Consider the following 55,345-nt stretch of genomic DNA (forward strand, 5'->3'; position numbering starts at 1 on the left):
CGGGATGTTGGGTGAGACCGGAAAAGGGCTCATTTTCACCATATCTCATTCACCTTGTCGATTGTGGACATTTCAGTCTACGATGGGCTTCTGATTGGCTCTTAGGCCACGCCAGACGGGCGTGGCAGCATCCTCTTCCCGGTGATCATCGACAGATACCGTCCCGCGAACCCGATCGGGAGAGGTACTATTCGGGCGTCAGTCGGCATCACGATCAGTCACTCCGGCGGGCAATGCCCCCGAGACGCGAGGTTTCACCGCGTCACTCCCGCAACACAGACCCCACCTTCATCATGACCAGCCCCGCAATCCTCACCTGGCCCGAAGCCGACGGCCCCCGCAGTGCGCGTTGGCGCTCCGAAGCCGCGGTGCCGCCGCCCAAGCGCGTTGTCGTCGCCGATGACCGCACCACTGCCGACTCCGCCTACCGCCTCGCATGCGAAGGCACCGCGCTGCTCTGGAACGGCGACTTTCAGAACGCCCGCCAGTTGCTGCAGGCGGTCACGCGCCGACTGGAACGCAAACCGCGCAAGCAGGGCGAAACGCCGATCGACGCGTTCAACCTGCATCGTCAGGCCCAGTCGCAACGTGCCCGTACGCTCGGCATGATTCTGATCCCGCTCGACGCCGCCTACGCCATTCCGCTGCGTCGCGCGCCGGAAGTGCAGCAGGCCTGTATCGAAACCTATGGGCCGTCTACCGACGAGCCCTCGGTCGTGTCGCTACGCGAATTGCTCGGTCTGATCGGCGCGCACGAGTGGCGCAAGAAGGGCGTGGAAATTCCCGCGCTGGGTGAGCGTATTCATCCACACTACGGCGTGTTTTCGCCAGTGCGCGGTGAATATGTGGATCTGGTCGCGCGCACACCGTTGCCGTCGTTGAACAAGGCGTTCGATATCGGTACGGGTACAGGCGTGTTGGCTGCGCTGCTCGCCAAACGCGGCGTGAAGAAAATCGTCGCGACCGACCAGGACCCGCGAGCGCTGGCTTGCGCGCGCGAAAACCTGACGCGTCTCGGTTACGACCAGCAAGTGGAGGTCGTGCAAGCCGATCTGTTTCCGGAAGGCCGGGCGCCGCTGGTGGTTTGCAATCCGCCGTGGGTGCCGGCGCGACCGGCCTCGCCGATCGAATACGCGATCTACGATTCCGAAAGCCGCATGTTGCTCGGCTTCCTGAACGGCTTGGTGGAGCATTTGTCGCCGGGCGGGGAAGGCTGGCTGATCATGTCGGACTTCGCCGAGCACCTCGGATTGCGTACGCGCGAGTGGTTGCTTGCCGCTATTGAAAAGGCGGGGCTGACCGTGGCGGGACGCGAGGATATTCGCCCGCGGCACCCGAAGTCGACCGATGAAACCGACGCGCTGCATACGGCACGCATGGCCGAAGTGACGTCGCTCTGGCGACTGAAAGCGCGTTAAACGGTGACGCGCGGGGAGCGCAACGACGCGTAATGAGGCGCCCCTGACGCGCGGCGTGTCAGACCTGGACGCCGCGCGCCTCAAGATACGCTAATGCGCCGCGTCCAGCCGCCAGGCCGCTGGCGAAGCAGGCGGTGAGCAGATAACCGCCGGTCGGCGCTTCCCAGTCGAGCATTTCGCCCGCGCAGAACGCGCCGGGCAGGTGCTTGATCATCAGATGCTGATTGAGCGCTTCGAAGGGGATGCCGCCCGCCGTGCTGATCGCTTCCGCGATAGGCCGGGCGCGCGTGAGCCGCACTGGCAGCGCCTTGATTGCGTGCGCGAGGCCTTTCTCATCGGTGAAGGCTTCCTTCGACAGAATCTCATGCAATAAGGCCAGTTTTACGCCACCAAGGCCGACTCTGCCCTGCAGGTGAGTCGACATGGAACGCGATCCACGCGGTCGCGTGACTTCGGCTACGACACGCTCCAACGTCAAGCCTGGCGCCAGGTCCAGCGTGATCGTGACGTCGCCGTCGGCGAGAATCCGCTCCCGGATGGCTGCCGACAACGCGTAAATCAGGCTCCCTTCGAGGCCCGTTTCGGTCAGAAGTATTTCACCTTGTCGATTGTGGACTTTATTGTCTATGTCGGTGAGTGTGATGGCTACCGATTTCACCGGCTGACCGGCGAAACGCTCGCGCAGATAGGGGCTCCAGTCCGCATCGAAGCCGCAGTTCGCGGGCCGCAACGGCGTTACCGGCACCTCGCGTGCGCTCAGCAGCGGCACCCAGGCGGCGTCCGATCCGAGCCTCGGCCAGCTTGCGCCGCCGAGTGCGAAGACCACGGCGTCGCAGCTCACGCGCTGTTCGCCGTCGGGCGTTTCGAAGCGCAACGTGTGCGTTGCGGTGTCGCCATCTTCGTTGTCCCAACCGGTCCACTTGTGACGCATGTGAAAGCGCACGCCGGCTTCCCTCAACCGATGCAACCACGCCCGCAGCATCGGCGCCGCTTTCATATCGGTCGGAAAAACGCGCCCTGAACTGCCGACGAAGGTTTCGACACCAAGCGCATGCAGCCATGCCCGCAAGGCGTCGGGACCGAACAGCTCGAGTAACGGCGCGATCTGTTCGCGGCGCGCGCCGTAACGGCCAAGAAACGGCTCGAGCGGTTCCGAATGCGTGATGTTCATGCCGCCTTTGCCCGCCATCAGAAACTTGCGGCCAACCGACGGCATCGCGTCGTAGACGTCGACCTGCAAGCCGTGCTGGGCGAGCGCCTCGGCGGCCATCAAGCCGGCGGGGCCGCCGCCGATCACGGCGACGCGGGCGGAGTTGAAGGAGGATGGCATGCGGTCCTGCGGATGAGCGGAGGGGAGTGCGTTGGCCTGATCTGACGAACTGTAGATCGGGCAGCGCGAAGGGCGCTATTTTCACACCGCGAACACCGCAGGGCAAACCGGCGCCCGCACCGTCCCGACAACCGGCTGAAAAACGCTGGGTTCGGGCGCTTTTGCATCGGCTGGATTGGCGCTCGCTGCTTTGCAATCTGCCTGCGCGAACTATACTTTTCAAACACCTTCCACCGGACGCCGTCCGCTTTTCCCCCGCGTCGTATTACCCCACCGCTTTCAATTCGCCCGGCGTGGCCAATACTGCCGCGTCGCGGCTGGCGACGTGGCTTGCGCGTTCGCTGTCTGTCAGGTGTTTCGACGTTTGATCAAGGAGATTGCCATGACTCGCAAATACATCGACTGTCGCGAGTTTCCGAGCGAAATGAATTGCACCGTCGCCCTATCCGCCGACAGCGAGAGCGAATTGCTCGACGCAGCCGTGCAACATGCCGTCACGGTACACAAACACACGGACTCGCCGGAATTGCGCTCGCAGCTCAAGACGCTCTTTCATGAAGGCACGCCGCCGGTGGAGGCGCCGCGCGCGTGATTCGTTGTCCTTTTTCTTGAAGATGAAGGGCGGCTAACCAGTACGAACGGCGGCGTGCCGCTCGTGCTGGTCGCGGCGTGGTCTTGTCGTCCTAGCCGGGATAGGCCTCATCCACTTTCAGTCCGGCCAGCTTGAAAATGACCCGCAGCGTTTGCGGTTTGATGTCGCGACGCGACGCGAGTGTCGTCATCACGAAGTCGAGCACTTTCGCGTACTTGAGCATGGTCAGGCATGTCTCCATGTCGACGCTGCCATCGCGCATGACTTCGGCCAGCCGCAGCATTTCGGTGGAAATGTCGCGCGCCATTTCCAGTTCGAGTTGTTGTTTTTCCGACCACGCAGGGGTGGCGGTGAGCTTCGCCAGCATTTCCTGAAACTTCTGCTCGACGTTTCCGTTGGGTACCGTGTCCATCGCTGCCTCTTCTATTATCCAGGCGCGCGTCCGTTTGAGATCGCGGCGCGCTGCTGGTTACGTAACGTTCGGTCCGTGTTCCGGGACCGTCCTCCCCACATGCATTCGGTTCGCGTGATCGAGGTCACGGCCGGCAGCTTGTTGTTATGCGCGACACGGCTTACGCCATCGAGTGAGCCGGCCCGCAAGGTGCTTTCAAGCCACGCCGGAATACGTCCCGCATCGTGCGTTTTGAGCAGGAAGTGTTCCAGGTTTGTGGCATTTCTTGCATGGTCGACGCGGCTCCTCAGGTGAGCGGCCTGCGCTTTGGGTAAACTGGCAGCAACTTTTCCTTTTTTCCGTCATCTGTCGCACGTTCGCGTTGCAATCGAGGGCGGTCTCTAACGATGTCCAGCAAAACCCACGAAATCCGTCCGAACCAGTCCGTCGAGTTGCTGAAGGAGCTTCATATCCTCACGCGCGACGGCAAGATGAACCAGGACAGCCGCCGCAAGCTGAAGCAGGTCTACCACCTGTTCCAGTTCATCGAGCCGCTGCTGAAAGACCTCAAGGACCAGCAGGGCGCCGTAACGCTCGTCGACCACGGCGCGGGCAAGTCATATCTAGGTTTTATCCTGTATGACCTTTTCTTCAAGGAGTTTCAGGATGCCGCTGGTGGGGCGTCGCACATTTACGGCATTGAAACGCGCGAGGATCTCGTGACGAAATCCGAGGAACTGGCCGGGCGGCTGGGCTTCAAGGGGATGTCGTTTCTGAATTTGTCGGTGGCGGAGTCGATTACGTCAGACCGTTTGCCGGCGCAGATCGATATCGTGACCGCGTTGCATGCCTGCAATACCGCGACCGACGACGCGCTCCGGTTTGCTCTGGAAAAGCACGCGAAGTACATCGTGGTGGTGCCGTGTTGTCAGGCCGAGGTGGCGGGGGTTTTACGGCAGAACAAGGGTAAATCGCTGGGGAATGCGTTGACGGAAATCTGGCGGCATCCGTTGCATACCCGCGAATTCGGAAGCCAGATTACCAATGTGCTGCGCTGCCTGCAGCTGGAAGCGCATGGATATCAGGTGAGTGTCACCGAGTTGGTGGGGTGGGAACATTCCATGAAGAATGAACTGATAATTGCCCAGTTCAAGGACCTGCCGAGGCGGCGGCCGACCGAGCGGCTGAATGAAGTGATGGAGACGCTTGGGATCGAGGAGCTGAAAGAGCGGTTTTTTGTTTCAGCCTGATCCGTCTTGCGGCGGTGGCTGTTTCTTGGCCACCGTGAGCACTACTTTTTCATCAATTCATTCCAGCCTTTAAGACCGATGCGCCGAAGCGTCTCCTGATTCCGCTCATAAATCGCTTCCGCATCTGGAAAAGCCTGAACCGCCCGTTCAATACTCTCTTCGCGAAGCAGATGCAAAATCGGATAGGGCGCGCGATTCGTATAGTTCTCGATATCGTCGGGTTCGCTGTCTTCGAACTGATAATGCGGATGAAAGCTGGCAATCTGAATAATGCCTTCCAGCCGAAGTTGTTTGATCATCCGCTCGGCAAAAAACAGGCAATCGTTATAGTCGAGAAAATCGCTGAGCGCGCGCGGTATCACCAGAAGCGTGGTGTCCACCGCATCAGGATGCGCCGCGACGAGCGTCTGAATCTCGGTTTCGAGATCGGCTAGCACCCCTTCCATATCCACCGCGTCGCTCACGGCATAGCGAATCTGCCCCTTCACATGCACGGCTTTGGCAAAGGGGCACAAGTTGAGCCCAATCACGGCCTTCGTCAGCCAATGACGAGTAGCGGCGATAACAGCATCATGAGATTCGGCGGGCGACGGCATGGCAAGCAGCGAAAAGGTAAAGCGCCATTCTAATGGCGCGGAACGGCACCGATCCGTGCGCTGCCGCAACAGGGCGGCAAAAACCTCAACCCGCTTGTGTCCCGCCGCACGCCGCGGCGATCAACTGCGCCGCCACCTTCGGGGCGGCAAGAATCGGCCCGCAGCCCGGGCCGTAGGTCTGGCTGGCCGCATACACGCCTTCGATCATCAAACCCAGACCGTTGGCCAGCGTCTCCGGATCGTCGGCGCCTGCCGCGGTGGCCAGTTCCAGAAGCCGCGCCATGAGCCGTTGCTTGTTGCGAAACACGAATTGCCGCGCCGGATGCGTCGTATCAGAAAACTCCACCGACACGTTCACGAACGGACAGCCGCGGTAGCCGTCGACCGATGCGCGCATGGCTAGGTCGTCGAAATATTGTTGAAGCTGCCTGGCCGGTTCGCCCGGATGTTTCGCAAAGCTCTTCTCCACGTAGCCGAAAAACTGCTCGTCTTTGCGCTCCAGATATGCGATCACCAGTTCGTCCTTCGACGAAAATTGGCGGTACAAGCTCATCTTGTTCACACCCGCGCGTTCGACCACCGCGTCGACGCCGACTGTCCGCACACCCTCGCGATAGAACAGTTCGTCCGCGGCGCGCAGCAGATGCTGCTGGGCTTCCGGGCCGGCCGTCTGCGCACCGCGCGTTCGCTTTGCTTCCGCTGGTTGGGTGAGGGGCTTACTGTTGGACATGGAATGTCACCTGAATTGAACTGACGCCTTGACATGTTACCGAGCAGTAACTAGTATCGCAACACTATTGTGACTGATCTGTCACAAGTCCTTTACCAAAATCGTAACAATACGGGCGACGCGGCCGGCGGGGCAGGCGTCGATTGGAGAACCGATGAATTGGGCAGCAAGACTGATTGGCGGACGTTTCCACTACGGCTGGTTGACCGTCGCCGTGGTGTTTCTGGTGCTGCTGGCGGCGGCCGGCACGCGCGCCACGCCGAGCGTGATGATGGTGCCGCTGGAGCATCAGTTCGGCTGGAGCCGTGCGACGATTTCGCTCGCGATCTCCGTGAACATCGCGCTCTACGGCTTGATGGGGCCGTTCGCCGCCGCGGCGATGCAGCGTTTTGGCGTGCGTCCTACGCTGCTCGTCGCGCTGGGCACGATGGCGGCGGGTGTGGCGCTGTCATCGCTGATGACGCATCCGTGGCAAATGGTTCTGATCTGGGGCGTGATGGTCGGTGGCTCGACGGGCGTGGCCGCGCTGTCATTGTCGGCGACGGTGGTGACGCGCTGGTTCACCACGCACCGTGGCCTCGTGATGGGGATTCTCACGGCTAGTTCGGCGACCGGCCAACTGGTGTTCCTGCCGATGCTGGCGGCCATCGCCGAACACTACGGCTGGCGCCAGGTGGTGTGGGTCGTCGCGGGCGCGGCTGCGATCGTCTTGCCGCTGGTCGCGTTTCTGCTGCCGGAACGGCCGGCGGACATGAAGTTGCGTCCGTTCGGCGAACCGGCCGATGCGCCGGTCTCCAACGTCGTGACGAAGCAGAATCCGTTGGCCATTGCCTTCGGCACCCTCGCGATGGCGAGCAAGACGCGTGATTTCTGGCTGCTGTTCTTCAGCTTCTTTATCTGCGGCGCAAGCACCAACGGTTACGTCGGCACGCACCTGATCGCAATGTGCGGCGACTACGGCATGAGCGAAGTGCAGGGCGCCTCCCTGCTTGCCGCAATGGGTATCTTCGATCTGTTTGGTACGACGCTGTCGGGCTGGCTGTCGGACCGCTTCAATAGCCGTGTGTTGTTGTTCTGGTATTACGGTCTGCGCGGTTTGTCGCTGATGTATCTGCCGCACGCCTTCGGTATCGACTTTTTCGGCCTGCCGTTGTTCGCGGTGTTCTACGGGCTCGACTGGATCGCCACGGTGCCGCCCACCGTGCGTCTCGCGACGGATGTCTACGGCAAGGACGCGGCGCCGGTCGTGTTCGGCTGGGTGGTCGCCGGCCACCAGCTCGGCGCGGCCTTCGCGGCGCTTGGTGCGGGCATGCTGCGCGCAAGCCTCGGCACGTACACGGTGGCATCGATGATTTCTGGTGGGCTGTGCCTCGTTGCCGCCGTGATCGTGTTGCGGATCAACCGGCCGGCCAAGGTGCCGGAGCCGCAAGCGGTGTGACACCGCGCCCGTGTGTGTGTCCGGTGAACGAAGCGAGCCTGCGCAAACGGCCTCATACGAGGCCGTTTGCCATTGCCGCCGACGTGAAACTAACCGTGCACTTGGTGAAGCGCGAGGGGCTCAGCCCGGTTATGCTATGAGACCCCGGGCAGTCGCCCGTCGATCATGAATTTCGACCGAGAGAAGCGCATGACCAACAAACCCGCCCCTACCGCAGTTGCCATTCACGAGCTGATTGCAGGTCGCTGGAGCCCGCGCGCGTATTCGAGCGAGCCGGTGAGCCGCGAGCATCTGCATTCGGTGCTCGAAGCGGCACGCTGGGCGCCGTCGTCCTATAACGCGCAACCGTGGCGTTTTCTCGTATTCGACCGTAGCGTCGATGAAGTTTCATTCAAGCAGGCCTTCGCCACCCTGGTGCCGTTCAACCAGGGCTGGAATGCGCCGGCGCCGGTGCTGATCGCGGTAACCACGCACACGCTCACCAACAAGGGCGAAGTGAACCGTTGCGCGCCGTACGACGCAGGTGCTGCGGCGATGGCGCTGGTGTTGCAGGCGCATGCGCTCGGCCTCGCCGCGCATCAGATGAGCGGCTTCGATCCGCACGCGTTCCGCACGGCGTTCAAGCTGCCGACCGACGTCGATGTGATCGCCATCATTTCGCTCGGCCATTACGGTGACGTCGACAAACTCGATCCGGTGCTGCGCGAGCGGGAGAAGTCGGTGCGTCAGCGTTTGCCGCTCGCCGAGATCGCTTATGGTGGCGGGTGGAAGAAGGCATTCTGAGTCCGTTGCGACTTTGATGGTGACAAAAACGCGCGGCGCTGATCGCGCGTTTTTTATTTCGGGTTGTCCGTGACGCTTTAAGGCGCGTGGTTTATTCCCAGTCGGTCACGTCGCTCAAAGCGCATGGTTCAATCCACACTGTCCGTGACACTCGAAAGCGGCGTGGCAACATTTTCAAGCGACTTGCGCTCCGCATCCACGCCCCAGATCGCGGCGATCACCGCAGCGGCGAGCATCAGCCCCGAGCCGACCAGATAGCCTGAAAATACTTCGCTGCGCTGATGCGTATCGATCAGCCGGCCAAAGAACGCCGGACCGATGATGCCGCCCAGCGCGGTGCCGAACGCGTAGAACACGGCGATCGCGAGCGCGCGGATTTCCAGCGGAAATGATTCGCTGACCGTCAGATACGCCGAACTCGCGGCCGCCGACGCGAAGAAAAAGACCACCATCCACGCGATCGTCTGCGTCACGACGGTGAGCATCTGCTGCTCGAACAGGTAGCCGCTCAGCGTCAGCAGGATGCCGGACAACGCGTAAGTCGTGGCGATCATCTTGCGTCGCCCGATGACGTCGAAGAGCCGGCCGAGCACCAGCGGTCCCAGGAAGTTGCCGAGCGCGAACGGCAACAGATACCAGCCGATGTGGTCGCCTGGCACCTGATAGAAATCGGTTAGCACCAGCGCGTAGGTGAAAAAGATCGCGTTGTAGAAGAACGCCTGCGCGGTCATCAACGATAGGCCAACCAGCGCGCGCCGTCGGTGCACGTTGAACAGCGTGTGAAATACCTCGCGTAGCGGCGTATGTCCGCGTGTCCGCAGCCTTAAACGCGTGAGGCTGTCGTCGGAGAGGGCATGGCCTTCGGTGCGAAAGCGCGTTTCGATACCGTCGACGATCGAGCGCGCCTCGTGTTCGCCGCCGTGCGTCAGCAGCCAGCGCGGACTTTCGGGCACCCAGATGCGCATCGGCAGAATTCCCAGCGCCAGTACCGCGCCGATGAAGAAGCAGGCCCGCCAGCCCCAATCTCCCGGCAACAGATTCGGATCGAGCAGGATCAACGAACCCGCTGCCCCGAGCCCCGCGCCGACCCAGAACGTGCCGTTGATGCCGAGATCGGTCCAGCCGCGCACCCGCGCGGGCGTGAACTCCTGGATCGTCGAATTGATCGCCGTGTATTCGCCACCGATGCCCGCGCCGGTAAGAAAGCGAAACAGCAGAAAACTGGCGAGATTCCACGAAAAAGCGGTCGCCGCGGTTGCAGCCAGATATAACGCGAGCGTGATGAAGAACAGCTTGCGACGGCCGAGCCGGTCGGTCAACCAGCCGAAGCCGAGCGCGCCGAGCACGGCGCCGGCAATATAAGCGCTGCCGGCGAGGCCAACGTCGGCGTTGGTAAAGTGCAACGATGGGCTAGACTTCAACGCACTTGCGACAGCGCCTGCGAGCGTCACTTCCAGTCCGTCGAGCAGCCACGTCACGCCCAGCGCGACGACGATCAGCGAGTGAAAGCGTCCCCACGGCAAACGATCTAGCCGTGAGGGCAGGTCGGTTTCAATGACAGGGGCGTTTTTCTCATGGACAGCGGCGGTAGGCGGCGCGCTCATTGCTGCAAGTCTCCTGATTGCCGAAATTTGGTAGCGTATCCTGTCGAATTCAGCAATTTTTGTTCCGTCGAGCGGACCTGGGTGATGATTGCGGGTGTCCCGGAAAGCGTCAGTTGATGCTGATTGGGCTTTCGTGATACAAAGCCGCTCCCCTTTCTGTCCGCGCCAGCCGTGAGCGGCGATTCCTGCCATGAACTATTGCGCGATTGACTTCGGTACTTCCAATTCGGCCGTGGCCGTCCCAGATGGCGCTGCGCTTAGGCTTGCGCCGGTCGAGGGCGCCTATACCACGCTGCCGACCGCCGTCTTTTTCAACACCGACGAGAACACTCGCGAGTTCGGGCGCTCGGCGCTGGCGGCGTACATCGACGGTTTCGACGGCCGTCTGATGCGTTCGATGAAAAGTATTCTCGGTTCACCGCTCGCCGAGAATTCGACCGATCTCGGCGACGGTTCGGCGATCAAGTACACGGACATCATCGCGATTTTCGTCGATCATCTGAAGCGGTCGGCTGAGAAGAGCGCCGGTGGCCCGATCAGCCGCGCCGTGCTGGGCCGCCCGGTGTTCTTCGTCGACGACGATCCGCGTGCCGACCAGATGGCGCAGCAGCAGCTCGAAGCCGCGGCGCGTTCCGTCGGGTTGCGGGAGATTCACTTTCAGTATGAGCCGATCGCGGCCGCGTTCGACTACGAATCGCACCTGACGGAAGAAGGGCTCGTGCTGGTGGCCGACATCGGCGGCGGCACGTCGGACTTTTCGCTGGTGCGGGTGGGGCCGGAGCGCATGACGCGCGTCGAGCGTAAAGACGACGTGCTCGCCCACCACGGTGTGCACGTTGCCGGGACGGATTTCGATCGTCGCGTCGAACTGGTGACGATTCTGCGCGAACTCGGCTATCAGACACTCGACCCCGAAGGCCGTGAGATTCCGAACCGCATCTATTTCGACCTGGCGACCTGGCACCTGATCAACACGGTCTACGCACCGAAGCGCGTCAGCGAACTCGCGCTCATGCGGCATCTGTTCATCCAGACCAAACATCACGACCGCCTGATGCGCGTCGTGGAACGCCGTCTGGGCCATGCATTGGCCGCTCATGCGGAAGAGGCGAAGATCGGCGTGGCGGCGGGCGGCGAGACCGTGATCGACCTCGACGAGGTGGAGGACGACCTGCGTCTGGCATTCGACGAAGCGCAGCTCATCAAGGCCGGTCAGGACGAGACGCAGCGCATCGTGCAGGCCGCGCGCGATACGGTTCAGGCGGCCGGTGTGGCCCCGCGCGACGTCAATGCGATTTACTTCACGGGTGGCTCGACCGGATTAGCGTTTCTATCTGGCGCGTTGGCTGCAGCGTTTCCGGATGCCAAAGCGGTATTCGGTGACCGTCTTGCCAGCGTCGCGACAGGTCTTGGTATTCACGCGCGGCGTTTGTTCGGATAACCAGATTGATCAAACGCATACTGCGGAGATAATCGCCGCATGCAGTGGCGATGAATATAAAAAAACCCCGCCGAGGCGGGGTTTTTTGCGTCCAGAAGGAAGCGTGCGTGCTTACACCGGCTTGATGTTAGCAGCTTGCTTGCCCTTCGGGCCCGTCTTCACTTCAAACGTAACCTTTTGGTTTTCTTGCAGCGTCTTGAAGCCTTCCGTGCGGATTTCCGAGAAATGCGCGAACAGATCTTCGCCACCGCCGTCCGGCGTGATGAAGCCAAAGCCCTTTGCGTCATTGAACCACTTGACGGTACCGGTTTCCATATTACTTGTTCCTAAAGATGGTAAATAAGGCCGAAGCCCAATGGGTGCGCATGAAAATCAAGGAAGGGGGTAATGGGACCAACCGGAGTACCGTTGATGGGCGAACTACGAAAGACCAATTCACTCGCCGCTTGAAATCCTGCCCGAACGTTATACGGTGATTTCGGGCGAAGGTCAACACTCTCATCCCAACTTTACAATGTTTTGGCAGCTTGGCGTAAAAGTTGCTTACAAAGCTTGCTATTCGTCGGAGAATTTTGCCAGGGAGAACCCTTAGTTTCACTGCAACGTACGGGTGCAACCGTTAAACTACGCGCCGCGCTGTCGGTTGCACCTGATTGGAATGGGCCGTCGCGTATGCATGCGCGACACCCCGTTCCCGCCGCCACAAGCGATACTACGCGGTGCCGGCATGCCCGCAACTTGCATGGGACCGGAGTGGGGCAAGGCGCTAACTCGGGTCGACTTACGGTGTATGGGACCCGAGTAAGCGCTAAAGCGCTAACTCGGGTCGACACAGGAGAAGATGTGAAAAGTTCTATACAACGGAACATCGGACCGGTCGCGCTTTTGCTGACCGGCTTGGGTTCGATCATCGGATCGGGCTGGCTATTCGGCGCGTGGAAGGCTGCAAAAATTGCCGGGCCGGCTGCCATTTGTGCATGGGTCATCGGCGCGGTGGTGATTCTCGCGATTGCGTTGACCTACGCGGAACTCGGCGCAATGTTCCCGGAGTCGGGCGGCATGGTGCGTTACGCGCGCTATTCGCACGGCGCGCTGGTTGGGTTCATCAGCGCATGGGCCAACTGGATCGCAATTGTCTCGGTGATTCCAATCGAGGCAGAAGCATCCATTCAATATATGAGCACCTGGCCATATCCATGGGCGCACGCGCTATTCGTGGATGGGTCATTAACGACCAATGGGCTGTTGCTGTCCGCGGCCCTGGTGATCATTTACTTCCTGTTGAATTACTGGGGCGTGAAGCTGTTCGCGCGCGCCAATTCGGCCATCACGGTTTTCAAGTTCCTGATTCCGGGTGCGACGATCGCGGGTCTGATGCTGACGGGCTTTCACAAGGAAAACTTCGGCGAGGTGAGCACCTTTGCGCCGTACGGCTGGTCGGCTGTGCTGACGGCGGTATCGACGAGCGGTATCGTGTTCGCCTTCAACGGTTTCCAGAGCCCGATCAACCTCGCTGGTGAAGCGCGCAATCCGGCCAAAAGCGTGCCGTTCGCGGTGATCGGCTCGATCCTGCTGGCGCTGGTGATCTACGTGCTGCTGCAGATCGCGTATATCGGCGCGGTGAGCCCGGGCGACGTGATGAAGGGCTGGAGCCACTTCAACTTCGCTTCGCCGTTTGCCGAACTGGCAATCGCGCTGAACCTGAACTGGCTGGCTATCCTGCTGTACGTCGACGCGTTCGTCAGCCCGAGCGGCACCGGCACGACCTACATGGCGACCACCACCCGGATGATCTACGCCATGGAGCGCAACAACACGATGCCGAAGATGTTCGGCAACGTGCACCCGTTCTACGGCGTGCCGCGTCAGGCGATGTGGTTCAACCTGCTGGTGTCGTTCATTTTCCTGTTCTTCTTCCGCGGCTGGAGTTCGTTGGCGGCGGTGATCTCGGTGGCGACCGTGATCTCGTACCTGACTGGCCCTATCAGCCTGATGGCGCTGCGCCGCGCGGCGACGGATCTGGAGCGCCCGCTGCACATCGCGGGCATGAAGATCATTGCACCGTTCGCTTTCGTGTGTGCGTCGCTGATCCTGTATTGGGCGAAGTGGCCGCTGACCGGCGAAATCATTCTGTTGATGGTCGTCGCGCTGCCGGTGTACTTCTACTTCCAGGCGAAGTCGGGGTTCAGCGGCTGGGGGCGTGACCTGAAGGCTGCATGGTGGCTCGTGGCGTACCTGCCGGGGATGGCGGTTCTGTCGCTGATCGGCAGCAAGGAGTTTGGCGGCCACGGCCTCCTGCCGTACGGCTGGGACATGCTGGTGGTGGCCGTGTTCTCGCTGGTGTTCTACTACTGGGGTGTGAACAGCGGCTATCGTTCGGAATACCTTGAAGAGCGTCAGACGCATGACGAAGTGCTCGAAGGCATGGGCGCACATTAACTTGCTGCGCTGAGTTTTGCGCCGGACCGCCGGACCGCCGGATCGCAGTGGTTCGGCACAATACGAAAAAAGCCCGCCTGAGTTGCTCAGGCGGGCTTTTTTGCTGGTGTTGCTTCGACCTGCATGACAGGCGTCATCCAGGCATTGAATCAAGCGGTGCCGAACACGTAATTTGTCATGGCGAGCGAGCGCTGATAGGTGCCGAGCGACTGGATCGCCAGCGAATAGTCGTCGTCTGCCGCACCCAGTGCCGCGAACACGGGCAGCAGATGCTCGTCGGTTGGATGCATCAATACCGCGTGCGGCGCCTGACGGCGGTAGTCGAGCAACGCGTCGATGTCGTGTGCGGCAAGCCGGGATTCAAACCAGTCGGTGAATTCGGTGACGCGCGGATCGGCATCTTCCGGGCGCGCGGAAAAATCCGCAGCGCGCAGATTGTGCGTGATTTGACCCGAGCCGATCACCATCACGCCGTCATCTTTCAGCGAGCGCAGCGCGCGCCCCACACGGAAGTGATGAGCAGCGTCCATGTGCGGCTGGATCGACAGTTGCGCGACCGGCACGTCGGCTTCCGGGAACATCAGCAGCATTGGCACCCACGCGCCGTGGTCGAGTCCATGCGGCTGGGCGTCGGCGAGGATGCCGTATTCGCCGAGCAGCACCGCGGCGCGGCGCGCCACATCGGGTGCGCCGGGAGCCGGGTACTGAATCTCATACAACTGACGCGGGAAACCGTAGAAATCGTGGATGGTCTCGGGCGCCGTGGACGTGCTCACTACCGGTTGCGCCGTGCCCCAGTGGGCCGACAGCATCAGCACGGCTTCAGGACGCGGCAATTGTGCCGACAGTGCGCCGAATTCGGCGGACGGCAACGACGGGTCGATCGGCAGCGTAGGCGCGCCGTGGGAAAGGAAGAGCGACGGTAAGCGAGTCATGGCAGCAACGCCGCCGCGTGAGCGCGGCGCGAAAGTGGGGTTGCTATCAATATAGGTCCGTACCGGCGTTTGATAAACGGGTGAAAACGGAATTGATTGTGTCGCAGGCGTTATTAATCACGATGGGGCAATTGTGGAGCGCCGCTCGTGAAACCGCGGCAATGTCGCGCCTGCCTCCACGCCACGCGCGGTGGCAATGCGTCGTCCCGTGAATTATTCCTACGCGCCGTGCAAACCTTGCCATGCGGGCGACATGGCCGGTCCCAATGCGAATAGATCCAGCACGCGTGCCACCGTGTGATCGACCATCTCGTCGATCGTCGTGGGCTGGTTGTAGAACGCAGGCAAAGGCGGGAAGATCACGCCGCCCATTTCGGTGACGGCCGTCATATTGCGCAGATGAGCGAGATTGAATGGCGTTTCGCGCACCAGCAACACGAGCCGGCGGCGCTCTTTGAGCGTGACATCGGCGGCGCGGGTGATCAGGTTGTCGGAAAAACCATGGGCGACGCTGGCCAGCGTCTTCATCGAGCAGGGGGCGACCACCATGCCTTCGGTGGCAAACGAGCCGGACGCGATACTCGCGCCGACATCGCGCACCGAATGGACGACATCCGCGAGCGGATGCACGTCTTCTTTGCTCAACTGGAGTTCGTGCTGGATATTGAGCCACCCGGCGCTCGAAATCAGCAGATGGCTCTCGACGCCGCCCAGCCGGCGCAACGTCTCGAGCAACCGGACGCCGTAGATGGCGCCGGTTGCGCCGGTGATCGCGACGATCAGCCGGCGCGGCGCCGCAACGCGTGTTTCCATGGCTCGCGGCGCCTTATCGGAGGACAACAAACGTTCGGACAGCGGCCGCTTAAGCCGCGGCAAACAGCTGCTGCAGTTCGCCCGATTCGTACATTTCCATCATGATGTCCGAGCCGCCGACGAATTCGCCCTTTACGTAGAGCTGCGGAATGGTCGGCCAGTTCGAGAACTGCTTGATGCCCTGGCGGACTTCGTCGTCTTCGAGCACGTTGACGGTTTTGATTTCGCCGACGCCGCATGCCTTCAGGATCTGGATGGCGCGGCCGGAAAAGCCGCACATCGGGAACTGGGCGGTGCCCTTCATGAAGAGCACGACGTTGTTTTCGTCGACGATTTGCTTGATGCGTTGTTGCGTATCCATGACTGACCTTGCGGTTCCGTTATGTGTAGGGAATAGGCTGAAATGATAGCGGATTTCGGTAAGACCGGCCGAGGGCCGCTTTGCCGCCTCGGCGATGAGGGCATCTATCGAGGTCAGCCGGTCCAGCGTCCACCGCTGATTCGCTCGATGCCGGCGAGATCCTGCTCCGAGCGGACTTCCATAAAACCCTGCGCCGTCAGCAGGCTGCGCACGGCTTCTGCCTGATCGTATCCGTGTTCAATCCACAATACGCCGTTGGTGGCCAGACGTGTAGGTGCGCCCGCGACAATCTTGCGGATCGCGCTGAGGCCGTCGGCTTCGTCGGTGAGCGCGCCGCGTGGCTCGAAGCGCAAATCGCCTTCCGACAGATGCGGATCGCCGCTCGCGATATACGGCGGATTGCTGACGACCACGTCGAAGCGCAACGCTGCGTCGAGCGAGCCGTACCAGTCGCTTTGCTGCAGGACGACGGCGCCGCCAGGGCGTTTGGCGTCCAGTAGACGCGTGGCATTGCGTGTAGCCACTGCCAGGGCCTCGGCGGATCGGTCCAGCGCCCAGACCTGCGCGTCGGGCCGCATCGACGCTATGGCCACGGCGATTGCGCCGGTGCCGGTGCCCAGATCGAGCACGCGCGGCCGCGAGATGTTTTCCATCGCAGCCAACGCCGTTTCGACCAGCAACTCCGTTTCGGGACGTGGAATCAGCACGTCCGGCGTCACCTCGAAATCAAGCCCGAAAAATTCGCGTGCGCCGACCAGTTGCGCTACAGGCTCACCGGCGACACGCCGCGCTTCCAGAGCCCGATAGCGCTCGACCACCGCGCCGTCGAGCGCTTCATCGCTGCGCGTAATCAATTGCGTGTGCCGCCAGCCGAGCACGTGCGTAAGCAGAATCCGCGCTTCGAGCAACGGCAGCGGCGAAGCGCGCAGCAGTGCGGCGGGCGTGACCGGATCCATCCGCTTAGTCCGCGTCGCCCAGCGAGGCCAGCAACTCGGCCTGATGCTCGCTGACGAGTGCCGCGATCAGTTCGTCGAGATCGCCGTCCATGATCGCGTCGAGGCGATACAGCGTCAGATTGATCCGGTGATCTGTCAGACGCCCTTGCGGGAAGTTGTAGGTGCGAATCCGCTCCGAGCGATCGCCCGAGCCGATCAGGCTTTTGCGCGTCGCCGCTTCCTTTGCCTGCTGCTCGTGCGACTGCTTGTCCTTGATGCGCGCGGCCAACACCTTCAGCGCACGATCCTTGTTCTTGTGCTGCGACCGGTCGTCCTGACATTCGACGACAATCCCGGTCGGCAAGTGTGTCACGCGCACCGCCGAGTCGGTCTTGTTGATGTGCTGGCCGCCCGCGCCGGACGCGCGGAACGTGTCGATGCGCAGATCGGCCGGATTGATTTCGACTTCGCCGATTTCGTCCGCCTCCGGCATCACCGCGACCGTGCACGCCGACGTGTGAATGCGGCCCTGCGTCTCGGTAGCCGGCACGCGCTGCACGCGATGGCCGCCCGATTCGAACTTGAGCTTGGAATAGGCCGCTTCGCCTGCGATCCGCACGATCACTTCCTTGTAGCCGCCGAGGTCCGATTCGCTCGCCGACATCATCTCGACCTGCCAGCGATTGCGTTCGGCAAAGCGCAGATACATGCGCAGCAAATCGCCCGCGAACAGCGCCGATTCGTCGCCACCTGTGCCGGCGCGGATTTCGAGGAAGATGTTGCGGTCGTCGTTCGGGTCTTTCGGCAGCAGCATTTTCTGCAATTCCGCGCCGAGTTTTTCCATCCGCTCGCGCGCGGCACGGATTTCTTCTTCCGCGAAGTCGCGCATCGACACGTCCGCCAGCAGTTCCTGCGCGGTCGCCGCGTCGTTCATCGCCTGGCGCCACAGCGCGTAATGATCGACGACCGGCCCGAGCTCGGCGTGTTCACGCGTGAGCTTGCGGTATTGGTCGAGATTCGAGGTGATGTCCTCGCGGCTCAACAGGTCGTTCAGTTCGGCCAGCCGGGTAGTGAGCTGGTCGAGCTTGCGTTGCATGCTCGTTTTCATCGGACGGGTATCGGAGCGGACTCCGGCAAGGACGACGACTAGGGGAGTGGGCGGATGCCCTGGTCAGAAGCATGTCGCGGGCCACGCAGGGTGGCACGGACGGTGCGGCGGTGGCTGCGCCGCTAACGCTCCGTAGAACCGGAGTGTTTGTAGAAGCCGCTCATCAATTCGATGAGCGTGTCACGGTTCTCGCTGCTCGCGCGATTGAGTGCGTGCGTGGGGCCGTGGATCAGTTTATTGGTGAGCGATTGCGACAGCGCCTCGAGCACCGCAGCCGGATCGTCGCCGCGGGCGAGCATTTTCTGCGCGCGTTCGACTTCGGCGCGACGTAGCACGTCGGCCTGCGTATGCATGTGGCGGATCACCGGCACGATGCTGCGCGCGTCGAGCCATTGCATGAAGTTCTGCACCCGCGTTTCGATGATCGCTTCGGCTTGCGCGACGGCGGCTTGCCGCGACGCATTGCCCTCGCGCACGATCGCGCCGAGGTCGTCGACGGTGTACAGGAACACGTCTTCGAGCTTGCCGACTTCGGGTTCGATATCGCGCGGCACGGCCAGATCGACCATGAAAATCGGCCGGTGACGGCGCGCTTTCACGGCCCGCTCAACTGCGCCCAGACCAATGATCGGCAAGGTGGAAGCCGTACACGACACGATGATGTCGAACTCGTGCATGCGTGTGGGCAGGTCGGAGAGCGGAATGGCCCGGCCGTTGAAGCGTTCGGCGAGGCGGGTGCCGCGTTCGGCGGTGCGATTGGCGACGACGAGTTCGCGGGGCTGCTGCGCCGCGAAGTGCGTAGCGCACAACTCGATCATTTCGCCCGCGCCGATGAACAGCACGCGCTGGTTCGAAACCTTGTCGAAAATCCGTTGTGCGAGCCGCACGGCGGCTGCCGCCATGGAAACCGACTGCGCGCCGATTTCGGTCGTGCTGCGCACTTCCTTCGCCACGGCGAAGGTGCGCTGGAACAACTGGTTCAGATAGGTGCCGAGCGCGCCGGCTTCAGACGCCGTGCGCACCGCATCCTTCATTTGTCCGACGATTTGCGTTTCGCCCAGCACCATCGAATCCAGCCCCGAGGCGACGCGGAACGCGTGGCGCACGGCTTCCGACTGCGGCAGCGCGTAGACGTGCGGCGCGAGTTCGTCGATGGGCAGGTTGTGGTACTTCGAGAACCACTGGATCGCGGCTTCACGCGCGGCGTGGTCGTCGGTCGCGCAGTAGAGTTCGGTGCGGTTACAGGTGGACAGAATGGCCGCTTCCGGCGCCGTGCGGGCGGTGCGGCCGAGCCAGACGCTCTTGAAGGTGTCCAGTGCAGGCTTGATCTGTTCGAGCGGAAACGCCACGCGTTCGCGCAAGGCGACAGGCGCAGTGTGGTGATTGATTCCGATCGTTAGAAGCTGCATATGGGGAGCTATGGTTTAGCCCAATATTATAGCGTTTCCACGATTCTTTCATTCTGCGCCCGTCATCCGGCCTCCACAATGGCTTCCGGCGGGATCGCGTCGAGTTGATAGCCATAGCCGTAGAGCGGTGTCAGGCAATACCCGAGTTCCGGGCGCAACTGCAATTTGGTCCGAACCCGTGACGCATGGGTGTCGACGGTACGCGACTTTACGTCGCGGCGGCGTGTCCAGACGGTTTCGAGAATATGCGCGCGCGACACCGGCCGCGACAGATTGGTAAACAGCAATAGCGCAAAGCGGAATTCCTTCGGCGTCAGGGTGACTGTCTGGTTGCGGAAGGTGACGGCGAACTGCGCCGTGTCGAACGCATAGCCGCCGATCGTGTCGCGCCGCCGGTTGGACGGTCGCCGCAGGCCCGCGCGTCGCAGCAGCGCGTCCACGCGGGCCAGCATTTCCGGGCCGCGGACCGGTTTGCTCAGGCAGTCGTCGGCACCGGCGTGCAGTGCGGCAACAATCTGGCTCTCGCGTGGTTCCGACAGCAGCACGATCACCGGCAAGTTCGGCAGGATGGAGCGGGCGCGCGGAATCAGGTCTTCGGCGGAATGGTCGCCGGCCCAGTTTTCCGTGATGAGAAGATCGAAGCATTCGTCGGCGGCGCGGTGCAGAAACGGTGCACTCGCGGTGAAGTGCTGGCACGCATGGCCGCCGGCAAAGATCAACCGGCCGACCAAGGTGGCATGCCGTAAGTCCGGCTCGATAAGGGCGATTCGCATGGCACGCTTTCAGCTTGGCAATACCCGGGACCAGGCTTATTCGTAAGGCGTATAACTTGCCTAACATCACCCCGACCCCTAAACTCAACCGCTATGCGGAAAGCGCCGTGCTGAACCTCTATAGTTAACGAGATAAAAATGCTAGCTGTCCTGGCTCCTTGCGCCCATGAGACAAATCTGAAACTGCGCGAGACCTGCCGCTAATGGGGTGGCCCGGAATCCTGGTGCTGGGCGCGGTGATCGGCCTGGCGGGCTGGTGGCTGCATCCGCTGCGCCGTTCGAGCCGTGCCCCGTGGTGGGCGGCGCTAGGGGCAGGGGTGCTGGGCGCGGGTGTCGCGCGCATGGCCGGCAACGTGGTTGGTCTCTTTCATGATGGCGGTACGCTCGAATGGCCGGTCTGTACCGGCGTCGCGTTGATCGCCGTTGCCGTGACGGTCGGCTTGCTTTCCCGTCGATGAATATTTGCAGGTGACTCCGATGAATGCCCGACTTCCCGAAACCTCCTCCATCCCCGAACGGCTCGCGACCTTGCGCAATGCAATGGCGCGCGAAGGTGTAGCCGCCTATCTGGTGCCGTCCTCGGACCCGCATCTGTCCGAATATCTACCCGGGCGCTGGCAAGGCCGGCAATGGTTGTCGGGTTTCACCGGCTCGGCCGGCACGCTGGTCGTGACCGCCGATTTCGCCGGCGTATGGACCGATAGCCGCTATTGGGAACAAGCCAGCGCGCAACTGGCCGGCACCGGCGTTCAGTTGATGAAGATGACCGGCGGCCAGCAGACCGCGCCGCATTTCGAATGGCTCGCACAGAACGTCGCGGCTGGCGGCACAGTCGGCGTGGATGGCGCCGTGCTGGGCGTATCGGCGGCGCGTGCCTTGAGCCCGGCGCTTAGCGCGCGCGGCGTGAAGTTGCGCACAGACGTCGATCTGTTCGACGCGATCTGGCCGCAGCGTCCGTCGCTGCCCGCCGCAGCCGTCTTTGAACATGCCGCGCCGCATGCGAGCGTCGCCCGAGCGGAAAAGCTCGCGCAAATTCGCCGCGTGATGGCGGAGAAGGGCGCGCAGTGGCACTTCATTTCCACGCTCGACGACCTTGCATGGCTTCTGAATCTGCGCGGCGCCGACGTCAGCTACAACCCGGTATTCGTGGCGCACGCGTTGATCGGTCCGGCAAGCGCGTCCCTCTTTGTTGCCGACGGCAAGGTGCCGCAAGCGCTGGCCGACGCGCTCGCGCGTGACGGCATCAGCGTCGAACCGTATGCCAAAGCGGCAGACGCGCTGGCCGCACTGCCGGCCGGCAGCACGTTGCTGATCGACCCGCGCCGCATTACTTATGGCTCACTGCAGTCGGTGCCGTCTACGGTGGCGGTCGTCGAGGCGGTCAATCCGTCCACGTTCTTCAAGTCGCGCAAAACCGAGGCGGAAGCGGAGCATGTGCGCGAGACGATGGAGCAGGACGGCGCGGCGCTCGCTGAATTCTTCGCGTGGTTCGAAAGCGCGCTGGGCCGCGAAACGATTACCGAACTGACGATCGACGAGCGCCTGACGGCAGCCCGTGCGCGCCGTCCGGGCTTCGTGTCGCTGAGCTTTGCGACGATCGCCGGCTTCAACGCGAACGGCGCGATGCCGCACTACCGCGCGACCCATGAATCGCATTCGGTGATCGAGGGCAATGGCCTGTTGCTGATCGACTCGGGCGCGCAGTACCTGAGCGGCACGACCGACATCACCCGCGTCGTGCCGATCGGCACCATCAGCGAGGCGCAGCGGCGCGATTTCACGATCGTGCTGAAAGGCACCATGGCGCTGTCGCGCGCGAAATTCCCGCGCGGCATCCGTTCGCCGATGCTCGACGCGATCGCCCGCGCGCCGATCTGGGAAGCCGGCGCCGATTACGGTCATGGCACCGGTCACGGTGTGGGCTATTTCCTGAACGTGCACGAAGGCCCGCAAGTGATTTCACACTACGCGCCGGCCGAACCGTGGACCGCGATGGAAGAGGGCATGATCACCTCGGTCGAACCGGGCATCTACCGGCCGGGCCAATGGGGCGTCCGGATCGAAAACCTGGTGCTGAACGTGCCGGCGGAGAAGACCGAGTTCGGCGACTTCCTCAAGTTCGAAACGCTCACGCTGTGCCCGATCGACACGCGCTGCCTCGATCTGTCGCTGTTGCGTGACGACGAGCGCGCATGGCTCAACACGTATCACGAGACGGTGCGCATGCGCCTGTCGCCGCATGTCTCGGGCGAGGCGAAGGCGTGGCTCGAATTGCGTACGCAAGCTATCTGATCTCGTCGCCACGACCTTATTGACGGAGCGTGCATGGCCATCAAGGCAGTCGTGTTCGATTTCGGCGGCGTGCTGATCGACTGGAGCCCCGAGTATTTGTATCGGCAGTTGATTCCGGACGAAACGGAGCGCCGCTGGTTTCTGACGCATGTCTGTTCGATGGACTGGGTGATCCGTCAGGACGGCGGGCAGCCGATCGTCGAGGGAACAAACGAGTTGATCGCGAAGTTTCCCGATCACGCACCACTGATTCGCGCGTTTTACGAGCGCTGGCACGAGATGGTGCCCGGCGTGCTGGAAGCGGGCGTGGCGCTCATGGAAAAGCTTGAGGCGGCCAACGTGCCGCTTTTCGGGCTGACGAACTGGTCGGCGGAGACGTTTCCGTATGCGTGGGAGCATTTCCCCGTGCTGCGTCGCTTTCGCGACATTGTCGTGTCGGGGCGGGTGAAGCTGGTGAAGCCCGATCCGGCAATCTTCGCGGAAATGCGTCAGCGAATCGACGCACAGCTGCCGGGTATCCAGCCGGGCGAACTCGTCTTCATCGACGACAATCTGAAAAACGCCGAGGCCGCGACGGCGCTCGGCTGGCACGGCGTGCATCACACGGGCGTCGCAAAAACCGAAGCACGACTGCGCGAATTGGGCTTGCCAATCTAAACGGTTCGGCCGCGCGCGTTGCTGCGCGGTTCACCGGTGAACGGGGAGGCGGGGCGCGTCTGCGTTAGCCGGCGTTATCTGCCTTTGGCGACCTCTGTCCGGCTTGCGGCCCCTATCGGGCTACTGACCAAGCAAATTCTTCAACGCGTTACCCAAGCCTTTCACGGTCTCCCCGGCGCCCTTCGCCACGCCTTCGACGCTCACACCCATCGTTTTCGCAAAGCCGGTGCCAAGGCGCGCCATCAGACTTTCCTGTACCGAGAACTTCGGGTCTCGCAAATTCCCATCCAGCACGAAATGAAGCGTGATGTCGCCGTTGTGCGTCTTGAGCGCGGCGATGGCGGCTTTGGTCGGAATCGACATGAAGGTGTCGAGCGGGTTGTCGCTGTCGGCGAGTTGCAGATGATGGATCGTCACCGTGCCGGGTGCGTGCAACTGATAGTTGCGCACCGTCGAGTCGACCGTCAGGTCGACCGTGCCGCCCGTCACTTGCGCCTTCGCGCCGGTTTTTTTCAGCAGGTACGGATCCAGCATCACGACATCGACGCCGCGCAGGGTGCTGGTCGTCTGCGAATCCTTGCTGGCAATCTTGATCCATCCGCCGAACGAAACGGTGCCCGTATGCGTCGGACCCTTGATTGAGCCGGTGACGCTGACGTTGGTCGGCTCGGTGAGCGCGGGCAGATGCAGGTGATCGACAGTCGCGTTGGCGTTGCTGACAGTGACTTTGAAGGCCGGCGGCCCAACCGTCATGTCGTAGAAATGGAAGTTGCCTTGCTCGAAGCCAATGTGGTCGATCAGCTTTTCGCGGGATTCGGGGTTTGCCGTGCCGCTGGCTTCGCCGCCGTTGGAGCCGTTGATCGATTGCCGCAGATTCGGCAGTAGACGGAGCGAGCCGTCCTTTGTTCGCAGCACGGCCATGTCGAAGCCGCGCACGACCACGCTGCGGATATGCATGCGCCGCGCAAGCAGATCGCGGATATCGGGCGTAATGGTGATTTCGTCGGCGCGCAGCGGATCGCCGGCGGGCCAGCCGGGCGGCGCCTTGAGCAGAACGTTGGTGAGATGGACCGACGTGACGCCGACCCGGACGCTTTCGGCGCTGCCTAATGGCCCGAGCGCTGCAATGACGCGTTCTTTGACTTCGCGCTGCGCGAACTGCAGCGCGCCGACCGCGACGACAATCAGCACCAGCAGCACGCCACCTACGGCAAGGGCCCAGCGCTTGCCCTTCGACATCGCCATGTTTGCCTCCTCGTCGCCGCGCTGGGCGCGGTGTGGATGTGATCGGCCGGTGTGCGCGCCCGTTGGACGCACAGCTATTGGTGGATATACGGCGGAGTTTCTATATCCCGCCGGGACGACGTGTACCACGCATAGGCTATGCAAAGCGTGTGCCCTACCGCCGGTCCGTCCGGCAAACACAAGGCAATGCCCGCGTGTGGCGGTGAGCAGAATGGTCGGGCGGACGGTCGGCCAAACGCGCCGATCAGGCGGTCAGCAAAGCATCAGCAAAAAACCGACCAGTCAAACAACCCGCTCGTCACGGGCAACGAGCGGGCTGCCAGCCTAGCGATTTATCGCGCGATCGGCTTGTAACGCAGACGCTTCGGACGTGCCGCTTCTTCACCGAGGCGTGCGCGTTTGTCCGCTTCGTATTCCTGGTAGTTGCCGTCGAAGAACGTGATTTGCGAATCGCCTTCGAAGGCCAGGATGTGCGTCGCGATCCGGTCGAGGAACCAGCGATCGTGCGAGATCACCATGACGGAGCCGGCGAACTCGAGCAACGCGTCTTCGAGTGCGCGCAGCGTTTCGACGTCCAGGTCGTTCGACGGTTCGTCCAGCAACAGCACGTTGCCGCCCGCGATCAATGTCTTCGCCAGATGCAGCCGGCCGCGCTCACCGCCCGACAGATTGCCGACGGTCTTCTGCTGATCGCCACCCTTGAAGTTGAAGCGGCCGATATACGCACGCGAAGGCGTTTCGTACTTGCCGACCGTCAGCACATCCGCACCGCCGGAGATTTCTTCGAACACGGTCTTCGAGCCGTCCAGCGCGTCGCGGCTTTGATCCACGTACGCGAGCTTGACCGTCGGGCCTTGCACGATCTCGCCCGAATCCGGTTGTTCGCGGCCGGTCAGCATACGGAACAGCGTCGACTTACCGGCGCCGTTCGGTCCGATGATGCCGACGATCGCGCCCGCCGGAATCTTGAAGCTGACGTCGTCGAGCAGCAGACGGTCGCCGTACGACTTGCTGACGTTCTTGAATTCGATGACTTCATTACCCAGGCGGTCGCCGACCGGGATAAAGATTTCCGAGGTTTCGTTGCGCTTCTGGTAGTCCTGGCTGTTCAGTTCCTCGAAGCGGGCAATCCGCGCCTTCGACTTCGCCTGACGGCCCTTCGGGTTCTGGCGCACCCACTCCAGTTCTTTCTTGATCGCCTTCTGACGCGCCGATTCCGACGATTCCTCCTGCTTCAGGCGCTCTTCCTTCTGGTCGAGCCAGCTGCTGTAGTTGCCCTTCCACGGAATGCCGTGACCGCGGTCGAGTTCGAGAATCCACTCGGCGGCGTTATCGAGGAAGTAACGATCGTGGGTGACGGCGACGACCGTACCCGGGAAGCGTGTCAGGAACTGTTCGAGCCAGTCGACCGATTCCGCGTCCAGGTGGTTGGTCGGTTCGTCGAGCAGCAGCATGTCCGGCTTTTCGAGCAGCAGCTTGCACAGTGCCACGCGGCGCTTTTCGCCGCCCGACAGGTGTTCGATCTTCGCGTCCCATGCCGGCAGGCGCAGCGCGTCGGCGGCGATTTCGATCTGCTGTTCGGCGCTGCCGTCGGTGGTGGCCAGAATCGCTTCGTACTTCGCCTGCTCGGCGGCGAGCGCGTCGAAGTCGGCGTCCGGTTCTGCGTAGGCGGCGTAGATTTCGTCGAGCTTCTTTTGCGCGCCGAAGACGTCGCCGAGACCTTCTTCGACCGCTTCACGGACCGTCTTGTTCGGATCGAGCTGCGGTTCCTGCGGCAGATAGCCGATGTTCAGGTTCGGCATCGGCGTGGCTTCGCCTTCGATGTCCTTGTCCACACCGGCCATGATGCGGATCAGCGTCGATTTGCCCGAGCCGTTCAGGCCGAGCAGACCGATCTTCGCGCCGGGGAAAAACGACAGCGAGATGTCTTTCAGGATTTGACGCTTGGGCGGCACGATTTTGCCGACCCGGTTCATGGTGAAGACGTATTGGGCCATTTGCTTGCAATAGACGTTGACGACGCCGGCCGCGTGGGGGCGGGCGGTCGTGGGTGGATGGGTAATCGGTGTTGTGGCCGGGCAGTGTGCCCGGCGCCGGCCGGCGCGGCGTCGAGCGCGGCTTCGAACCCCGCGACGCCCCGCGCGCGGGCGGGTTGTGCAGATGGCATTGTACTTCGGGGCGGGGGTGGGGCGGCAGAGGGCGTTCGTGGGGACGCTAGGGCACGCATCTCCCCGCGAGGTTTAAAGCCAATCCGCTACGCCACCGTGCCTTGAACAGGTGCCGCTGCGATGCCGGCTGAAACTGTAGGAGCCGTCGCGGCAGCGCGCGGTCGCGCCTTCGGGCGCCTTGCCTGATAGGGAGCGCGCCGGCGCATGCACCGTGTTGCCGTCGCGATTGGTATAGGTGTTGTGATTGCTGAGGTTCGCTTCGTCGGGTGACGTTCCGGGCGCGACGTAGGCGAACGCCGAGGTCGCGGTGAAGAGAAGCGCAGCCGTGAACGCTGCTGTGCGGCGTAAGCAGTGGAGGGCAATGCCTTGCATGGTTCTAAAGTCTTTATTATTTTGTTGGGTGCGTTGAGTTCGACCTAAGAAGGGCATCAGTTCGCGCGCCGTCCGCTTGCCGGATCGAAGAAATGCAGATGGTGAGCGGGCAACGCGACTTGCAGTGTTTCACCTGCTGCGGGCCGATGGGTATGCGGCAAGCGGACGGTTACATCGTGCTTGCCCCAGCGGCCGTGCGCGAGGTTGTCCGCGCCGAGCAGTTCGCAGGAGTCGACGGTCAACGTGGCATTGGAGGCATCCGTTTGACCCGGCGTCATATGCTCCGGGCGAATGCCGAGCGTACATTCGCGGCCCTTGGCGACTTCCCGGCCGATCGACGTCACGCCTTCCAGCGGCAGCTTCGGCCCGTTGCCAGCCACTTCAAATGTCAAACCGTCATCCGACACGCGGCCTTCCAGCAGGTTCATCCCCGGCGAGCCGATGAAGCTCGCGACAAACACCGTCGCCGGCCGCTCGTAGACCTCGGTCGGCGCGCCGATCTGCTCCGCGTGACCCTTGTTCATCACGATCACGCGTTGCGCCAGCGTCATTGCTTCGATCTGATCATGCGTGACGTAGAGACTGGTGGTAGCGAGTCGCGCATGCAGGCGCTGGATTTCGAGGCGCATCTGCACGCGCAAGCGCGCATCCAGATTCGATAGCGGTTCGTCGAACAAAAACACCGCCGGCTCGCGGACGATCGCGCGGCCCATCGCGACGCGTTGCCGTTGTCCACCGGACAACTCACGCGGCTTGCGTGCGAGCAGCGGTCCAAGCTCGAGAATCTGCGCCGCAGCGTCCACGCGTTTCGCGATCTGCGCGCGCTCGACGCCCGCGATCTTCAGCGCATAGCCCATGTTCTCGGCGACGCTCATATGCGGATACAGCGCGTAGTTCTGGAACACCATCGCGATATTGCGATCCTTCGGCTCCAGTTTATTGACCACCTTGCCGGCGATCGAGACGGTGCCGTCGGAAATGCCTTCGAGCCCGGCCACCATCCGCAGCAAGGTCGATTTGCCGCAACCCGACGGACCGACCATCACGACGAATTCGCCGTCCGCGACGTCCACGTCGATACCGTGCAGCACGAACTGTTTGCCGTCGTAGGTCTTTTTAACGCCTTGCAGAGTGAGTGCAGCCATGCCGTTTTAGCCTTTTCGTTGCTTGCCGCGCGTGCCACGCTGTGCGCGGCGTTCTTTATTCCATGTCCAACGCCGAAGCTCGCCCAAGCTGCGTTCGTCACTTCTCCGCGTCCACCAGTCCGCGCACGAACCAGCGCTGCATCGTCAGCACGACGGCGAGCGGCGGCAGCATGGCGAGCAGCGTCGCGGTCATCACGAGATGCCATTCGGTTGCGGTGTCGCCGGAAGCGATCATGCTTTTGATGCCGACCACGGCCGTGGTCAGCGATTGCTGGCTCGTGATCAGGATCGGCCACAGATACTGATTCCAGCCGTAAATGAACGTAATGACGAACAGCGCTGCCATGTTGGTTTTCGACAGCGGCAGCACCACGTCCCAGAAGAAACGCATCGCGCCCGCGCCGTCGATGCGCGCCGCTTCCATCAGCTCATCGGGCAGCGTCATGAAGAACTGGCGGAACAGAAAGGTGGCGGTGGCCGATGCGATCAGCGGCAAGGTCAAACCGCTATACGTATTGCTCAGATGCATCGATGACACGACCTGCACGGTCGGAAAGATACGCACTTCGACCGGCAGCATCAGCGTGATGAAGATCAGCCAGAACGACAGATTGCGAAACGGAAAGCGGAAAAACACGATCGCATATGCGGAGATCATCGAAATGGCGATCTTGCCGATCGCAATCACCAGCGCCATCACGAGGCTGTTGAACAGCATGCGGCCGAACGGCGCCGCCGCATTGCCGCTGCCGTGCGACCAGACCGTCGCGACGTTCTCGAACAGATGCGTACTCGGCACCAGCGACAGCGGCACGCTGAACACCTCATGCTCGCTCATCGTCGCCGCGCAAAACGCGACGTACACCGGAAAGACCACCAGCACGACGCCGAGAATCAGCACCGCATGGCAGAAGAGGTCGAAACCGCGGCGGTTCTCGATCATGAGTATTGAACCCTGCGTTCGATGAAGCGGAATTGCACGACCGTCAATGCGACCACGATCACCATCAGAATGACCGACTGCGCACCGGAGCTGCCGATGTCCAGCCCCTGAAAGCCTTCGGCGAAGATCTTGTAGATCAGCGTGCGGGTGGATTGCGCCGGGCCACCGCCGGTGGCGGCGTCGATCACCGGGAAAGTATCGAAGAACGCGTAGGTGATGTTGATCACCAGCAGGAAGAAGCTGGTCGGCGAGAGCAGCGGCAGGGCGATGCCGAAGAAGCGCCGCACCGGGCCGGCGCCGTCGATGGCCGCCGCTTCGATCAGCGAACGCGGAATCGCCTGCAAGCCGGCATAAAAGAACAGAAAGTTATAGCTGACCTGTTTCCACACCGAAGCCAGCACGACCAGAAACATCGCCTGGCCCGCGTTCAATGCGTGATTCCACACAATGCCGTACTTGGCGAGTGCATAGGTCACGAGGCCGATGCTCGGGTTGAACAGGAACGACCACAAGACGGCGGCAATCGCGGGCGCGACCGCGTACGGCCAGATCAACAGCGTCTGATAAGTCTTGGCGCCGCGTGTCACGCGATCCGCGCAGACGGCCAGCAAAAGCGAAATCACCAAACCGAACACGGTGACGAGCGCACAGAAAATCAGCGTCGTATTGAAGGACGACAGATAAAGCGGATCGGCGAATAACTGCTTGAAATTGGCCAGCCCGACAAACTCGCTCGACGTGCCGAACGCGTCCTGGCTTTGCGTGGATTGCCACAGCGCTTCGCCCGCCGGCCACAGAAAGAACAGCAGCGTGATCGCGAGTTGCGGTGCAACCAGCAGATAGGGCAGCACGCTGGTGCCGAAGCTGGAGCGCTTTTCCATTGAGAAATCCCAAGGTTCTTCTGCAACAACGGGTTTCGGTGCGAGCGCACCGAAACCTTGCCGGCTAGTGCCTAGTTACCGGCCTTCTCGAAGCGGCGCAGCAATTCGTTGCCACGCGACACCGACGAATCGAGCGCCTGTTGCGGCGTCTTCTTCTCCGCCCAGACCTGTTCGAGTTCTTCGTCGATCACGGTGCGGATCTGCGGCATGTTGCCCAGACGCAGGCCCTTCGTGTACGGCAGGGGTGGCTTGTTGAGCATCTGCTTGATCGCGGTATCGCTGCCCGGATTCTTCTCGTAGAAGCCTTGTTGTTGCGTCAACTGGTACGCGGCGGTCGTGACCGGCAGATAGCCCGTGTCCTGATGCCACTTGGCGGCAACCGGCGCGGACGACAGATAGGACAGGAACTTCGCCACGCCCTTGTACACCGCCGGATCTTTACCCGAGAGCACCCACAGGCTGGCGCCACCGATGATCGCATTCTGCGGGGCACCCTTCACGCTCGCGTCGTACGGCATCATGCCGGTGCCGAAGTTGAACTTCGCGTACTTCTTGATCGTGGCGAGCGAGCCCGACGAGTTCGTGATGATCCCGCAGTCGCCGCTATAGAACTTCGACACCGGTTCGTCCTTGCGGCCAACGTAGGTGAAGGTGCCTTCCTTCTGCATGTTCTGCAGGAACTGGATGTGCGCGACCTGCAAGGGCTTGTTGAATTCGAGCTGAGCGTCGGCGCCGTCGAAACCATTGTTCTTCGACGCGAACGGCGCGCCATGCCAGGCGCTATAGTTTTCGAGTTGAATCCAGCTCTGCCAACCCGACGAATAACCGCACGCCATGCCCGACGCCTTCAGCTTCTGCGCATCCACCTGCAATTCGGCCCAGGTTTTCGGCGGTTGATTCGGATCGAGCCCGGCTTTCTTGAACGCGTCCTTGTTGTAGTACAACACCGGTGTCGAACTGTTGAACGGCATCGAGATCAGTTCGCCGGATTTGGCGTCGCTGTAGTAGCTGGCGATGGTCGGCACGAAGGCCTTTTCGTCGAGCGGCACGCCCGCTTGCCTGAACACTTCCGAAACCGGGATCACGGCTTTCTTCGCCTGCATCATGGTCGCGGTGCCGACCTCGTAGACCTGCAGAATCGCTGGCGCGTTGCCGCTACGATAAGCCGCGATGCCGGCCGCGAGGGTCTGGTCGTAGGTGCCTTTGAACACCGGGACGATCTTGTAGTCGCTTTGCGACGCGTTGAACGCGTTGGCGATATCGTTCAGACGCTCGCCGAGGGCGGCTTCCATGCCGTGCCAGAACTGGATTTCAGTGGCGGCTTGCGCGGCCTGGCTGATGCCGACACTCAATACGGCGGCAACGGAAAGTGAACGGAACAGCGGCTTGAAACTCATCGATTTGTCTCCTGTGTCGACCGGCGTTAACGTGTCGACCCGAGTTGGCGCCTGAGCGCTGACTCATGGTCCCGTGCTGACGCCGGTCCCATGCCACATGGTTGCTGACGGAACGGGCGCGAATGCGAATCGCGCGATTCTAGTTGTGTTCGATGACAGTCCGGCGTCGGTTGCCAGGCGTCGGCCCGCTTTTGACTGGCGCCGAATGCCGCAATTTAACATCGGCTGTCATGAAACGGAAACAATGCACGTCTGAAAGCGATGGTTTGCGCGAGGTCAAGGCAAAATGTCGACCGGCGAACATCGCTGTGAGCGCGTGGTCATCATGAACATCGAGAGGAGAAGACGGGTGCCGGGGCGATATTCGAATCCGGCGCGCACTATCACGATGTTCGTTAATCAGGATTCCCTATGCTTCGATCAATGCGATTTGCACTGGGTGGCGCTGTGATGGGCCTTGTGCTGGCCGGTTGCCCCTTGACACGTGTGGCGGCAGATAGCGGTGCGCTGCCGGTTGCCACGCTGCCGAAGATCGTCGCCCATCGCGGCGGCACCGGCGATGCGCCCGAGAACACGCTTGAAGCGATTCGCCAGTCGATCGCGCATCGCGCCGATGCCATGTGGCTCTCCGTTCAGTTGAGCAAGGACGGCGTGCCTGTCCTGTACCGTCCCGCCGACCTGTCGGCGTTGACTGATGCGACGGGCCCGGTTGCCGCGCACACCGCAGCGGAACTCGCGCGCGTGAATGCTGGCTGGACCTTCCGTCGTGGCGACACGTACCCGTATCGCGCGCAACCGGTGGGCATTCCAACCCTGCGTGACGCGCTTCGTGCGATCCCACCGGGCATGCCGGTCGTGCTGGATATGAAGGCAATGCCTGCGCAGCCGCAAACTCAGGCCGTAGCCCAGGTGCTAAGTGAGGAGAATGCGTGGTCGCGCGTCACGATCTATTCGACCGACGTGCAGTACCAGCAGAGCTTCGGCATTTATACGCAGGCACAGCTTTACGAGTCGCGCGACGCAACCCGTCAACGCTTGTTGAGCGTGCTGCTCAACCAGGGCTGCGTGGATGCTCCGGCGCAACACACATCGACGGCGTTCGAGATGCACCGGGCAGTCACGGTGGTCGAGCAGTTCACGTTGGGTGAGGGCCGTTCGGAAGTGACGGCGACCCTGTGGACGCCTGCTACCGTTGCCTGCTTCAGGCGGAACCCAGACGTGCGGATTCTCGCCCTCGGGGTGAATAGTGCAGCCGATTATCTGGCGGCGGCGTGCATGGGGATCGATTCGGTGCTGGCGGATTCTCCGCTGCAGATGGCCGCGATCAAGTACGGTACGGTCATGCCGTTGCGATGTGCCGCCCAAAACGCAACCGGGGCGTCGCAATAAAACAAAAAGCCCGCAGCGAGCGGGCTAATTGTTCTATCGAGATTCAGCGGCGGCTTTCAGCGCGTGGCCAATTACCGGCTCGCGCCGAGGCGAAGCCTCAAACGTTGAACAGGAAGTTCATCACGTCGCCATCGTGCACGACGTATTCCTTGCCTTCCGCGCGCATCTTGCCGGCTTCTTTCGCGCCCTGCTCACCCTTGTAAGTGATGAAGTCGTTGAAGGCGATCGTCTGCGCGCGAATGAAACCGCGCTCGAAGTCGGTGTGGATCGCACCGGCTGCCTGCGGCGCGGTATCGCCGATATGGATTGTCCATGCGCGCACTTCCTTCACGCCGGCGGTGAAGTAGGTTTGCAGACCCAGCAACTTGAAGCCTGCGCGAATCACGCGGTTCAGGCCCGGTTCTTCCATACCCATGTCGGCGAGGAACACTTCCATGTCCGCTTCTTCGAGGTCGGCGATCTCCGCTTCGATCGCCGCGCACACGGCGACGACCGGCGCGCCTTCGGCCGCCGCGAACTTCGTGACTGCGTCGAGGTGCGGGTTGTTCTCGAAACCGTCGTCCTTCACATTGGCGACGTACATGGTCGGCTTGGCGGTGATCAGGCAGAACGGCTTGAGCGTGGCCTTTTCCTCATCCGACAGGTCGAGCGCACGGACCGGCTTGGCCTGGTCGAGCTGCGCGCGCACTTTTTCCAGTACAGCGGCGTTCTTGATCGCTTCTTTGTCGTTACCGGACTTGGCGGCCTTCGAGTAGCGCGACAGCGCTTTTTCGACGGTCGCGAGGTCGGCCAGCGCCAACTCGGTGTTGATCACTTCGATATCCGACAGCGGATCGACCTTGTTCGCGACGTGGATCACGTTTTCGTCTTCGAAGCAGCGCACCACGTGCGTGATCGCGTCGGTTTCGCGGATGTTCGCGAGGAACTGGTTGCCGAGACCTTCGCCTTTGCTTGCACCGGCCACGAGGCCGGCGATGTCGACGAATTCCACCACGGCCGGCAGAATGCGCTCCGGCTTGACGATTTCGGCGAGCGCCTTCAGACGCGTATCCGGCACTTCGACGATGCCGACGTTCGGCTCGATCGTGCAGAACGGATAGTTTTCGGCGGCGATGCCCGCCTTGGTCAGCGCGTTGAACAGGGTGGACTTGCCGACGTTAGGCAGGCCGACGATGCCGCATTTGAGGCTCATGGAAATCCTTCAGTGAATCAGTAAGTTGCGTGATGCGCTCGACGCTGTGTGCAGGATTCGGAAAGCCTTCGCGTTGGGCGTGGCGAAGCGAGTGCAGCGGAGCGGGACAAGACACCAGATCGGGGCGTTGCCTCGACGATTCTGGGCGAGTTTTGTCACGGAAAGCGCAATTGTAACCCGTTCGGATGGGGTTCTTGATCTGCCTGCGGTAAAGCGGGGCGTACGATCCGTCCCCCGCAACCCCCGCGGCTATAATGCGCGGATGAACGCACACCACCAGACCTTTGATGCCGCCGTGATCGGTGGCGGGCTCGTCGGCAAGACCGCGGCGCTGGCGCTGACGCAAGGCGGACTGCGCGTGGCGCTGCTCGCGCAACCCTGCGCGGCCTTGGCGCCGGGCGCGATCTTCGACTCGCGGGTCTACGCACTGTCGTCGAGTTCGCAGGCTCTGCTGGAGCGCTTGCGGGTCTGGCAGGCGCTCGATCTGTCCAGGCTTGGGCCGGTCTACGACATGCGCGTCTATGGCGATGCGCATGCCGAACTCCATTTTTCGGCGTTTCAGGCGTCCGTGCCGCAACTGGCGTGGATCGTCGAGTCGTCGGTGATCGAGCGCGCGCTGGATGCCGCGCTGCGGTTCCAGCCGAATCTCACCTGGATCGACACGCGCGCGCAGGCGCTGGACTTCAGCGCCGACGGCGCGAGCGTCGGGCTTGCCAACGGCAACGTGCTCGAGGCCGATCTGGTGGTCGGCGCGGACGGGGCGCATTCGTGGGTGCGCGCGCAGATCGGCTCGAAGATGATCCGCCGCGACTATAAGCAAACCGGCGTGGTCGCGAATTTCAAGGCCGAGAAGCCGCATAGCGAGACCGCTTACCAATGGTTCAGGGACGGCGAAATCATCGCGTTGCTGCCGATGCCGGAGGGCCACGTGTCGCTGGTCTGGTCGGCGCGCACCGAGCACGCCGAGCAGCTGCTGGCGCTCGATCCGGCGCAACTCGCGGCTGAAGTCGAGCGCGTGACGGGTGAGCAGTTCGGCGCGCTGGAATGCGTAACGCCCGCACAAGGTTTCCCGCTCGCGCTGCAAACCGTCGACAAACTCGTGGCGCCGCACGTCGCGCTGGTCGGCGATGCCGCGCATCTGATTCACCCGTTGGCGGGCCAGGGCATGAACCTCGGTTTGCGCGATGTCGCGGCGCTTGCCGAGACGGTTGCCGGCAAGGAAGCATTCCGCGATCTCGGCGACATGGTGCTGCTGCGCCGTTACGAGCGTGCTCGCCGCGAAGATATCCGCGCGCTGATGATCGCCACCGACGGCCTGCAGAAGCTTTTCTCGGCGCCCGGTCCATTTGCCAAGGTGCTGCGCAATACCGGCATGGCGTTTGTCGGCGCGCAGCCGTTCATCAAGCGCTGGCTGGTGTCGGCCGCGCTGGGATAATGCGCTCGAGCCAGCATCCCTAGTCGGCGAGACGGGTATCATGAACGGATGGACGCCACGCTGGTCAGACCAGAAAAGTCCCCAAAACGCGCCATGCGCGCGATTGAACTCCAGGAATTCAGCATGAAAAAATCCTTCCGCATCGCGGCCGCTGCGCTCGCGATCGCTGCCGTGGCAATCGGCTGCTCCGCGCAGGCCGATCAAGCCACCGACAAGCTCAAAGCCACCCTGCAAACGCGCCTGACGGACGTGACGATCAAGAGCGTGACGAAGTCGCCGATTGCCGGCCTCTACGAAGTGAATCTCGGCACGCAGATCATCTATAGCGATGCGAACGGCGATTACCTCATGCTCGGCGATCTGGTCGACGCGAAGACCCGCAAGAATCTGACGGAAGCGCGTCTGGCGGAAACCAACCGCATCGACTTCGCGAGCCTGCCGTTCGCGAACGCCGTGAAGGTCGTGAAGGGCAACGGCGCGCGCAAGATCGCCGTGTTCTCCGATCCGAACTGCCCGTATTGCAAGCAGCTCGAGACCTCGCTCAAGTCGATCGATAACGTCACGGTCTATACCTTCCTGTACCCGGTGCTGTCGCCGGATTCGACCGCCAAGTCGAAGTCGATCTGGTGCTCGACCGACCGCGCGAAGGCGTGGGAATCGTGGATGCAGGATCATCAGGCACCCACGGCGGCCGGCACCTGCGATACCGCCGCGATCGACAAGAATCTGGCGCTCGGCCACGCGATGAACGTCGATGGCACGCCGACCGTGTTCCTCGCCGACGGCCGCCGCCTGCCCGGCGCCGTGCCGGCAGACCGGCTGGACAAGGAAATGTCCGCCGTGCACTGAGCACGCAGCATCCGTCGAAGAAAGGAGGCGCGCAGTGCGCCTCCTTTCACATCCAGCCCGACCATTCCCGCCAGAGAATTTCTAATCGCCGCCGATGAAGCCGATCCGCTACACCATCGTTCCGAAGCAACCCGCCGCCCACCTGTTCGAAGTCACCGTCACCGTTGCCGATCCCGATCCGGCCGGCCAGCGTTTCATGCTGCCGGTGTGGATTCCGGGCAGCTATATGGTGCGCGAATTCGCGCGCAATATCGTCACCTTGCGGGCCACCAATGACGCGGGCCGCAAGGTGCGCGTCGAAAAGACCGACAAGCACACGTGGCAGGCCGCGCCGGTCAAAGGCCCATTGACGCTGCGCTACGAGGTGTATGCATGGGATCTGTCGGTGCGCGCCGCGCATCTCGACGATACGACGGGCTTTTTCAACGGCACCAGCGTATTTCTGTCGCCGCTCGGTCACGAGGACGCGCAGTGCGTGGTCGATATCCAGAAGCCGGAAGGCGCGGCGTATCGCGACTGGCGTGTCGCTACCGCATTGCCGGAAGCGCGCGGCACGAAGCGCTACGGTTTCGGCGAGTATCGCGCGCAGAACTATGATGAGCTGATCGATCATCCGGTGACGTTGGGAGAGTTCGCGCTGGCGACGTTCAAGGCGCACGGCGTGCCGCACGACATCGTGATCGCGGGGCGCGTGATCGGGCTCGATATGGCGCGTCTGTCCGCCGACCTGAAGCGTATCTGCGAAGCGCAGATCGCGTTGTTCGAGCCGAAGTCGAAGAAAGCGCCCATGGATCGCTACGTGTTCATGACGCAGGCTGTCACTGATGGTTATGGCGGGCTGGAGCATCGCGCCTCGACGGCGCTGATCTGCAACCGCGGTGATCTGCCGGTGGAAGGCCGCGACGCGCTTACCGAAGGCTATCGAACCTACCTCGGCCTGTGCAGCCACGAATACTTCCACACCTGGAATGTGAAGCGCATCAAGCCGGCCGCGTTTGCGCCGTATGACCTGAGTGTCGAAAACTACACGTCGCTGCTGTGGCTGTTCGAAGGCTTCACGTCTTACTACGACGATCTGATCCTCGTGCGCAGCGGTCTGATCTCGCAAGACGACTATTTTGGCCTGCTCGGCAAGGTCGTCGGTGGCGTGCTGCGCGGCAGTGGCCGCCTGAGGCAGACGGTGGCCGAAAGCTCGTTCGACAGCTGGGTCAAATACTATCGGCAGGATGAAAACGCGCCGAACGCGATCGTCAGCTATTACACCAAGGGCTCGCTCGTCGCGCTTGCATTCGATCTGACGATTCGTACGCAGACGAACAACCGCAAATCGCTCGACGACGTGATGCGTCTGCTGTGGCAGCGCTTCGGGCGCGACTTCTATCGCGGCAAGCCCGTCGGTGTCGAGGAAGGCGAGATCGAGGCGATTTTTGCCGAAGCGACTGGCTTGCAGTTGGGTGAGTTGTTCGCCGAGGCCGTTCACGGTACGCGCGATCTGCCGCTCGACACGCTGCTCGCGCCGTTTGGCGTCACGCTTGCCGCCGATCTTGAGAAACACGGCAAGCCGTCGCTCGGTGCGCGCGTGCGCGGCGGCGCGGATTGCACGCTGGCGGCCGTTCACGACGGCAGCGCGGCGCAAAAAGCCGGCCTCTCGGCGGGCGACGTGCTGATCGCGCTCGACGGTCTGCGTGTAACCGGCTCGAATCTTGATTCGCTGCTGTCGCGCTATCTGCCGGGCGCCAAGGTGGAAGTCCACGCTTTCCGCCGTGACGAGCTGCGTACCACGCAAGTCAAGCTGGACGGCCCTGAGGCGGCGCGCTACAAGCTGACCGTCAGCGATAAACGGCCCGCCGCGCGCAAGGCGCGGGAGCGTTGGCTGGCAAGCTGATCGTAATCCGGACCGTTATTAATCGGCGGTTCAGAGCGGGGGATTGTTCTACCAGTGCAACAATCCTTCGCTGCCGGATGGCTTTTTCCCGGGCCGGTAAAAAATCACAATGGCTCCACTCGCGCAAAACTGCGCGCCCCAACTGGAGTCAACCATGACCACGATCCTGCAAATCAACTCGGCAGCCCGCTCGCAAGGCGCGAACTCGACGCTTCTCGTCAACGAACTGACCGCAAAGCTGCAACAATCGAATCCGGGCGCGCAAGTCGTCGTCCGTAACCTGCAAGCTGAACCGCTGCCGCATCTGGACGACGCCGTCCTCGGCGCGTTCTTTACGCCCGCTGACCAGCGTACGCCGGAACAAGCCGCGATCTCCGCACGCAGTGAAGCGTTGATCGCTGAACTGCAAGCCGCCGACATCGTCGTGATCGGCGCACCGATGTACAACTTCGGCATCTCGTCGCAACTGAAGACGTATTTCGACTTCATCGCACGCGCCGGTATCACGTTCCAGTACACGGCGAACGGTCCCGAAGGTCTCGTGAAGGGTAAGAAGGTGTTCGTGGTGTCGGCTCGCGGCGGCAAGTATCTGGGCACGCCGAACGACAGCCAAACGCCGTATCTGAAGAGCTTCCTCGGCTTCCTCGGCATGACCGATGTGAATTTCATCTACGCCGAAGGCCTGAACATGGGCCCGGAGGCTGCTACCGCCGCATTGGCCGGCGCGCGTGAAGCGATCGCTGCGGCTTAAGGTATGAGGTTTGTCTCGCGCGGCATGATTGCGGCGCGGGCGAATGAAAAAACGCCACGGGGTGTGATTCCGTGGCGTTTTTGTTTTTGCGGCTGAGATCTTTGCGCTCTGTGCTCGGCCTCGGGGCTCCAGCCTTTGCCAGGTGTCGGTGCATGTTGCGCGATGGGCGTTACGCCAGCATCTGCGCTTCGTCAGGCAAGCGCCAGTCGATCGGTTCGCGGCCGTGCTTCACGAGATACTCGTTCGCCGCCACAAAGTGCCCGCAGCCGAGAAAGCCGCGATGCGCCGACAGCGGCGACGGATGCGGCGCCTCCAGCACGTAATGCGACTTGCCGCCGAGTAGCGCGCGCTTGGCTTGCGCATGCGCGCCCCACAGCATGAACACGAGGCCGTCATGGCGCATGGCCAGCTCATGGATCAGCGTGTCGGTGCATTTCTCCCAGCCGCGTTTCGCGTGACTCGCGGCCGAATCGCGCTCGACGGTCAGCACGGTGTTCAACAGCAGCACGCCTTGCCTGGCCCATGTGTCGAGGCAGCCATGACGCGGCGGCTCGTGGCCGAGGCTGGCGGCGATTTCCTTGAAGATGTTGCGCAGCGACGGCGGCGTACGCACGTTCGGCGCGACTGAAAACGCCAGTCCGTGCGCTTGTGGCGTGCCGCGGTCCTCGCCGTGATACGGGTCCTGGCCGAGGATCACGACTTTGACTTCGTCGGGACTGGTGAGGCGCAGCGCCCTGAAGACGTCGGCGGGATAGACGGTTTTGCCGGCCGCGCGCTCGCCGTCGACGAAACGGCACAAGGGCGCGTAGGCGTCGCTTTCGATGAATGGTTTGAGGTGTGTGCGCCAAGCCGGGGGCAGGGCTGCGAATTGGGCTTCGAGCGTCGGCGGCGCGTCAGCGGTTTGCGCTTGCGGCGGCGTGGCCGCGGTGCTGGCCGGTGCGGCGGTGGCGTCGCCGAACAACGAGGCTTGCGACGAATTGGAGCGGGTGCGGGAAGCTGAGGTCATGGCGGGGAAGTGTCGCAGCAAATGTGGGCTGGCTCAAGGTGTGATTGCCGTGTGTGGGCAGTGTGTACCTTGCCGGCAGGCGAGCTCTTAAGCCGCCCGCAATTGATAGCCGCGCCGCGCCTTGCTGATGTTGTCCGGCGCAAGACCGGCGACCTGTTTGCCGAGTTCTTTCGCCAGCGCATGGAGCGCCGCTTCGTCGCCGGATTTCAGTTCGAGTTCGACTTCGGAAATCGGCGCGCGGCGCGTTTCGCCGTTTACCTCGGCGATAACGTCGCCTTGGTCGATCGCGGCTTCGACTGTCGAACCGTCCAGCGAGACATTCCACAGCGTGCGCGTGAAATTCGTGCGAAACAGTTCGATCAGTTCGGGTGCTGCCTGGCGCAGGGCTTCGGCGGCTGTCGGTTCGTCACATTCACGCAACAGCGCGTCGATTTCGAGTTTCTCGCCCGCCACCGGCATTTCCCATTCATGCCGGCTGTGCAGACCATCTTTGGCATTGCCCACCGTCTTGAACGTTTGCAGCCAGCCGTCCGGTGTATGCCGCAGCCGCAGCGCGCTTTTCGAGCTAGCTAGTGTCAGCGCTGGCGTGTCGAAGTAGATATTCGCCAGCTTGATCGGGCGGCCTTCGTCGCCGGTGCGCGCGACGAACCACTGCGTCGTCGCCGTCACCTGGCTCGCCGGGAGTGCCAGCTTGATTTCACGTTCCATGGCCATCGTGTGCTCCGCTGCGTCTGCTGAATGTTGGACCCGCGCTTAAAAAAACATCCGCGCAAGTTCCACGCCCGGCTCTTCCGCGCGCATGAACGCCTCGCCGACGAGGAACGTATGCACGTCCATCGCCCGCAGACGTTCGACATCGACGCGCGACAGAATGCCCGACTCCGTGACGACGATACGATCGTCAGGGATCGATTCGAGCATGCCAATGGTCGTGTCGATCGACGTTTCGAAGGTGCGCAGATTGCGGTTGTTGATGCCGATCAGCGGCGTTTTCAGCGTGAGCGCTTCCATCAGCTCATTGCTGTCATGCACTTCGACCAGCACCGCGAGGCCCAGTGAATGTGCGAGCGCTTCGAGATCCTGCATCTGTGAAGTTTCCAGCGCGGCGGCGATCAGCAGGATCGCGTCCGCCCCCATCGCGCGGGCTTCGACGATCTGGTACGGATCGACGATGAAGTCTTTGCGCAGCACCGGCAAACTGCAGGCGGCGCGCGCCTCTTCGAGATACGCAACGCTGCCTTGAAAAAATTGCACGTCGGTGAGCACGGACAGGCACGCCGCGCCGTGTTTTTCATACGAACGTGCAATGTCGGCAGGGACGAAGTTTTCGCGCAACACGCCTTTCGACGGACTCGCTTTCTTCACTTCGGAAATGACAGCGGCCAGACCGGCCGCATGTTTCGCGCGCAATGCGCCGACGAAATCACGGATGTCGCGCGACGAGGCTTCGAGGCGCAGTTCTTCGAGCGGCGCGCTCTGTTCGGCCGCGCGGACTTCTTCGCGTTTGACCGCGATGATGCGGTCGAGGATGTCGCTCATGAGTGTCTCGCTACGTAGTTACTGCTTGAATTGCTGGGTGAAGCGGATCAGGTCGTCGACCTTCGCCCGTGCCTTGCCGCTTGCGATCGCTTCGCGCGCCAACTGGATGCCGTCCGCAATCGACGCCGCCACGTTCGCCGAATAGAGGGCGGTGCCCGCGTTCAGCGTGACGATTTCACGCGCGACGCCCGGCTTGTTGTCGAGCGCTTCGAGCAGCATCACTTTGGACTCGGCCGCGTCGGCCACTTTTAGCGTACGGTTCGACACCATCTGCATGCCGAAGTCTTCCGGGTGGATTTCGTACTCGTGGATCTGGCCGTCGCGCAGCTCGCCGACTTGTGTGGCCGCGCCGAGCGAGACTTCGTCCATGCCATCCATACCGTACACCACCAGCACGTGCTTCGCGCCGAGGCGTTGCATCACGCGCACCTGAATGCCGACGAGGTCGGCGTGGAATACGCCCATCAGTTGGTTCGGCGCGCCGGCCGGATTGGTTAGTGGCCCGAGAATATTGAAGATGGTTCGCACGCCGAGTTCGCGGCGCACCGGCGCGATGTTTTTCATCGCCGGATGATGATTCGGCGCGAACATGAAGCCCATGCCGGTTTCCGCGATCGACGCCGCCACCTGATCCGGCTGCAGGTCGATATTCACGCCGAGTGCTTCGAGCACGTCCGCGCTGCCCGACTTGCTCGACACGCCGCGATTGCCGTGCTTCGCGACCTTGGCGCCGGCCGCGGCGGTAACGAACATCGTCGCCGTGGAAATATTGAAGGTGTGCGAGCCGTCGCCGCCGGTGCCGACGATATCGACGAAGTTCGAGTTGTCCTGCACCTCGACGTGCCGGGCAAATTCACGCATCACCGTGGCGGCGGCAGTGATTTCGCCGATGGTCTCTTTTTTGACGCGCAAGCCGGTGATGATCGCCGCCGACATTACGGGCGACAGTTCGCCGCGCATGATGAGGCGCATCAGGTGCAGCATTTCGTCGTGGAAAATTTCGCGGTGCTCGATCGTGCGTTGCAGCGCTTCCTGGGGCGTAATCGACATGATTTCGTCTCTCTTTATCAAGCGCTGCGGTGAGCGGTCTTAGACTGCTTCACGAAGTTTTCGAGCAAGGCGTGGCCGTGTTCGGACAGGATCGATTCCGGATGGAACTGCACGCCTTCAACGGCCAGTTCCTTGTGACGCACGCCCATGATTTCGCCGTCTTCGGTCCATGCGGACACTTCAAGGCAATCCGGCAGCGATTCGCGTTCGATCGCGAGCGAGTGGTAGCGCGTGACGACGAAATGCTTCGGCAGATCGGCGAATACGCCTTTGCAGTCCGTTTCGATCGTGCTCACCTTGCCGTGCATGATGGTTTGCGCGCGCACCACGCGGCCGCCGAAGGCTTCGCCGATCGCCTGATGGCCGAGGCAGACGCCCAGAATCGGCGTCTTGCCGGCGAATTCGCGCAGCACGTCGAGGGTGATGCCGGCGTGTTGCGGGTTGCTCGGGCCGGGCGAGAGGCAAATGCGCTCCGGGTTGAGCTTCGCAATTTCGTCCAGCGTGATTTCGTCGTTCCGATAGGTGCGCACGTCTTCGCCGAGTTCGCCGAAGTACTGCACCAGGTTGTAGGTGAACGAGTCGTAGTTGTCGATCATTAGCAGCATGGTGTGTCTCCGGTCAGAAGTCGCTATCGAGGCCGTCTTGAACCTGCTCGGCGGCGCGCAACACAGCGCGCGCCTTGTTCTCGGTCTCTTGCCATTCGGATTCCGGCACCGAATCCGCGACTACACCCGCTGCCGCCTGCACATACAGATTGCCGTTTGCGATCACGCCGGTACGGATCGTGATGGCCAGATCCATTTCGCCGGTGAACGACAGATAGCCGACGGCGCCGCCGTACAAGCCGCGTTTCACCGGTTCCAGTTCGTCGATCAGCTCCATCGCGCGAACCTTCGGCGCGCCGGACAGTGTGCCGGCCGGGAAAGTGGCGCGCAGCACGTCGAAATTGGTGGTGCCGGGTTTCAGCTTGCCTTCGACCGAACTCACGATGTGCTGCACATGCGAGTACTTTTCGATCACCATCTTGTCGGTGACGACCACCGAGCCGATTTGGGCGATGCGGCCCACGTCGTTACGCGCGAGGTCGATCAGCATGACGTGTTCGGCGATTTCCTTCGGGTCGTTCAGGAGTTCGGTGGCGAGCTCGGCGTCGCGTTCCGGTGTGTTGCCGCGCGGACGCGTGCCGGCGAGCGGTCGGATCGTCACGATCCGGTCCTCACCGCGCTTTTCCTGGCGCACCAGAATTTCCGGCGACGCACCGACCACGTGAAAGTCGCCGAAGTTGTAGTAGTACATATACGGCGACGGATTCAGCGAGCGCAGCGCGCGATACAGCGACAGCGGATTGTCGCGGTAAGGCTTGGTCAGACGCTGGCCGACCTGCACCTGCATCAGTTCGCCGGCGGCGATATATTCCTTCGCCTTGCGCACGGCGGCGAGGTAATCGTCTTTCGCGAATTCGCGGTAGGTCTCGGTGCGCACGCTGGCCGACGTGACCGGGGGCTGTACGGTCGAGCGCAAACGCTGGCGCAATTCACGCAGACGCTGCTTGGCTTTCGTGTATGCCTCAGGCTGCGTCGGGTCCGAGTACACCACGAGGTAGAGCTTGCCCGCGAGGTTATCGATCACCGCGACTTCTTCGGTCAGCAGCAATTGGATGTCCGGCAGGTTCAGGTCGTCTGGCGGCGCGGTGTGCGCGAGTTTTTTCTCGATGTAGCGCACCGCGTCATAGCCGAAATACCCAGCGAGACCGCCCGCGAAACGCGGCAAACCGGGGCGCTGCGCCACTTTGTAGCGCCCCTGGAATTGCTGGATGAACTCGAGCGGATCGCCCTCGTGCGTTTCGACGACTTTGCCGTCCCGCACCACTTCCGACACGCCGTTGCGGGTGCGCAGCAGCGTGCGCGCCGGCAGGCCGATGAACGAATAGCGGCCAAAACGCTCACCGCCCACCACCGATTCCAGCAGGAACGAGTTGGCGCCGTTGCGTTCGCTCTGCGCAAGCTTCAGGTACAGCGAGAGCGGCGTTTCGAGGTCGGCGAGCGCTTCGGCGATCAGCGGAATGCGGTTGAAACCCTCGTTGGCGAGGGACTGGAATTCGAGTTCGGTCATGTTCCGATCCTGTACGTACGTCAGACGGCACTATGCGTCAGACAAAGCGGGGGGCGGCGCGCCCGGTCGGGCGTTCGTTCGACGTTTCGATACGATGATACCGACCGGCGCGAGTTTCCCATCGACGCATGCAAGGGATTTCAGCGAACAGCGGTACTTTGTGGGTACACGAAGGCCGAATCAACCGATGCAGCGAAACAAGGTGATGGAAAAAACGCGTGAGCGCAGCGAAGTAAAAAACGGTTGCCGAAGACGAGCTTCAGCGTACCTCAGGTGAGGTTAGCGCGACCAGCGACGCCAGGGCCAGGCTCCCCGGTCGATGCTAATCAGACTCCGTTTTTTATTCAGAAACATGAGGATGAAGGACTTTTAAGTCGTGGAATGGTGCGCTGCGATCGCCTTGGCGGCATCGAGCAGCGAGGCAACTATACCATCGGATTTTATTTCTTGTATAGCTCGGCCGTGGTTGTAGCCGTACGGTAGAGTCAGCGTTGCCATGCCCGCCGCGCGGCCTGCCAGCGCATCGTTTTCCGAATCGCCGATGGCGACCGTGGCTTCCGGCGCGACGCCAAGCTGCGCGGCGGCGGTGAGCATCGGCAGCGGATCCGGTTTCTTTTTCGGCAGACTATCGCCGCCGAGCACGACGCTGAAATACTGGCTGAGCCCGTACTGCTTCAGCAATTCGACCGCGAAACGGTGCGGTTTGTTGGTGACGCAGGCGAGTTTGAGGCCGGCATCGCGCATGGCGCTGAGGCCGGCTTCGACCTCGGGGTACAACCGCGTATGCACGCCGTTGATCTTGGCGTATTCCGCCTGATAGATCGCGAGCGCTTCGTCGAAACGGTCCTGAGCGTGGTCCGTTTCGAAACGCTGCGCCAGCACACGGCGAATCAGATTTTCCGAGCCCTTGCCGATATAGCCGACCACTTCCTCCCGCGAGGTTTCCGCCGCGTCGAGTTGCGCAAGCATGCCGTTCAGGCCGGCGGTGAAATCGTCGGCGGTATCGATCATCGTGCCGTCCAGGTCGATGATCGCGGCTTGCAGGCGCGGGCCGGTGAAGGTCGGGGCAGGGAATGGAGTCGTCATCTTTAGTGCGTGCGGGATCCCGGGGATCGATCGGTGTCGGCGTCCGGTCAGTGCTCGATGTTGGCGAGCGCGGCGCGCATCTTGTCGATCACCACCTTGTGATCCGGCGCGCCGAAAATCGCCGAACCGGCCACGAATGTGTCTGCACCAGCCGCTGCGATTTCCGCGATGTTGTCGACCTTCACGCCGCCGTCTACTTCGAGATGAATCTCACGGCCGGTCTTTTCCTTGTAGGCGTCGATCCGCTTACGTGCTTCGCGCAACTTGACGAGCGCCTCGGGAATGAACGATTGGCCGCCGAAGCCCGGATTCACCGACATGATCAACACCAGATCGACCTTGTCCATCACGTAATCCAGATGATTCAGCGACGTGGCCGGATTGAACACGAGGCCGGCCTTGCAACCATGGTCGCGAATCAGCGACAGCGTGCGGTCGATATGGTCCGAGCCTTCCGGATGAAAACTGATCAGGTTCGCGCCGGCCTTGGCGAAGTCCGGCACGATGCGGTCGACCGGGCGCACCATCAGGTGCACGTCGATCGGCACGTTCACGTGCGGGCGGATCGCTTCGCACACGAGCGGGCCGATCGTCAGGTTCGGCACGTAGTGGTTGTCCATCACGTCGAAGTGAATCCAGTCGGCGCCGGCGGCGACAACGTTGCGGACTTCTTCGCCGAGGCGGGCGAAATCGGCGGACAGAATGCTGGGAGCGATGCGGAATTGCGTCATGGCGGGGGCGGATGCAAGCGGGAAAACGCTATTTTACCGTTTTGTGCGCTTCTGAACCGGTTTGCGGGTGGATTGAGGCCGATTTGAGGCCGGTTTGGGCGCGGCTCGGTAGAAGTGACAAAACGTCTTAGCTGCCCTTGGCCAGAGGGATTTGTCCGGTTGCGGGCGTGCCGCGCATCAAGCAGAATGCCAAACCATATGCACCGCTTCGCCAATTCGCCCGCAAACCTTTGGCGTTCGGGGCTTCCCGCGATTTTTCACACGCCGCTTCACCAGACCGGAATCAGGATGAGCCAGTACGAATTCAGCGTCTCGGCGCAGGTGCAGTTTTTGCCCGAAGAGTCGGACCCGGAGCGCCGCCAGTATGCGTTTGCATACACGCTGACCATCCGTAACAGCGGTCAGGTGCCCGCGCAGTTGATTGCGCGTCACTGGGTGATCACCGACAGCGAAAACAATGTGCAGGAAGTGAAAGGCCTGGGCGTAGTGGGGCATCAGCCGCTGCTCAAACCGGGCGAGCACTTCGAATATACGAGTTGGGCCGTCATCGCGACGCCCGTCGGCACCATGCGCGGCGACTATTTCTGCGTGGCGGAGGACGGCGAGCGTTTCGATGCACCCGTGCCCGAGTTCATTCTGCGGATGCCGCGTACTTTGCATTGAACCGAGTGCGTGACGCGAGGTCTTTAAAAGCGCTACGACGCAGCTTTACTGGGACTTTTTCTGCTTTTGCTGTTCATGGGTGGCGGCGCGCGCGGCCTTTTTCTTGCCGGACGACGTCCAGACAACAATAAAGACGAGCAGGAAGAGCGCGAGGAGCGATTCCAGCGCGAAGATGAGCATCGGGTATTCGTCGAACAGATCAGACATGGCGGTTTCCATCAAGAACGAACATTGTATGCGTTTTGTCCGCACGGCCGGAGCATGGCTCGGCGCGCTTTCGGTTGCGGTGATGCTGGCTTCCTGCGGAGGCGGCGGTGCAGTCCGGCCTTCGGTTTCGCCGCCCACGGGTGCGGCGATCATACCTGGGCAGATCGCCGCAACACGGCTCACCGCCGTAGCCTGGCAGCAGGTGCCAGGGTGGCAGGACGATTCGCTGATCGGCGCAACGGCCGCGTTGCGGCAAAACTGCCTGAGGCTTGCCCGTCAACCGAATTGGGCCCGCGCATGCGCGGCGGCTTCGCAGATCGACGATCTGGATGTCATCAGTGCGCGGGCATTTTTCGAGGCGTATTTCACGCCGTTCCAGCTAGCCAATAACGACGGCACGCTCGACGGCCTTGTCACCGGCTACTACGAGCCGTTGCTGCGGGGCTCGCGTACGCGGCATGGCGTATATCAGACGGCGCTGTACCGCTGGCCATCCGGCTATCGCGCGGGTGCACCGCTGCCCGCGCGTGCGCAACTCGAGCGAGCAGGCGTGCTCAATGGTAATGAACTCGTGTGGGTCGACGATCCGATCGAAGCGTTCTTCCTGCAAGTGCAGGGCTCCGGGCGCGTCGTGATGGAAGACGGCAGCGTGATGCGGGTGGGATTCGGCGGCACCAACAATCAACCGTACAAGTCGATTGGGCGTTGGCTGCTCGATCGCGGTGAATTGACGCCGGCGCAGGCGACCATGCAAGGCATCAAGGCATGGGCACGCGCGAACCCGGCGCGGGTCGACGCGTTGCTCGATACGAATCCACGCTTCGTGTTCTTCCGCGAGATGCCGTCCGGTGAGAGTGTGCCGAGCGGCGGGGCGGATGGTCCGATTGGTGCGCTAGGCGTGCCGTTGACACCGGAGCGATCGATTGCGGTGGATCCGGCTTCGATTCCGCTGGGTACGCCGGTGTTCTTGCAGACCACACGTCCGTTGACGAACTCGCCGATGAATCGTCTCGTCTTTGCGCAGGACACGGGTTCCGCAATCAAGGGCGGCGTGCGCGCGGACTACTTCTGGGGTCTCGGCGACGATGCCGGCGATCTGGCCGGCAAGATGAAGCAGGGTGGCCGGATGTGGTTGCTGTTGCCGAATTCGTGAGGGTTTGGCGGGGCGGTGGCGGTTTTTTCTGAGCCCTGAGCCCTGATTCCTGGTTTGATAACGGCGCTGACACCGATCAGTGCCGTTATCAGGCATCAACATTTGGCGCTTCGCTCAAAGCCCCGACTTCCGCTTGTCCACCACTCGCCGTGCTTTGCCTACCGAACGCTCGATGCCGTTCACGCCCAGCACGTTCACGATTGCGCTGACGCCAATCAGCGCCTTGATGTCGTACGTCAGTGCCTGTTTTGCCGTGGTCAGCGCGGCAGCATCCGGCGCTGATTCCGGGCAGGGCTCGACGTTCAACGTCAATACATCGAGCGGTCCTTCCTTCGTCAGCACGATTTGATAGTGTGGCGCGAGGGCGCGTTGCTTGAGCAGCAATTCTTCGATCTGCGTTGGGAACACGTTGACGCCGCGCACGATCATCATGTCGTCTGAACGGCCTGTGATTTTTTCCATCCGGCGCATGGTGCGTGCGCTGCCTGGCAGGAGGCGCGTCAGATCGCGCGTTCGGTATCGGACGATCGGCAATGCTTCCTTGGTCAACGAGGTGAATACCAGCTCGCCGAGCTCGCCATCCGGCAGTACTTCGCCGGTTTCGGGGTCGATGATCTCGGGGTAGAAATGGTCCTCCCAGATGGTTGGGCCGTCTTTAGTCTCGACGCATTCCGAGGCGACACCGGGTCCCATCACTTCAGACAGACCGTAGATATCCACAGCGTCAATACCCATGCGCTTTTCGATCGCCTGGCGCATGTCGTTGGTCCAGGGTTCCGCACCGAAGATGCCGATACGCAGCGAGCAATTCGCCGGATCGACGCCTTGCCGTTCGAGTTCGTCGGCGATGGACAACATATAGCTCGGCGTCACCATGATGATGTCGGGCCGGAAGTCCTGAATCAGTTGCACCTGCTTTTCTGTCTGACCACCGCCGAACGGGATCACCGTCAGCCCTGCGCGCTCGGCGCCGTAGTGTGCGCCGAGGCCGCCTGTGAATAAACCGTAGCCGTAGCTCACGTGAACCTTGTCACCGCGTTTCGCGCCAGCGGCACGGACCGAACGTGCGACGAGATTCGCCCACGTATCGATATCGCGCGCCGTGTAGCCAACCACCGTCGGTTTGCCCGTGGTCCCGGACGACGCGTGGATCCGCGAGATCTGTTCCTGCGGCACCGCGAACATACCGAACGGGTAGCTGTCGCGCAGATCCTTCTTGGTGGTGAACGGGAAGCGCGCCAGGTCCGCGAGGGTCTTCACTTCGCTCGGGTGGACGCCGGCCTCATCGAATTTTTTCCGATAGACGGGTGAATTCTCGTAAGCGTGGTTCAGCGACCATTTGAGCCGTTCGAGTTGGAGCGCGGCGAGCTCGTCGCGGCTGGCTGTCTCGATGGGATCGAGCGGAAGGGCGGTGGTCATCGAATGTCTCCTTGCTGCCTCAATGCTTGGGTCTGGGGTGCGGTGCGCTTTCGCGCAAAAACCGGGGACTCGCTGCTATCTACTATCTATTCAGGTGCTGCCAATGTGCCGCGAACAGGTCGCGGCTCCGCTGTTCAATCTACTGTTCGATCACCGGTAGGAATCAGGTTGCCTTTGATCTGGGCAGATTTGCCGCGAAACATCGCGACGGTTTCCTCTGCGCGATTCGTGACGCGAATATCGTAAATGCCGGTGCGGCCGCTCAGCGTTTGTTCGACTGCTTCAGCCGTCAACACGTCGCCGCCTCGTACGGGCCGCAGGAACTCGATCGAGCAGCCCGCTGCAACCGTGTTGATGTTGTACGTGTTGCAGGCAAAAGCGAATGTCGAATCAGCGAGCGTGAAAATCAGGCCGCCGTGGCAAATCTGATGGCCGTTCAGGAAGTCGTCGCGCACAGCCATGCGCAGGCGCGCGTACCCTGGGCGTACTTCTACGATTTCGAGGCCGAGCGCCCGGCTGCACGCGTCGTTCTCGTACATGGCGGCCGCGGTTGCGCGAGCGAGTTCGTCAGGTGTCATTTGGGCGGGGTGATTTGGTTGCGTGGACATATCAGCGACCCTCGAAGCGCGGCGCGCGTTTTTCCACGAACGCTTGCACACCTTCCGCGTAATCGTGCGAAGCACCGAGTTCGCGTTGCAGATCGCGTTCGAGATCGAGCTGCTGATCCAGCGTTTGTGTCGCACCAGTGCGCATTGCCTGCTTGATCGCGGCGATGGCGCGCGTGGGTTGATGCGCGAGTTGTGCCGCAAGTTTGTTTGCTGTGGCGGCCAGTTCGGTGTCATCGACCGCTTGCCAGATCAGCCCCCAGCTTTCGGCTTTTTCCGCACCCAGTTTGTCGCCGGTGATGGCGAGGCCCAGGGCGCGGGCCATGCCGACGCGTTGCGGCAGGAACCACGTGCCACCCGAGTCCGGCACGAGGCCGATCTTGACGAATGCCTGAATGAAATTAGCCGAACGTGCGGCCAGCACGAGATCGCAAGCCAGCGCGAGATTGGCGCCGGCGCCGGCGGCCGTGCCGTTGACCGCGGCAATCACGGGCAACGGTAATGCTTGCAGGCGGCGAATCAGCGGATTGAAATATGCGTCGATCAGTTCGCCCAGATCGGTCATTGCGCCCGGCGTGAAGTCGAGATCGGCGAGATCCTGTCCCGCGCAGAAGCCGCGGCCAGCACCGGTCAGCACGAGGGCGCGGACGCCGGATGCTTCGACCTGGTCGAGTGCGGTGCTCAATTCCTGGTGCATCGCGCGCGTAAAGCTGTTGAGCTTGTCCGGGCGGCTCAATGTGATGGTCGCGACGCGGCTCGATGTATCGATGTCGACGCGAATCGCTTCATATGACATTGGGTGTCTCCTCAAAGTCTTTTTGACCGGTGGGGCGGCCTATGCGGCGTTAGTGTCAGAGCCGTTCGATCACCAATGCGATGCCTTGGCCCACGCCAATACACATCGTGCACAGCGCGAAGCGGCCATTGATTCGTTCAAGCTGATAAAGCGCTGTGGTAACCAAACGCGCGCCCGAAGCGCCGAGCGGGTGACCGAGCGCAATCGCTCCGCCATTCGGATTGACGCGTGGATCGTCGTCGCGCAGACCGAGCGTGCGCAAAACCGCCAGCCCCTGCGATGCAAAGGCTTCGTTCAACTCGATCACGTCGAACTGATCGAGTGTCATGTTCAGTTGCTTCAACAGCTTTTGCGTGGCCGGCGCCGGGCCGATGCCCATGATGCGCGGCTCCACGCCCGCCGTCGCCATGCCCACCACTCGTGCGCGGCGACGCAAACCGTATTGTTCGATGGCATCCTGATTTGCGAGCAGCAGTGCGCATGCACCGTCGTTCACGCCCGATGCATTGCCGGCGGTCACGCTGCCGTCGGGGCGGACCACGCCTTTGAGCTTGGCCAGGCTTTCGAGCGACGTTTCGCGCGGATGCTCGTCGAGCGTCACGCGGATGGGATCGCCTTTCTTCTGCGCGATTTCAACGCCGACAATTTCCTGAGCAAGCGTGCCGTCGCGCTGCGCGCGAGCTGCCTTTTGCTGGCTCGCCAGAGCGAAGGCGTCCTGATCCGCACGACTAATGCCAAACTCGACGGCCACGTTTTCCGCGGTCTCCGGCATCGAATCGACACCGTATTGACGCTTCATCAACGGATTGATGAAACGCCAGCCGATGGTCGTGTCATAAATATCGGCTTGCCGTGAAAATGCGCTGGTGGCCTTGCCCATCACGAACGGCGCACGCGTCATGCTTTCGACGCCGCCTGCAATCATCAGCCGCGCTTCGCCGGCCTTGATGGCGCGCGCCGCGGTGCCGACCGCGTCCATACCCGAGCCGCACAGACGGTTGAGGGTCGTACCGGACGCGTTCGTAGGCAAGCCGGCCAGCAAAGCAGCCATGCGGGCCACGTTGCGGTTGTCGTCACCGGCCTGATTGGCGCAGCCATAGATCACATCGTCGAGGGCCTGCCAGTCGACACTGGCATTGCGTTCGATCAACGCCTTGATCGGTACCGCACCGAGGTCGTCGGCACGGACATCCTTCAGGGCGCCGCCGTAGCGGCCGATTGGGGTGCGAATCGCGTCGCAAATGAAGGCGTCGTTCATGTGGGTTCCTGCTGGGAGGGACCGGCGGGACATACCGATCCGATGTCTCATGTTAGTTGCGGCGCACGGCTCGGTCCATTCGGCCAAACGGCATAGGACGAAAGCCGTGCTTTTGTCTTATGCCATTCAGCCAGCTACCGCCGGTGCTGCTTTCGGTTCAACATGAACGCGACTTTGAACAACGCGGAAGCGGTTCGCGACAAAAGCTGCGTCGGCCAGCGCGGCATTTGCCGCCGGGTTTGCGCCCGTGCCGTGGAAGTCGGAGAAGGCCGCCGATTGATTGACGAATACGCCGCCCGTCAAATTGATCGAGAGGGCTACGCCGCCGCGGATCGATGTTTCGTGCGCCTCTTCGAGCACGGCTTCATTCGTGCTGTAAACCGACAGCGTCAGCGCGCCATGTTCGGCGGCGATTGCGCCAGCAAGGTCGAGCGACTGCGCTGTCGAGTCCGTTGCGATCACGAATGAGATCGGACCGAACCATTCTTTGGTGAACTGTGCGTGGTCGGTAGCGGCATCCAGTTGGAGAACGAGCGGCGTGCGTACGCGGGCACCGGCAAAAGCGGGATGTTCCAGCGTTTGGCTTTCTACTAGAACGCGGCCGAGCTTGCTGGCTTCCTCAATGCGTTGAGCGACACCTTCGTTCTGGATCGCGCCAAGCAGTTCAACGGCGCGAGCCGGGTCTGCGACCAGTTTTTGCACGGCGCCGGCGATGGTCTGAGCGACTTCGTCGAAGCCGAGCGTGCCGTCAGCGGTGCGGATACCGTCGCGCGGCACATAGATGTTTTGCGGCGCGGTACACATTTGTCCCGAGTACAGCGCGAGCGAGAAGGCGATATTGCGAGCGGCGGCTTTGATGTCGTCGACCGAGTCAATCACGATCTGGTTGACACCGGCTTTTTCGGTGTAGACCTGAGCCTGGTGTGCATTGCGTTCGAGCCAGGTGCCGTTCTGCGTGCTGCCCGTGAAATCGATCAATTTGATTTCAGGGCGCAGAGCCAGGTCCTGAACCAGCGCGCCGTCGTTCGGTTCAGTGGCCAACAGCGTAACAACGTTCGGATCGAATCCGGCTTCGCGCAGCACTTCGCGCGCGATGCGCACGGTCAGCGCGAGCGGCAGAATTGCACCCGGATGCGGCTTCACGATAACAGTGTTGCCGGTGGCCAGATCGGCGAAGAGGCCCGGATAGCCGTTCCACGTCGGGAAGGTGCAGCAGCCGAGCACGAGGCCGGTGCCGCGCGGCACAACAATGTAGCGCTTGTGCATCGCGAGCGGCGGATTTTTGCCTTGTGGTTTTTCCCAGTGAGCGTCGGCGGGAATGCGGCGGAGCTGGTCCCATGCGTACACAACCGCCTCGAGCGCACGGTCTTGCGCGTGCGGGCCGCCGGCCTGGAAGGCCATCATGAACGCCTGACCGGTCGTGTGCATCACGCTGTAGCCGATCTCGAAACTGGCGCGATTCACGCGCGCGAGGATTTCGAGGCACACACCGATCCACGCTTGCGGGCCGGCTGCGCGCCAGTCGCGCTGTGCAACTGCTGCGGCGGAGATCAGCGCGTCGGGATTGGCCTTCGGATAGCGTACGCCGAGCGGAAACCCGAACGGCGAGATTTCGGCGCCGACCGTTTCTCCAGTTGACGGCTGGTCCAGTTCGAACGCCTTGTTCAGATGCGCCTTGAATGCGGCTTCGCCGTCGGCATTAGCTGTTTCCCCGTACACTTTCGGACTGGGCATCTCGACGAACGGACTCCAGTAGCCGCGCGTTTCAACCGCGGTAAGTGCCTTTTGCAGCGTGTCTTCGTGCTTGGTGAATAGCGGATGTGTCATGGCAGAGGGGCTTGGCTGTACGTTGGGAAAAGCCTGTCGAATAATTGACCGACCGGTTGGTTGGTGAATGGTAGCATTACTGAGACAGCCGCGCGAAGCGTTTTTTGCGCGCCACTAACTATTAGGAGGCAACATGGCTTACGAAAACATTCTGGTTGAGACGCGCGGACGGGTCGGGTTGGTCACGTTAAATCGCCCGAAGGCGTTGAACGCACTGAACGACGCGTTGATGGACGAACTGGGTACAGCGCTACGTGAATTCGATGCCGACGACGCGATTGGTGCGATCGTGGTGACAGGCAGCGAGAAAGCGTTCGCCGCTGGAGCCGACATCGGCATGATGGCGACCTACACCTATATGGACGTCTACAAAGGCGATTACATCACTCGCAACTGGGAAGCGGTGCGCTCCATCCGCAAGCCGATTATTGCTGCAGTGGCGGGATTTGCGCTTGGGGGCGGCTGCGAACTGGCAATGATGTGCGACATTATTCTCGCCGCCGATACAGCGAAATTCGGCCAGCCGGAAATCAAGCTCGGTGTCATGCCGGGCGCCGGTGGCACACAACGGCTCCCGCGCGCAGTCTCCAAGGCGAAAGCGATGGACCTCTGTCTGACCGCCCGCTTCATGGACGCTGCGGAGGCCGAACGCGCGGGATTGGTCTCGCGGGTGATTCCCGCTGCTTCCCTGCTTGATGAGGCGGTGGCTGCGGCCGCGACCATCGCTGAATTCCCGTTACCGGCGGTGATGATGATCAAGGAGTCGGTTAACCGTGCATACGAAACGACGCTCGCGGAGGGTGTGCATTTCGAACGCCGCCTCTTCCATTCGCTCTTCGCTACTGAGGATCAGAAGGAGGGGATGGCTGCGTTCGTTGAGAAGCGCAAACCGGTTTTCAAGCATCGGTAATACGCTTGTCAAAATAACGCTTGCAAGGGTGAGTGT

Annotated in this window: 53 protein-coding genes; 18 read left to right on the top strand and 35 right to left on the bottom strand. The window is 62.1% G+C overall.

Annotation, left to right across the window (positions count from 1 at the left end; all coding sequences use genetic code 11):
* Nucleotides 1-293 precede the first annotated feature (293 nt).
* Nucleotides 294-1,418, top strand: coding sequence for a methyltransferase (locus tag PQQ95_RS25105; RefSeq protein ID WP_408441934.1), 1,125 nt, complete (start codon nt 294-296; stop codon nt 1,416-1,418).
* Nucleotides 1,419-1,476: 58 nt separating this feature from the next.
* Here the strand turns inward: PQQ95_RS25105 and PQQ95_RS25110 are convergent, their stop codons facing one another.
* On the bottom strand, nt 1,477-2,748 hold the full coding sequence (locus tag PQQ95_RS25110) for a TIGR03862 family flavoprotein (protein ID WP_408441936.1): 1,272 nt from the start codon (nt 2,746-2,748) through the stop codon (nt 1,477-1,479).
* Nucleotides 2,749-3,130: 382 nt separating this feature from the next.
* On the opposite strand from PQQ95_RS25110, the gene PQQ95_RS25115 reads away from it, so the two are divergent.
* Nucleotides 3,131-3,340: a DUF1059 domain-containing protein gene (locus PQQ95_RS25115; protein ID WP_201079526.1), complete on the top strand. Its 210-nt coding sequence runs from the start codon at nt 3,131-3,133 to the stop codon at nt 3,338-3,340.
* A gap of 91 nt (nt 3,341-3,431) precedes the next feature.
* Here PQQ95_RS25115 and PQQ95_RS25120 read toward each other — a convergent pair whose 3' ends face one another.
* Nucleotides 3,432-3,752: a type II toxin-antitoxin system HicA family toxin gene (locus PQQ95_RS25120; RefSeq protein WP_042329129.1), complete on the bottom strand. Its 321-nt coding sequence runs from the start codon at nt 3,750-3,752 to the stop codon at nt 3,432-3,434.
* A gap of 386 nt (nt 3,753-4,138) precedes the next feature.
* Here PQQ95_RS25120 and PQQ95_RS25125 point away from each other — a divergent pair, with 386 nt between their 5' ends.
* Nucleotides 4,139-4,981: a class I SAM-dependent methyltransferase gene (locus PQQ95_RS25125; RefSeq protein ID WP_408441940.1), complete on the top strand. Its 843-nt coding sequence runs from the start codon at nt 4,139-4,141 to the stop codon at nt 4,979-4,981.
* A gap of 41 nt (nt 4,982-5,022) precedes the next feature.
* Here PQQ95_RS25125 and PQQ95_RS25130 read toward each other — a convergent pair whose 3' ends face one another.
* The gene (locus PQQ95_RS25130; protein ID WP_408441942.1) at nt 5,023-5,577 is read right to left on the bottom strand and encodes a DUF1415 domain-containing protein; all 555 of its coding nucleotides are present in this window, start codon (nt 5,575-5,577) and stop codon (nt 5,023-5,025) included.
* 85 nt (nt 5,578-5,662) lie between these two features.
* The gene (locus PQQ95_RS25135) at nt 5,663-6,307 is read right to left on the bottom strand and encodes a TetR/AcrR family transcriptional regulator (protein WP_408441944.1); all 645 of its coding nucleotides are present in this window, start codon (nt 6,305-6,307) and stop codon (nt 5,663-5,665) included.
* A 154-nt stretch (nt 6,308-6,461) separates the two neighbouring features.
* On the opposite strand from PQQ95_RS25135, the gene PQQ95_RS25140 reads away from it, so the two are divergent.
* Together PQQ95_RS25140 and PQQ95_RS25145 are read left to right on the top strand one after the other, a co-directional pair.
* Nucleotides 6,462-7,745 (top strand): MFS transporter, encoded by a 1,284-nt coding sequence (locus PQQ95_RS25140; RefSeq protein WP_408441947.1) that lies wholly within the window; start codon nt 6,462-6,464, stop codon nt 7,743-7,745.
* A gap of 189 nt (nt 7,746-7,934) precedes the next feature.
* Nucleotides 7,935-8,528: a nitroreductase family protein gene (locus PQQ95_RS25145; RefSeq protein ID WP_408441949.1), complete on the top strand. Its 594-nt coding sequence runs from the start codon at nt 7,935-7,937 to the stop codon at nt 8,526-8,528.
* Nucleotides 8,529-8,656: 128 nt separating this feature from the next.
* Here PQQ95_RS25145 and PQQ95_RS25150 read toward each other — a convergent pair whose 3' ends face one another.
* On the bottom strand, nt 8,657-10,132 hold the full coding sequence (locus PQQ95_RS25150; protein WP_408441951.1) for an MFS transporter: 1,476 nt from the start codon (nt 10,130-10,132) through the stop codon (nt 8,657-8,659).
* A 190-nt stretch (nt 10,133-10,322) separates the two neighbouring features.
* On the opposite strand from PQQ95_RS25150, the gene PQQ95_RS25155 reads away from it, so the two are divergent.
* Nucleotides 10,323-11,573, top strand: a complete 1,251-nt coding sequence (locus tag PQQ95_RS25155) for an Hsp70 family protein (protein ID WP_408441953.1) — start codon at nt 10,323-10,325, stop codon at nt 11,571-11,573.
* A 111-nt stretch (nt 11,574-11,684) separates the two neighbouring features.
* On the opposite strand, the gene PQQ95_RS25160 is transcribed toward PQQ95_RS25155, so the two are convergent.
* Nucleotides 11,685-11,888: a cold-shock protein gene (locus PQQ95_RS25160; protein ID WP_007180251.1), complete on the bottom strand. Its 204-nt coding sequence runs from the start codon at nt 11,886-11,888 to the stop codon at nt 11,685-11,687.
* Nucleotides 11,889-12,416: 528 nt separating this feature from the next.
* Here PQQ95_RS25160 and PQQ95_RS25165 point away from each other — a divergent pair.
* Nucleotides 12,417-14,012 (top strand): APC family permease, encoded by a 1,596-nt coding sequence (locus tag PQQ95_RS25165; protein WP_408441956.1) that lies wholly within the window; start codon nt 12,417-12,419, stop codon nt 14,010-14,012.
* A gap of 149 nt (nt 14,013-14,161) precedes the next feature.
* Here the strand turns inward: PQQ95_RS25165 and PQQ95_RS25170 are convergent, their stop codons facing one another.
* From PQQ95_RS25170 to PQQ95_RS25200, 7 genes are all read right to left on the bottom strand, one after another.
* Nucleotides 14,162-14,947, bottom strand: coding sequence for a DODA-type extradiol aromatic ring-opening family dioxygenase (locus PQQ95_RS25170; RefSeq protein ID WP_408441958.1), 786 nt, complete (start codon nt 14,945-14,947; stop codon nt 14,162-14,164).
* A 219-nt stretch (nt 14,948-15,166) separates the two neighbouring features.
* Complete coding sequence (locus tag PQQ95_RS25175; protein ID WP_408441960.1) at nt 15,167-15,760, bottom strand: UbiX family flavin prenyltransferase; 594 nt, start codon at nt 15,758-15,760, stop codon at nt 15,167-15,169.
* A gap of 49 nt (nt 15,761-15,809) precedes the next feature.
* On the bottom strand, nt 15,810-16,121 hold the full coding sequence (gene grxD, locus PQQ95_RS25180) for a Grx4 family monothiol glutaredoxin (protein WP_012434475.1): 312 nt from the start codon (nt 16,119-16,121) through the stop codon (nt 15,810-15,812).
* Between the two features lie 113 nt (nt 16,122-16,234).
* Nucleotides 16,235-17,077, bottom strand: a complete 843-nt coding sequence (gene prmC, locus PQQ95_RS25185; protein ID WP_408441963.1) for a peptide chain release factor N(5)-glutamine methyltransferase — start codon at nt 17,075-17,077, stop codon at nt 16,235-16,237.
* 4 nt (nt 17,078-17,081) lie between these two features.
* Complete coding sequence (prfA, locus tag PQQ95_RS25190; protein ID WP_408441966.1) at nt 17,082-18,164, bottom strand: peptide chain release factor 1; 1,083 nt, start codon at nt 18,162-18,164, stop codon at nt 17,082-17,084.
* Between the two features lie 122 nt (nt 18,165-18,286).
* Entirely contained in the window at nt 18,287-19,573 is a 1,287-nt protein-coding gene (gene hemA, locus PQQ95_RS25195) for a glutamyl-tRNA reductase (protein WP_408441969.1), read from the bottom strand.
* Between the two features lie 62 nt (nt 19,574-19,635).
* Nucleotides 19,636-20,346, bottom strand: a complete 711-nt coding sequence (locus PQQ95_RS25200) for a response regulator transcription factor (RefSeq protein ID WP_408441972.1) — start codon at nt 20,344-20,346, stop codon at nt 19,636-19,638.
* Nucleotides 20,347-20,549: 203 nt separating this feature from the next.
* On the opposite strand from PQQ95_RS25200, the gene PQQ95_RS25205 reads away from it, so the two are divergent.
* Genes PQQ95_RS25205 through PQQ95_RS25215 form a run of 3 tightly spaced genes read left to right on the top strand, consistent with a single transcriptional unit; the run spans nt 20,550 to nt 23,295 of the window.
* Complete coding sequence (locus tag PQQ95_RS25205) at nt 20,550-20,804, top strand: hypothetical protein (protein WP_408441974.1); 255 nt, start codon at nt 20,550-20,552, stop codon at nt 20,802-20,804.
* Nucleotides 20,805-20,823: 19 nt separating this feature from the next.
* Nucleotides 20,824-22,638, top strand: a complete 1,815-nt coding sequence (locus tag PQQ95_RS25210; RefSeq protein ID WP_408441977.1) for an aminopeptidase P family protein — start codon at nt 20,824-20,826, stop codon at nt 22,636-22,638.
* A 33-nt stretch (nt 22,639-22,671) separates the two neighbouring features.
* Nucleotides 22,672-23,295, top strand: a complete 624-nt coding sequence (locus PQQ95_RS25215; RefSeq protein ID WP_408441980.1) for an HAD family hydrolase — start codon at nt 22,672-22,674, stop codon at nt 23,293-23,295.
* A 120-nt stretch (nt 23,296-23,415) separates the two neighbouring features.
* On the opposite strand, the gene PQQ95_RS25220 is transcribed toward PQQ95_RS25215, so the two are convergent.
* The 7 genes from PQQ95_RS25220 to ugpB form a co-directional block, all read right to left on the bottom strand.
* Nucleotides 23,416-24,540, bottom strand: coding sequence for a DUF748 domain-containing protein (locus tag PQQ95_RS25220; protein WP_408441983.1), 1,125 nt, complete (start codon nt 24,538-24,540; stop codon nt 23,416-23,418).
* Nucleotides 24,541-24,872: 332 nt separating this feature from the next.
* Nucleotides 24,873-26,537, bottom strand: a complete 1,665-nt coding sequence (gene ettA, locus PQQ95_RS25225; protein ID WP_093643520.1) for an energy-dependent translational throttle protein EttA — start codon at nt 26,535-26,537, stop codon at nt 24,873-24,875.
* Nucleotides 26,538-26,780: 243 nt separating this feature from the next.
* Complete coding sequence (locus PQQ95_RS25230) at nt 26,781-27,080, bottom strand: DUF3761 domain-containing protein (RefSeq protein ID WP_408442065.1); 300 nt, start codon at nt 27,078-27,080, stop codon at nt 26,781-26,783.
* Nucleotides 27,081-27,136: 56 nt separating this feature from the next.
* The gene (locus PQQ95_RS25235) at nt 27,137-28,225 is read right to left on the bottom strand and encodes a sn-glycerol-3-phosphate import ATP-binding protein UgpC (protein ID WP_408441986.1); all 1,089 of its coding nucleotides are present in this window, start codon (nt 28,223-28,225) and stop codon (nt 27,137-27,139) included.
* Between the two features lie 97 nt (nt 28,226-28,322).
* The gene (gene ugpE / locus PQQ95_RS25240; RefSeq protein WP_408441989.1) at nt 28,323-29,168 is read right to left on the bottom strand and encodes a sn-glycerol-3-phosphate ABC transporter permease UgpE; all 846 of its coding nucleotides are present in this window, start codon (nt 29,166-29,168) and stop codon (nt 28,323-28,325) included.
* Nucleotides 29,165-30,049, bottom strand: a complete 885-nt coding sequence (ugpA, locus tag PQQ95_RS25245; RefSeq protein ID WP_408441992.1) for a sn-glycerol-3-phosphate ABC transporter permease UgpA — start codon at nt 30,047-30,049, stop codon at nt 29,165-29,167. The genes ugpE and ugpA overlap by 4 nt, the downstream gene beginning before the upstream one ends.
* A gap of 71 nt (nt 30,050-30,120) precedes the next feature.
* Entirely contained in the window at nt 30,121-31,446 is a 1,326-nt protein-coding gene (ugpB, locus tag PQQ95_RS25250; RefSeq protein WP_408441995.1) for a sn-glycerol-3-phosphate ABC transporter substrate-binding protein UgpB, read from the bottom strand.
* A gap of 411 nt (nt 31,447-31,857) precedes the next feature.
* Here ugpB and PQQ95_RS25255 point away from each other — a divergent pair, with 411 nt between their 5' ends.
* Nucleotides 31,858-32,835 carry a glycerophosphodiester phosphodiesterase family protein gene (locus PQQ95_RS25255; RefSeq protein ID WP_408441998.1) on the top strand — a complete coding sequence of 326 codons (978 nt, stop codon included), beginning with the start codon at nt 31,858-31,860 and terminating at the stop codon, nt 32,833-32,835.
* Between the two features lie 97 nt (nt 32,836-32,932).
* Here the strand turns inward: PQQ95_RS25255 and ychF are convergent, their stop codons facing one another.
* Nucleotides 32,933-34,027, bottom strand: a complete 1,095-nt coding sequence (gene ychF, locus PQQ95_RS25260; protein ID WP_408442002.1) for a redox-regulated ATPase YchF — start codon at nt 34,025-34,027, stop codon at nt 32,933-32,935.
* Nucleotides 34,028-34,289: 262 nt separating this feature from the next.
* Here ychF and PQQ95_RS25265 point away from each other — a divergent pair, with 262 nt between their 5' ends.
* From PQQ95_RS25265 to PQQ95_RS25280, 4 genes are all read left to right on the top strand, one after another.
* A complete protein-coding gene (locus PQQ95_RS25265; RefSeq protein WP_408442005.1) occupies nt 34,290-35,462 on the top strand; it encodes a UbiH/UbiF family hydroxylase in 1,173 nt (390 codons plus the stop codon).
* A gap of 123 nt (nt 35,463-35,585) precedes the next feature.
* Nucleotides 35,586-36,311, top strand: coding sequence for a DsbC family protein (locus tag PQQ95_RS25270; protein WP_408442007.1), 726 nt, complete (start codon nt 35,586-35,588; stop codon nt 36,309-36,311).
* 94 nt (nt 36,312-36,405) lie between these two features.
* Complete coding sequence (locus PQQ95_RS25275) at nt 36,406-38,196, top strand: M61 family metallopeptidase (RefSeq protein WP_408442010.1); 1,791 nt, start codon at nt 36,406-36,408, stop codon at nt 38,194-38,196.
* Between the two features lie 154 nt (nt 38,197-38,350).
* On the top strand, nt 38,351-38,947 hold the full coding sequence (locus tag PQQ95_RS25280; protein ID WP_408442013.1) for an FMN-dependent NADH-azoreductase: 597 nt from the start codon (nt 38,351-38,353) through the stop codon (nt 38,945-38,947).
* Nucleotides 38,948-39,116: 169 nt separating this feature from the next.
* Here PQQ95_RS25280 and PQQ95_RS25285 read toward each other — a convergent pair whose 3' ends face one another.
* The 8 genes from PQQ95_RS25285 to rpe form a co-directional block, all read right to left on the bottom strand.
* Nucleotides 39,117-39,953, bottom strand: a complete 837-nt coding sequence (locus PQQ95_RS25285; protein WP_408442015.1) for a uracil-DNA glycosylase — start codon at nt 39,951-39,953, stop codon at nt 39,117-39,119.
* A gap of 87 nt (nt 39,954-40,040) precedes the next feature.
* Nucleotides 40,041-40,667: a CYTH domain-containing protein gene (locus PQQ95_RS25290; protein ID WP_408442017.1), complete on the bottom strand. Its 627-nt coding sequence runs from the start codon at nt 40,665-40,667 to the stop codon at nt 40,041-40,043.
* Nucleotides 40,668-40,706: 39 nt separating this feature from the next.
* Complete coding sequence (gene trpC / locus PQQ95_RS25295) at nt 40,707-41,492, bottom strand: indole-3-glycerol phosphate synthase TrpC (protein WP_408442020.1); 786 nt, start codon at nt 41,490-41,492, stop codon at nt 40,707-40,709.
* A gap of 18 nt (nt 41,493-41,510) precedes the next feature.
* Nucleotides 41,511-42,542 carry an anthranilate phosphoribosyltransferase gene (gene trpD / locus PQQ95_RS25300; RefSeq protein WP_408442023.1) on the bottom strand — a complete coding sequence of 344 codons (1,032 nt, stop codon included), beginning with the start codon at nt 42,540-42,542 and terminating at the stop codon, nt 41,511-41,513.
* Nucleotides 42,543-42,559: 17 nt separating this feature from the next.
* Nucleotides 42,560-43,147, bottom strand: coding sequence for an aminodeoxychorismate/anthranilate synthase component II (locus tag PQQ95_RS25305; RefSeq protein WP_408442026.1), 588 nt, complete (start codon nt 43,145-43,147; stop codon nt 42,560-42,562).
* Between the two features lie 13 nt (nt 43,148-43,160).
* Entirely contained in the window at nt 43,161-44,654 is a 1,494-nt protein-coding gene (gene trpE / locus PQQ95_RS25310; RefSeq protein WP_408442029.1) for an anthranilate synthase component I, read from the bottom strand.
* A gap of 369 nt (nt 44,655-45,023) precedes the next feature.
* Complete coding sequence (locus tag PQQ95_RS25315) at nt 45,024-45,740, bottom strand: phosphoglycolate phosphatase (RefSeq protein ID WP_408442031.1); 717 nt, start codon at nt 45,738-45,740, stop codon at nt 45,024-45,026.
* A gap of 47 nt (nt 45,741-45,787) precedes the next feature.
* Entirely contained in the window at nt 45,788-46,471 is a 684-nt protein-coding gene (gene rpe / locus PQQ95_RS25320) for a ribulose-phosphate 3-epimerase (protein ID WP_408442034.1), read from the bottom strand.
* A 288-nt stretch (nt 46,472-46,759) separates the two neighbouring features.
* Here rpe and apaG point away from each other — a divergent pair, with 288 nt between their 5' ends.
* A complete protein-coding gene (gene apaG / locus PQQ95_RS25325; protein ID WP_054036748.1) occupies nt 46,760-47,134 on the top strand; it encodes a Co2+/Mg2+ efflux facilitator ApaG/CorD in 375 nt (124 codons plus the stop codon).
* Between the two features lie 45 nt (nt 47,135-47,179).
* Here the strand turns inward: apaG and PQQ95_RS25330 are convergent, their stop codons facing one another.
* On the bottom strand, nt 47,180-47,341 hold the full coding sequence (locus PQQ95_RS25330) for a hypothetical protein (RefSeq protein WP_408442037.1): 162 nt from the start codon (nt 47,339-47,341) through the stop codon (nt 47,180-47,182).
* 28 nt (nt 47,342-47,369) lie between these two features.
* On the opposite strand from PQQ95_RS25330, the gene mltA reads away from it, so the two are divergent.
* Nucleotides 47,370-48,494 carry a murein transglycosylase A gene (mltA, locus tag PQQ95_RS25335; RefSeq protein ID WP_408442039.1) on the top strand — a complete coding sequence of 375 codons (1,125 nt, stop codon included), beginning with the start codon at nt 47,370-47,372 and terminating at the stop codon, nt 48,492-48,494.
* A gap of 114 nt (nt 48,495-48,608) precedes the next feature.
* Here the strand turns inward: mltA and paaK are convergent, their stop codons facing one another.
* The 5 genes from paaK to paaN form a co-directional block, all read right to left on the bottom strand.
* Nucleotides 48,609-49,913, bottom strand: coding sequence for a phenylacetate--CoA ligase PaaK (gene paaK / locus PQQ95_RS25340; RefSeq protein WP_408442042.1), 1,305 nt, complete (start codon nt 49,911-49,913; stop codon nt 48,609-48,611).
* Between the two features lie 134 nt (nt 49,914-50,047).
* Nucleotides 50,048-50,521 carry a hydroxyphenylacetyl-CoA thioesterase PaaI gene (paaI, locus tag PQQ95_RS25345; RefSeq protein ID WP_408442045.1) on the bottom strand — a complete coding sequence of 158 codons (474 nt, stop codon included), beginning with the start codon at nt 50,519-50,521 and terminating at the stop codon, nt 50,048-50,050.
* Nucleotide 50,522: 1 nt separating this feature from the next.
* Nucleotides 50,523-51,314 (bottom strand): 2-(1,2-epoxy-1,2-dihydrophenyl)acetyl-CoA isomerase PaaG, encoded by a 792-nt coding sequence (paaG, locus tag PQQ95_RS25350; protein WP_408442047.1) that lies wholly within the window; start codon nt 51,312-51,314, stop codon nt 50,523-50,525.
* 55 nt (nt 51,315-51,369) lie between these two features.
* Nucleotides 51,370-52,572, bottom strand: a complete 1,203-nt coding sequence (gene pcaF / locus PQQ95_RS25355) for a 3-oxoadipyl-CoA thiolase (protein ID WP_408442048.1) — start codon at nt 52,570-52,572, stop codon at nt 51,370-51,372.
* A 126-nt stretch (nt 52,573-52,698) separates the two neighbouring features.
* Nucleotides 52,699-54,399 (bottom strand): phenylacetic acid degradation protein PaaN, encoded by a 1,701-nt coding sequence (gene paaN / locus PQQ95_RS25360; RefSeq protein WP_408442050.1) that lies wholly within the window; start codon nt 54,397-54,399, stop codon nt 52,699-52,701.
* Nucleotides 54,400-54,532: 133 nt separating this feature from the next.
* On the opposite strand from paaN, the gene PQQ95_RS25365 reads away from it, so the two are divergent.
* Nucleotides 54,533-55,309, top strand: coding sequence for an enoyl-CoA hydratase (locus PQQ95_RS25365; RefSeq protein WP_408442053.1), 777 nt, complete (start codon nt 54,533-54,535; stop codon nt 55,307-55,309).
* The last annotated feature ends 36 nt before the right edge of the window (nt 55,310-55,345 follow it).

Origin of the sequence: Paraburkholderia caffeinilytica (genome assembly GCF_046030355.1) — a bacterium.
In the GTDB taxonomy this organism is placed as follows: Bacteria; Pseudomonadota; Gammaproteobacteria; order Burkholderiales; family Burkholderiaceae; genus Paraburkholderia; species Paraburkholderia caffeinilytica_B.

Excerpts from the sequence above, each read along its gene's own strand:
- paaG (WP_408442047.1), bottom strand. The coding sequence starts at position 51,314 with ATGTCATATGAAGCGATTCGCGTCGACATCGATACATCGAGCCGCGTC.
- ychF (WP_408442002.1), bottom strand. The coding sequence starts at position 34,027 with ATGAGCCTCAAATGCGGCATCGTCGGCCTGCCTAACGTCGGCAAGTCC.
- mltA (WP_408442039.1), top strand. The coding sequence starts at position 47,370 with ATGCGTTTTGTCCGCACGGCCGGAGCATGGCTCGGCGCGCTTTCGGTT.
- PQQ95_RS25365 (WP_408442053.1), top strand. The coding sequence starts at position 54,533 with ATGGCTTACGAAAACATTCTGGTTGAGACGCGCGGACGGGTCGGGTTG.
- PQQ95_RS25200 (WP_408441972.1), bottom strand. The coding sequence starts at position 20,346 with ATGCGAATCGCCCTTATCGAGCCGGACTTACGGCATGCCACCTTGGTC.
- PQQ95_RS25215 (WP_408441980.1), top strand. The coding sequence starts at position 22,672 with ATGGCCATCAAGGCAGTCGTGTTCGATTTCGGCGGCGTGCTGATCGAC.
- PQQ95_RS25145 (WP_408441949.1), top strand. The coding sequence starts at position 7,935 with ATGACCAACAAACCCGCCCCTACCGCAGTTGCCATTCACGAGCTGATT.
- PQQ95_RS25105 (WP_408441934.1), top strand. The coding sequence starts at position 294 with ATGACCAGCCCCGCAATCCTCACCTGGCCCGAAGCCGACGGCCCCCGC.
- PQQ95_RS25115 (WP_201079526.1), top strand. The coding sequence starts at position 3,131 with ATGACTCGCAAATACATCGACTGTCGCGAGTTTCCGAGCGAAATGAAT.
- prfA (WP_408441966.1), bottom strand. The coding sequence starts at position 18,164 with ATGAAAACGAGCATGCAACGCAAGCTCGACCAGCTCACTACCCGGCTG.
- PQQ95_RS25160 (WP_007180251.1), bottom strand. The coding sequence starts at position 11,888 with ATGGAAACCGGTACCGTCAAGTGGTTCAATGACGCAAAGGGCTTTGGC.
- trpE (WP_408442029.1), bottom strand. The coding sequence starts at position 44,654 with ATGACCGAACTCGAATTCCAGTCCCTCGCCAACGAGGGTTTCAACCGC.
- PQQ95_RS25170 (WP_408441958.1), bottom strand. The coding sequence starts at position 14,947 with ATGACTCGCTTACCGTCGCTCTTCCTTTCCCACGGCGCGCCTACGCTG.
- PQQ95_RS25330 (WP_408442037.1), bottom strand. The coding sequence starts at position 47,341 with ATGTCTGATCTGTTCGACGAATACCCGATGCTCATCTTCGCGCTGGAA.
- PQQ95_RS25150 (WP_408441951.1), bottom strand. The coding sequence starts at position 10,132 with ATGAGCGCGCCGCCTACCGCCGCTGTCCATGAGAAAAACGCCCCTGTC.
- PQQ95_RS25155 (WP_408441953.1), top strand. The coding sequence starts at position 10,323 with ATGAACTATTGCGCGATTGACTTCGGTACTTCCAATTCGGCCGTGGCC.
- PQQ95_RS25140 (WP_408441947.1), top strand. The coding sequence starts at position 6,462 with ATGAATTGGGCAGCAAGACTGATTGGCGGACGTTTCCACTACGGCTGG.
- apaG (WP_054036748.1), top strand. The coding sequence starts at position 46,760 with ATGAGCCAGTACGAATTCAGCGTCTCGGCGCAGGTGCAGTTTTTGCCC.
- PQQ95_RS25255 (WP_408441998.1), top strand. The coding sequence starts at position 31,858 with ATGCTTCGATCAATGCGATTTGCACTGGGTGGCGCTGTGATGGGCCTT.
- ugpE (WP_408441989.1), bottom strand. The coding sequence starts at position 29,168 with ATGATCGAGAACCGCCGCGGTTTCGACCTCTTCTGCCATGCGGTGCTG.
- PQQ95_RS25130 (WP_408441942.1), bottom strand. The coding sequence starts at position 5,577 with ATGCCGTCGCCCGCCGAATCTCATGATGCTGTTATCGCCGCTACTCGT.
- hemA (WP_408441969.1), bottom strand. The coding sequence starts at position 19,573 with ATGCAGCTTCTAACGATCGGAATCAATCACCACACTGCGCCTGTCGCC.
- PQQ95_RS25125 (WP_408441940.1), top strand. The coding sequence starts at position 4,139 with ATGTCCAGCAAAACCCACGAAATCCGTCCGAACCAGTCCGTCGAGTTG.
- grxD (WP_012434475.1), bottom strand. The coding sequence starts at position 16,121 with ATGGATACGCAACAACGCATCAAGCAAATCGTCGACGAAAACAACGTC.
- prmC (WP_408441963.1), bottom strand. The coding sequence starts at position 17,077 with ATGGATCCGGTCACGCCCGCCGCACTGCTGCGCGCTTCGCCGCTGCCG.
- PQQ95_RS25235 (WP_408441986.1), bottom strand. The coding sequence starts at position 28,225 with ATGGCTGCACTCACTCTGCAAGGCGTTAAAAAGACCTACGACGGCAAA.
- paaN (WP_408442050.1), bottom strand. The coding sequence starts at position 54,399 with ATGACACATCCGCTATTCACCAAGCACGAAGACACGCTGCAAAAGGCA.
- PQQ95_RS25315 (WP_408442031.1), bottom strand. The coding sequence starts at position 45,740 with ATGACGACTCCATTCCCTGCCCCGACCTTCACCGGCCCGCGCCTGCAA.
- PQQ95_RS25290 (WP_408442017.1), bottom strand. The coding sequence starts at position 40,667 with ATGGCCATGGAACGTGAAATCAAGCTGGCACTCCCGGCGAGCCAGGTG.
- ettA (WP_093643520.1), bottom strand. The coding sequence starts at position 26,537 with ATGGCCCAATACGTCTTCACCATGAACCGGGTCGGCAAAATCGTGCCG.
- PQQ95_RS25110 (WP_408441936.1), bottom strand. The coding sequence starts at position 2,748 with ATGCCATCCTCCTTCAACTCCGCCCGCGTCGCCGTGATCGGCGGCGGC.
- trpC (WP_408442020.1), bottom strand. The coding sequence starts at position 41,492 with ATGAGCGACATCCTCGACCGCATCATCGCGGTCAAACGCGAAGAAGTC.
- PQQ95_RS25210 (WP_408441977.1), top strand. The coding sequence starts at position 20,824 with ATGAATGCCCGACTTCCCGAAACCTCCTCCATCCCCGAACGGCTCGCG.
- rpe (WP_408442034.1), bottom strand. The coding sequence starts at position 46,471 with ATGACGCAATTCCGCATCGCTCCCAGCATTCTGTCCGCCGATTTCGCC.
- PQQ95_RS25275 (WP_408442010.1), top strand. The coding sequence starts at position 36,406 with ATGAAGCCGATCCGCTACACCATCGTTCCGAAGCAACCCGCCGCCCAC.
- PQQ95_RS25205 (WP_408441974.1), top strand. The coding sequence starts at position 20,550 with ATGGGGTGGCCCGGAATCCTGGTGCTGGGCGCGGTGATCGGCCTGGCG.
- ugpA (WP_408441992.1), bottom strand. The coding sequence starts at position 30,049 with ATGGAAAAGCGCTCCAGCTTCGGCACCAGCGTGCTGCCCTATCTGCTG.
- PQQ95_RS25175 (WP_408441960.1), bottom strand. The coding sequence starts at position 15,760 with ATGGAAACACGCGTTGCGGCGCCGCGCCGGCTGATCGTCGCGATCACC.
- PQQ95_RS25285 (WP_408442015.1), bottom strand. The coding sequence starts at position 39,953 with ATGACCTCAGCTTCCCGCACCCGCTCCAATTCGTCGCAAGCCTCGTTG.
- PQQ95_RS25135 (WP_408441944.1), bottom strand. The coding sequence starts at position 6,307 with ATGTCCAACAGTAAGCCCCTCACCCAACCAGCGGAAGCAAAGCGAACG.
- PQQ95_RS25230 (WP_408442065.1), bottom strand. The coding sequence starts at position 27,080 with ATGCAAGGCATTGCCCTCCACTGCTTACGCCGCACAGCAGCGTTCACG.
- PQQ95_RS25120 (WP_042329129.1), bottom strand. The coding sequence starts at position 3,752 with ATGGACACGGTACCCAACGGAAACGTCGAGCAGAAGTTTCAGGAAATG.
- ugpB (WP_408441995.1), bottom strand. The coding sequence starts at position 31,446 with ATGAGTTTCAAGCCGCTGTTCCGTTCACTTTCCGTTGCCGCCGTATTG.
- pcaF (WP_408442048.1), bottom strand. The coding sequence starts at position 52,572 with ATGAACGACGCCTTCATTTGCGACGCGATTCGCACCCCAATCGGCCGC.
- PQQ95_RS25270 (WP_408442007.1), top strand. The coding sequence starts at position 35,586 with ATGAAAAAATCCTTCCGCATCGCGGCCGCTGCGCTCGCGATCGCTGCC.
- PQQ95_RS25305 (WP_408442026.1), bottom strand. The coding sequence starts at position 43,147 with ATGCTGCTAATGATCGACAACTACGACTCGTTCACCTACAACCTGGTG.
- PQQ95_RS25265 (WP_408442005.1), top strand. The coding sequence starts at position 34,290 with ATGAACGCACACCACCAGACCTTTGATGCCGCCGTGATCGGTGGCGGG.
- PQQ95_RS25220 (WP_408441983.1), bottom strand. The coding sequence starts at position 24,540 with ATGGCGATGTCGAAGGGCAAGCGCTGGGCCCTTGCCGTAGGTGGCGTG.
- paaK (WP_408442042.1), bottom strand. The coding sequence starts at position 49,913 with ATGACCACCGCCCTTCCGCTCGATCCCATCGAGACAGCCAGCCGCGAC.
- PQQ95_RS25280 (WP_408442013.1), top strand. The coding sequence starts at position 38,351 with ATGACCACGATCCTGCAAATCAACTCGGCAGCCCGCTCGCAAGGCGCG.
- paaI (WP_408442045.1), bottom strand. The coding sequence starts at position 50,521 with ATGTCCACGCAACCAAATCACCCCGCCCAAATGACACCTGACGAACTC.
- trpD (WP_408442023.1), bottom strand. The coding sequence starts at position 42,542 with ATGTCGATTACGCCCCAGGAAGCGCTGCAACGCACGATCGAGCACCGC.